Source organism: Nocardia sp. NPDC004573, assembly GCF_053602135.1.
In genome coordinates this window covers 57,672-115,342 of the sequence record NZ_JBSGDA010000022.1, presented here as the reverse complement: position 1 = coordinate 115,342, position 57,671 = coordinate 57,672, and the positions used below count along the sequence as shown (strand labels likewise).

Annotated in this window: 18 protein-coding genes, 1 tRNA gene and 2 pseudogenes (1 of these 21 only partly in view); 14 read left to right on the top strand and 7 right to left on the bottom strand. The window is 66.3% G+C overall.

The window, feature by feature from the left end; genetic code table 11:
* Positions 1-372 precede the first annotated feature (372 nt).
* Positions 373-1,788, bottom strand: coding sequence for a hypothetical protein (locus ACWEKR_RS27695; protein ID WP_452356931.1), 1,416 nt, complete (start codon positions 1,786-1,788; stop codon positions 373-375).
* A gap of 109 nt (positions 1,789-1,897) precedes the next feature.
* On the opposite strand from ACWEKR_RS27695, the gene ACWEKR_RS27690 reads away from it, so the two are divergent.
* A complete protein-coding gene (locus ACWEKR_RS27690) occupies positions 1,898-2,536 on the top strand; it encodes a class I SAM-dependent methyltransferase (RefSeq protein WP_452356930.1) in 639 nt (212 codons plus the stop codon).
* Here ACWEKR_RS27690 and ACWEKR_RS27685 read toward each other — a convergent pair whose 3' ends face one another.
* Genes ACWEKR_RS27685 through ACWEKR_RS27670 form a run of 4 tightly spaced genes read right to left on the bottom strand, consistent with a single transcriptional unit; the run spans position 2,537 to position 6,789 of the window.
* Positions 2,537-3,304 (bottom strand): SDR family NAD(P)-dependent oxidoreductase, encoded by a 768-nt coding sequence (locus ACWEKR_RS27685; protein WP_195085107.1) that lies wholly within the window; start codon positions 3,302-3,304, stop codon positions 2,537-2,539.
* 31 nt (positions 3,305-3,335) lie between these two features.
* The gene (locus ACWEKR_RS27680; RefSeq protein ID WP_452356947.1) at positions 3,336-4,295 is read right to left on the bottom strand and encodes a hypothetical protein; all 960 of its coding nucleotides are present in this window, start codon (positions 4,293-4,295) and stop codon (positions 3,336-3,338) included.
* 8 nt (positions 4,296-4,303) lie between these two features.
* Positions 4,304-5,743, bottom strand: a complete 1,440-nt coding sequence (locus ACWEKR_RS27675) for a pyridoxal phosphate-dependent aminotransferase (RefSeq protein ID WP_452356929.1) — start codon at positions 5,741-5,743, stop codon at positions 4,304-4,306.
* Positions 5,740-6,789, bottom strand: a complete 1,050-nt coding sequence (locus ACWEKR_RS27670) for a helix-turn-helix transcriptional regulator (protein ID WP_452356928.1) — start codon at positions 6,787-6,789, stop codon at positions 5,740-5,742. The genes ACWEKR_RS27675 and ACWEKR_RS27670 overlap by 4 nt, the downstream gene beginning before the upstream one ends.
* Positions 6,790-7,429: 640 nt before the next feature.
* Here ACWEKR_RS27670 and ACWEKR_RS27665 point away from each other — a divergent pair.
* The 4 genes and pseudogenes from ACWEKR_RS27665 to ACWEKR_RS27650 all read left to right on the top strand — a co-directional run.
* The gene (locus tag ACWEKR_RS27665; protein ID WP_452356927.1) at positions 7,430-7,759 is read left to right on the top strand and encodes a hypothetical protein; all 330 of its coding nucleotides are present in this window, start codon (positions 7,430-7,432) and stop codon (positions 7,757-7,759) included.
* Between the two features lie 386 nt (positions 7,760-8,145).
* Entirely contained in the window at positions 8,146-9,858 is a 1,713-nt protein-coding gene (locus tag ACWEKR_RS27660) for a hypothetical protein (RefSeq protein WP_452356926.1), read from the top strand.
* Positions 9,858-10,211 (top strand): annotated as a pseudogene (locus tag ACWEKR_RS27655) (WXG100 family type VII secretion target); the annotation flags it as partial. The gene ACWEKR_RS27660 and the pseudogene ACWEKR_RS27655, both read left to right, overlap by 1 nt.
* A 1,314-nt stretch (positions 10,212-11,525) precedes the next feature.
* A pseudogene (locus ACWEKR_RS27650) lies at positions 11,526-17,708 on the top strand (sigma-70 family RNA polymerase sigma factor); the annotation flags it as partial.
* A gap of 1,482 nt (positions 17,709-19,190) precedes the next feature.
* On the opposite strand, the gene ACWEKR_RS27645 reads toward ACWEKR_RS27650, so the two are convergent.
* Positions 19,191-19,907 carry a hypothetical protein gene (locus ACWEKR_RS27645; protein WP_452356949.1) on the bottom strand — a complete coding sequence of 239 codons (717 nt, stop codon included), beginning with the start codon at positions 19,905-19,907 and terminating at the stop codon, positions 19,191-19,193.
* Positions 19,908-19,997: 90 nt separating this feature from the next.
* On the opposite strand from ACWEKR_RS27645, the gene ACWEKR_RS27640 reads away from it, so the two are divergent.
* The 3 genes from ACWEKR_RS27640 to ACWEKR_RS27630 all read left to right on the top strand — a co-directional run bounded on the left by ACWEKR_RS27640 (position 19,998) and on the right by ACWEKR_RS27630 (position 50,532).
* Positions 19,998-48,401, top strand: coding sequence for an alpha/beta fold hydrolase (locus ACWEKR_RS27640; RefSeq protein ID WP_452356946.1), 28,404 nt, complete (start codon positions 19,998-20,000; stop codon positions 48,399-48,401).
* 159 nt (positions 48,402-48,560) lie between these two features.
* Positions 48,561-49,952, top strand: coding sequence for a hypothetical protein (locus tag ACWEKR_RS27635; RefSeq protein WP_452356925.1), 1,392 nt, complete (start codon positions 48,561-48,563; stop codon positions 49,950-49,952).
* 151 nt (positions 49,953-50,103) lie between these two features.
* Positions 50,104-50,532 (top strand): ester cyclase, encoded by a 429-nt coding sequence (locus ACWEKR_RS27630; RefSeq protein ID WP_452356924.1) that lies wholly within the window; start codon positions 50,104-50,106, stop codon positions 50,530-50,532.
* Positions 50,533-50,621: 89 nt separating this feature from the next.
* On the opposite strand, the gene ACWEKR_RS27625 is transcribed toward ACWEKR_RS27630, so the two are convergent.
* Positions 50,622-50,704: transfer RNA gene (locus ACWEKR_RS27625), tRNA-Leu, on the bottom strand.
* A 225-nt stretch (positions 50,705-50,929) separates the two neighbouring features.
* Here ACWEKR_RS27625 and ACWEKR_RS27620 point away from each other — a divergent pair.
* The 6 genes from ACWEKR_RS27620 to ACWEKR_RS27595 form a co-directional block, all read left to right on the top strand.
* Complete coding sequence (locus ACWEKR_RS27620; RefSeq protein ID WP_452356923.1) at positions 50,930-52,327, top strand: FhaA domain-containing protein; 1,398 nt, start codon at positions 50,930-50,932, stop codon at positions 52,325-52,327.
* A 205-nt stretch (positions 52,328-52,532) separates the two neighbouring features.
* On the top strand, positions 52,533-53,000 hold the full coding sequence (locus tag ACWEKR_RS27615; RefSeq protein WP_063017079.1) for an FHA domain-containing protein FhaB/FipA: 468 nt from the start codon (positions 52,533-52,535) through the stop codon (positions 52,998-53,000).
* Entirely contained in the window at positions 52,997-54,493 is a 1,497-nt protein-coding gene (locus ACWEKR_RS27610) for a PP2C family protein-serine/threonine phosphatase (protein ID WP_195085116.1), read from the top strand. The genes ACWEKR_RS27615 and ACWEKR_RS27610 overlap by 4 nt, the downstream gene beginning before the upstream one ends.
* Positions 54,493-55,977, top strand: a complete 1,485-nt coding sequence (locus tag ACWEKR_RS27605) for an FtsW/RodA/SpoVE family cell cycle protein (protein WP_452356922.1) — start codon at positions 54,493-54,495, stop codon at positions 55,975-55,977. The genes ACWEKR_RS27610 and ACWEKR_RS27605 overlap by 1 nt, the downstream gene beginning before the upstream one ends.
* Positions 55,974-57,440 (top strand): peptidoglycan D,D-transpeptidase FtsI family protein, encoded by a 1,467-nt coding sequence (locus ACWEKR_RS27600; protein ID WP_452356921.1) that lies wholly within the window; start codon positions 55,974-55,976, stop codon positions 57,438-57,440. The genes ACWEKR_RS27605 and ACWEKR_RS27600 overlap by 4 nt, the downstream gene beginning before the upstream one ends.
* A 37-nt stretch (positions 57,441-57,477) precedes the next feature.
* Positions 57,478-57,671 carry the 5' end (the start) of a protein kinase domain-containing protein gene (locus ACWEKR_RS27595; protein WP_452356920.1) on the top strand. It continues 1,327 nt past the right edge of the window, so the window shows 194 of its 1,521 coding nt (coding positions 1-194); it begins with the start codon at positions 57,478-57,480; its stop codon lies beyond the right edge, outside the window.

Below are 57,671 nucleotides of genomic sequence, written 5' to 3'. Positions count from 1 at the left end.
AGCCGAGCTATTGGATAGACCCCTCCATGGTTTGCTGAGACCGCTCCCCACCTGCACGTTTATTTGCACGAAAGATCAGTTGCTGACCATCCATCAATAGAAAGAGACCACAAGTTTGTTTACGCGGTAATAAACCGGGTAAAGACATAGCGGCACGCGAGGAAGACCGGGCAGTTCCCCGACAGGCTCCGCATTAACCGGGGAGCGAAAAGCCTCCGGTTCACCTGTCCGGACCCCTCGATTCAGCACCTGGGCCGCAACCACAACTAGCCATGTGATCTTCGCCTCACCTGCTGCTCCAGCGCCGCGCGACGCGCGAAAACGACGCCGCGACATGCCACTTGGAGAGACGCACGTCACAGACAAGAGAACTCAACCGACGCGCAATACCCCTGTGGTGGTGCCTTGCAGCAGACGACCGGAATGCGTGATCAGCGGAGCGGTTTGCAAAGGGTCGTCGATGATGGTGCCGGGGAGGGGTTGGGAGGCGGTGACCGTACCGGTTTCGGGATCGACGACGGTGAAGGCATACCCGTCCAGGGGGGTGGTCTGGTCGAGACCGACTCGCGCGACCGTGTAGAGCGCGCCGTCAGCGGTGGACAGACGTGGTACGGCCGCACTGCGAACCCGGTTCTCCCACACGACATGACATCCGTCGTCGGCCACGTCGACGCGCGTCATCCCGCCGGTGAACGGCGCGCTCGGGGGCACCGCCGGTCCCGCACCCTCGGGCAGCGCCGGATACGGATAGCCGTAGGTGCTCGCCACGAAGACCGAGCGGCCGATGCCGACCGGCGAATTCTCGCTTCCCGGTCCGCCTTCGCCGAGCACCGGAACCGCGCACATCAATTCGCCTGTGCCCGTGCGGTAGACCAGGGCATGCACCTGTTCGTCGGCATTGTCGACGATGGTCAGATAGTCCGCGCCGGTCGCGGGGCCGAAATAGGTGGGCGTCGAGCCCGTGCCCCAACTGAGCTGTCCGGGCTTACGGGCCGATCCCCGGTCGTAGGCCGCGCGCCACGCGATCTCCGGAGCACCGGCCGCGCCGACGCGCAGTTCGTACAGCGCATGCGTCGTCGCCACCGCGACCTGCCCGCCCGGGGCAGCCGAGATGCTGTTCGCCACCTGCTCCCCCGGCGGCAACGTCGTCTCGGCGATCCGCCCGGCAGCCGTGACGAACCCGACCACTCCCCGGCCGGTCGCGAACCACACATTGCCCGACCAGTCCGGCACGAGTCCCGTCACGTTGTCCCCCGGTGGGATCACCGACTCCAGATCGGCGGCCTCTTCGCTGATCAGCCGCCAGGTTCCCGCCGCGTCCCGCTCGTGTCGCACGCGGAGCAACCGGTCCGAACCGTCGACGACCACCAGACGGTCGTCCTGGTCGAGGTAGGCGTACACGCCACCGAGCAAACTGCCTTTGGTCAACGGCAGTGCGGCGAGCGATCGCGCCGCCGGACCCGGCGCCGCCGGATCGAGCAGATGCACCGTCGGCGTCTGCCCCGCGATCGCGGTGCACAACGCGACCACGAGACGGTCCGATCCTTCCAGCAGCGTCGGGCACGCCGAAGCCAGCGGATACGCGGCGACCGCTGGGGCACCGGTGCCAGGACCGGCGAGCGGGGTCACGTCCGACGACCCCGCGTCGCCGTGCATGGTGGCTGTGCCGGTGGGGCCGAGGAAGGGGTTCGGCGAGGCGATCGGCCCCCACGGCCCGGCTGCCGAGGCGGGCTGAGCGGGCAGCAATGCCAGCGCGCAGGCGGCGAGGAGGGTCATCGGTCGGCGCATCGCGGATGGTCCTTCGCTAGACGACGCGGTATCCGAACGGACACCGGGGAAACAGTATTCGGACCTTCGCCGCCCCGCCCGGAAGGCCCGGCTCGATACGATGACGCGCATGAACTCCGTCCGAGCCCGCCTGTTGTCCACGCTCGCCGGTCAGCTCGGGAATCCGCACGGCGTGCTCGGCAAAGGCGTCGCCTTCGTGCTCGATCGCAGCAACAGGGCCGCCATCACCGGGGCGGTGGCGGCGGCCGGCCTCGCGCCGGGCGGCGCTGCGGCCGACGTGGGCTTCGGTGGCGGAGCGGGGCTGCACCTGCTGCTCGACCGCGTGGGCGCGGGTGGGGTCGTGTACGGCGTGGAGATCTCGGCCGACATGCTGGCGCGCGCCCGCGCGAGTCACCGCGGCGACATCGATGCCGGAAGACTCCGGCTGCTCGAGGGCTCGCTCACCGCGCTGCCGTTGCCTGACGACAGTCTCGACGCCGCGATCACCGTGAACACCGTCTACTTCGTGCCGGACCTGGCGGCGGCTTGCGCAGAACTCGCGCGGGTGGTCCGGCCGGGCGGCCGCTCGGTGATCGGCATCGGTGATCCCGGCGCGATGGCGAAGCTTCCGTTCACCCCGTACGGCTTCACCCTGCGCCCGGTGCCGGACGTGATCGCGGCGCTGGAGCGGGCAGGCTGCACGGTCGAGCACCGGCGGTTGGCCGGCACGCCGATCCCGCACCATCTGCTGGTGGCCACGCCGCGCTGACTACATCAGCGCGCCGCCGTCGACCCTGATCTCGGTGCCGGTCATGTATTTGCCGTCATCGGAGGCGACCATGGCGACCACCCCGGCGATGTCCTCCGGAGAGCCGAGCGCGCCCTTGTTCAGCCAGCCGGTCATCCGGGAGAACAGCTGCGGGTCGAAGCCCTCGGGCTGGTCCAGGATGGATTTCGTGGTGATGCCGCTGGTGATGCCTGCCGGGACGATGTTCACCGCACGCAGACCCTGCTTGGCGTACTCCAGGGCGATGGCGTGCGTGAAGGCGTTCACGCCGCCTTTGGACGCCGCGTACGAGGCGAGGTAGGGCGCCGCGCTGAAGGCCGCGGTCGAGGAGAGGTTGACCACCACCCCGCGCCCGGTATCCAGCAAGGCGGGCAGCGCGGCCTGGGTCATCAGGAAGGTGCCGGTGAGATTCACCCGGATCACCCGGTCCCACACCTCGAGCGGCATTTCGTGGGTGCGCGCGGGCCGGAGGATGCCCGCGGCGTTGACCAGCACGTCCAGCCCGCCGAGGAATTCGAGCGCCGTCGCGAGCGCGGTGCGCACCGATTCCGGATCGGCGATGTCGACCTCGACCGTTCGCAGTCGTTCGGCGCCGTCGCCCGCCTTTTCCGCGGTGGCCGCCAGTCCCGCCACATCGATGTCGGCGGCGACCAGCTGCGCCCCTTCGTCCAGCAGCCGCAGGGCGATGCCCTGACCGATGCCGGATCCCGCTCCCGTCACCACCACGCGGCGGCCGTCAAATCTGCGCATGCCAGAAATTAGAACACGTTCTCATCAAGCGTCAAGGGACTTCGCCGCTTCCGGCGATCCGCAACACCATGGCCACCGTCGCCGCGCCGTACGCCCGACTGGCCGACGCCGGACGACCCGCCGGGTAGTTGGAGCGATGCGTGACCACGACGCCGTTGGGCAGCGTGACGGTCCGGTCCGGCACGGTCGCGACGCAATTGCCACCCGCCTTGGCCACCAAGTCCACGATCACGGTTCCCGGGCCGAGCAGATCCAGCTCCGTCTGTCCGAGCAGGCGGGGCGCGGGCGACCCGCGATGCACGGCGGTGCAGACGACGAGGTCGGGCGGCGCGGCTGCCAGCGTCTCCCGTAGCGCCGCGTTGTCGTGCCGGTTCGGCACGAATCGTCCGGCGCCCGCCGCGACCGCGGCTGCCCGCTGTTCGAGACGGTTGCCGATCGCCGTCGGCTGCTCGTCGCCGAACCTACGAGCGGCCGAGATCGCGGCGAGCCCGGCGGCCCCGCACCCCAGCACGAGAGTGCGGACCGGGCGAGTGAACCGTCCGGAGGCGAGTAGTCGCCTGCCTTCGGCGTAGCCCTCCGCGCCCGCGATCCGGCTCATGGTCGACAGCGCATCGATCTCGGTGGTCGTGTCGTCGCGCGGCACCTCGTCGAAGGCGACCGATTCGACGCCGCGGCGACGCAACCGGTCGATCTCGTCGCGACGGTAGTGCGGATCCTGGAAGCCGACCAGCGTCGTTCCCGCGCGCAGCGGCATCGAGTCCAGGTCGAATGCGGGCGGTTTCACCCAGACGACGATGTCCGCGCGCTCGAAGACCGTCGTGCCGTCTGCGACCACGACCGCGCCGGAAGCGCTGTAGGCAGCGTCGGCGTAACCCGCGCCGCGACCGGCGCCTTCCTCCACCAGAACTCGAAGGCCCCCCGTGGAAAGTGTGCGCACGCCGTCGGGAGTGAGTGCCACACGAGTCTCCCGCGGCGCGGTCTCGCGCAGCACGCCGACGATCACCGGGCGGCCTCGCGCTCGTGCACCAGGGCGGTCAGGCCGCGATCGGCGAGCGCGTCGCGATAGGTCAGCCCGTCGGCGATGTCGCGGATCAATTGCTCGAGCCGGTCGAAAAGCTCCTCGATCAAAGCGGGCGATTCGTGGCGGGGAGCTTTGCGCGGAGCGAGGACGTTCAAACGGACGCCGGGACGCAGCGAGCCGGTCCGGTCCAGCGCGACGCTGTCGACGCCGGCCACGGCGAGCAACAGGTCCTCCACCTGCGCGCTCGTGCGCACCCCCGCCCTGTCGAGCAGCGCGCGATCGAAGACCACGGAGACGAACATTCCCTCGGGGTGGCCCAACGGCCGCAGCACGTCGGCGCCGAGGCGGGTGTTGATCGCGGCGATATGGGCACAAGCCCGCTCGATCTGCGCACGCATCAGCGCGTGGTTGCGGTCGAAGTAGTCGTCGGGGGTGTGCTCGAGGATCGCGCAAGCCAGATGGGTGGTCTCACGCTGGAACGAGATGGTGAGCCGCTCCCGGATCCGCTCCAGCCACGCGCTGTCGCCGGTGCACGCCGCACCCATCTTGCAGGGGCCGAATGCGTTGTAGGCCTTGGAGTTACCCGTGACGGTCAGCATCACGTCGTACAGCCGCCGGAGGCCGCGCTCGGTCGCCACGTGCAGCGCGGCGATCGGGATGTGCGAGGCCACCAGCCGGTCGAAAGCCATGTCGCAGATGACCGGAACACCGCAGTCGAGCAGTACCCGCCCGATCTCCGCCAGCTCGGTCGCGGTGTAGTGCACTACCACCGGATTGCCCGGCAGCGTGAGCAGCACGCCGCACAGCTCACCGGTCGCGCGCAGCCCATCGAGGCAGCGGGCCAGCCGGGCGGGATCGATCTTGAACGCGTCGTCCGAGCCCACCGGGCACGGCACGATCCGCAGACCGAACTTCTCCACATGAATGCTGGAACTCTTGTAGAAGCCCTCCGGGCAGACGATCACCCCGCCCGGCCTGGCCAGCGTGGCCACCGCCTCCTCCAGCAGCATCGTGCTCGAGTACGGGCAGACGATCACCTCCTCCGCGCGCACCCGGACGCCGGGCACCCCTTCCACCGGATGCGACAGGCGCTCGAACAGCTTGCGTGCTGCCAGCTCGCGCAGGATCAACGGCTGCCGCTTGTCGTAGAGGCGGCCGTCGAGATACTCCGCGGAGGGCGCGATGTGCAGACTCTCCCGCCACGCCCGGTCCAGCGCCGCGACGGCGTGCGCGTCCGGGGCCCGGCCGGTTTCCCCGTGGTAGGCGTCGATGACGCCCGAGTAGCGGCGGCCGCCGGTCCCGGCGAACCACGCGTCCCGCGAAACCCGCCCGCGCACTTCCCGTTTCCTGGCCTCGGAGCGGTTGGTCAGCGTCGCCAGGTCGGCGAGCGGATGGGTGAGCACGTGGCTCTGGGTCACGGAACCTCGCCTTCTGAAGAGTCTCCCGGTGCGGGCATGGTGTTCCATTTCTCCTGGAGTGCGGCGCGGAACAGCTTGCGGCAGTCGCCCTCGGCGAGTCGTTCGAACTCCGCCAGGGGCGGTTGAGCGACGATCTGATCGACCACGATGGCCGAACCGGCGCGCCGCAGGTCGTACAGTTTCTCGAACCGCCGTACCGCGAACGCGACATCGTGCTTCAGCGCGGAGAAGCGCGTCGCGACCCTGGCCTGACGCGAGTAGTCGTACTCACCCACCGCGACGTAGCGGTCGTCGACCACGAGCATGCTCTGTGCGTTGCGGGCGTATTCGCGTTTGACCAGCACGCTCTCCACACCGGAGCGAGCCTGTTTCCATAGTTTGTCGTCATAGGGCCAGACATCCGAGATGTCGTCGAGCACATACATCCGGCGCACATCGATCTTCGGCGGATGAGCCTTGTCGGCCAGGCGCAGGATCGCCGCGTGATAGTCGTCGCCGACGTCGCCGCCGATCGTGCCCAGGTCGGCGGTATGGATCGCGCGGACCGACGTGGTGGCCTGTTCCAGGATGGTCAACCAGTCGGTGACCGTGTTCCATTCCCATACTGTGGCGCTGCGCGACGGAATCTGCGCGAGGATCTCCTCGGCGCGTTCCAATTGCCGATCGGCGATCAAGCGCAGCGGCTCGATTTCCGCTCGCGCGCCGGAGGCGTCGATCAGGCTCTGCGCGATACCCAATGCGCGCGCGACCAATTCGGGGTCCTTGCCCAGCAGAACGTTGAATCGCATCCGCAGGTCGTAGTAGGCGCTGCTGGTCGGATCAGTCGCGGGATCGGCGCTGCCGTCGGTGGGCAGTTCGGCGCCGAGGGCGAGGCTCAGGCGCTCCCGCAGCGCGAGCGGCGGAATCCGGCTGCCGTTCTCGATCTGCTGAATCAGACTGCGCGAGCAGCCCGCTCTGGTAGCGAGCGCGGCCTGAGTGTAACCACGTTCTAGTCGTAGCCTGCGGACCAGGTTGCCGACCTGCTCGTGCGAGCCCGAGTCAGCCATCCCGTGCCTCCCATCCTGCGCCGTGCGTACGCATGCTCACGGAGTGTCACGATGTGACATTCTAATCATCAAATGTCAAGAGGCAGGCGATCGATCGCGTTCGCGCAATTTCGTTGTGCACCGGAGATCCAACCGCCCGATCACTCTTGCGAGGGAAAGACTGCCACATGGGCTCAGAAAGGTGCTTCGCGAGTGCTAACCGGCATCGAGAATGGATGATCGTGCACAGTTGTCCTGCGTGTTGGATAGTTTGATGATTTTCGATCACCCAAGCTCATCTCATATCATCACGAAGCGCTAAAGCTTCGTTGACAGCACAGCGTGGCCGTACCTAGCCTGGTTCTCGAAGCCACCGCAATTCGGCGTCGGCGCATGGGTTTTCCTCCTTGCCGACCTAGGTGGCCCGATAACTCTAGGAGGTGCCGGATACGGATACCTCGTCATGGCGCGGTCCGGGCCGCATCCACTGCGGCAGGGTGTGCCCCTCCCACCCATCACCCATCGCGCCGACCCCCGACGATTCGGGCACCGAACCATCCAGGCACGGACGAATCCACCGCGTTCAGGCCGTGACCGAGCACGGTCAGCGCACCCGGCGGCGGGTCCGCGTCGTCCCGAACAGAGTGAATGAGAGCGGATCATGGCACTCGACATCACCGATTCGATCATCACCAGCGACATCACCCCGGAAATCGCACGGCTGCTTCCTTCTTCCTCCGGCGCGGCATGGGAGCTCAGCTGGCTGCCCACCGTCATCCTCACCCGCGAGCAGGCGGTCAGCGGGATGGTGCTCGACGAAATGCTCAGCGATCCAGGCACCATCAGCAGCGATCTCACCCTCGAACTGGCCGCCATCCATGCGGCGGAACTGGGCGTCACCCTGCGCGATGTGCTGATCCGGCTGTACGTCCGCATCACCGAACGCGACAACGAAGCCGCCTGCTGCGCGCATACTCCCCTGCCCGCCTGACCCGGCGCAGACGGCTCGCCGCGTGGCGCCCACCGTCGCGCTTTCTCGACCACGTCCCGGCGGCTACCGTCGGCGAACGATGGACTTGCGCCGACCGCGCTCGCGGGCCGTGCGGTGTCCCGAGTTCGGTGGACCACGCGGTGACGGCTCGGCGACAAGCGGAGCGATCGCTCTGTCGGAGGAGCCGATGTTCATCCAAGTAATACAGGGCAAGGCCGCCGACCCGGCCCGGTTGCGTCGATGCATGGATCGGTGAAACGTCCGCCCCGGAATTGGTGGCTTGCGGAACCCTTTCGAGTCATTCCCAGCCTCGAGAAGAGACCACATCCCAGAGGACAATGTCTTCTCTCGGTGTCGTAGACGCAGGGTGAAGGGTTTGCTGGGACATGGGTCGAGCGTTGCGGGTGGATACCGACCTGCTGCGAGCCCTCACTCCGGAACTCGCCGCCATCGCCGACACGGCGCAGGGGGAACTCACACGCCTGAAGCAAAGGCTCGCCGCGGAGGGCGAGTGCTGGGGTGACGACGAACCGGGCCGGGTCTTCGGCGACAGCTACGAGCCCGCGGCCGAGAAGGGGGTCACCGGCTTCGAGAACCTGGTCCACAATCTGCGCGGAATGAGCAGCAGCGTCGCGGACAGCGGCGAAGCCCTGCAGGACCAAGACCAGAACATCGGCTCCCAACTGCGTAGCCAGGACCCGTTCCGCTCCGATCCGGTCGGCAGCGGTCCGTTCGACCAGCCGCGATGGCAGAGCCCGGCACCATATCGACCCGTCTCCACACCGAATGCCGCCGATTCCGATCCCGCGCGAACCACAGCCTCGCCCACCTCGGCGCACGACCCGACCGCTGCGGCGAACAATCCCACCGCTGCGGCGGACGCCCCGGCGGCCGCGCAGGAAAGCGAGCAGCCCGGCTACCGGCCCGCGTCCAACCCGGCCGCGCCTGGTCGACCGAATCCGGGCGACTACAGTCCGACCGACGATCCAGGGGCCGCCGGGCACCCGAACTCCAACCCGACGCCGTCGGTTCCGGACCGATCGACGCCGATCGCGCGGGGTTCCGCGCCCGCCCCGCGAACCCCGGCGGCTCCCCCTCCTGCCACCCCTTCGACCGCCGAGTCACCCTCTTCGGCGGCACCCAAACCCGGCGCGCCCCAGCCCTCGGCAGGCCACCGCACACCGGAAACCCGGTGGACAAGACCACCTGGCGATTCACCCTGGATGCGAAACGCTCCCGGCACGCCGTGGTCGCGCGGTGCCGGTGGTCCGTCCCAGGGCCAGGCCTTTCCGCCGCGCCGCAAAGGTCCTCAGCCCGTCGGGGCGACACCGGGGAAACCGGGCAAGGACGCGAAACCGCGCAAGAAGCCGGTGCCGATGGAGGCGAAGCGCTCCCGGGTACGCACCGACCCCAGCGCGGTGGCCGCCGCACGGGAACTCGCCGTCCGTCACGGTCTCCGGATCACGGGATTCGACACCTCCGGCGTGCAGCGGCCGACCGTCGACCAGATCGCGGCGGCCATCGACGGCATCCTCGGCAAATACCCCTTCATCGAACTGGCCGGGATCGAGATCACCGATCTGCGCGACGGCGCGGTGTCTCGCGTGGAGTTGGATCGCGCGGGCGACCAGGGGAACGAGCAGATCACCGGCGGATGGATCCTGCTCGACAGGGTGACGCTGGCGAATCCGGCGCTGCTGGCCGAAAAGGTGGAGACCGCGGTTCGAGCGGGTGAGCGAGTAGCCGGATCGGCGGAGCGGCCGATGTATTCGACGATCGTGCGCGACCTCGGCCGGATACTCGAAGCGGGATCCGCTCCTCGTGTCCGGCGGTCGGCGCACCGATCGCTGCTGATGGAGTACCAGCGCATCAGCGGGCCGTGGGACCGCGGGGACACGCTGGCCGCGATCGTCCGCGGCTTCCGGAAGTGGCGCGCCCAGCTGATCCGCGCCTGCTTCCCAGGCGACCTTTTCGCCCCTCGAGCGGCAATGGCAGAAGCCTTCACCGAAGTCGAATTGCGCGGTGAAGGAGCCTGCGGGCCCGCGAAAGTGCTGCACCGCCTGGTCATCGAGGATGCGCGCGGGCGGTCGAGCGCCTGATGGTGGCCATTCCGGACTATTTCCCCGACTGGCTGACCACCATGGTGCTGGGGCACTTTCCGGAGGGAGATCCGGAGGCGATGCGGCGCACCGCCGACGCGTGGTCGGACGCCGCGAACGCGCTCCTGCCGGTACTGCATCGGCTCGAAGCGGCGTTGGAGCAGTTGGGCAAGGCGGTCGAGGGTGAGACCGGTACGGCGATGCGGGAGCAGTACCGCAAGGTCATCGACCAGATCCAGGCGCAGATCGATTTCAACAACGCCGTGGCCCGGCAGTTGTACGACAACGCGACGGCCATCGAGTACCAGCAGTACGTCATCATCGGCATCGCGGGAGCGCTGCTGGCCCAGGTGATCATCGACATGGCGATGCCACCGCCCGGCAGCATCGTGAAGGCCGTCGCCGACCGCGCCGAGGCCAGGGCGGGGATGGAACTGGCCAAGCGCGACTTGGTGCTGTCCATGCTGGCCAAGGCGGCGCGGTTCGTCGCGGAGCACCCCCGGCTGATGCTGGCCACGAAGGGCGTCTTCTTCGGGACCGCGGTCGGCGGCGGTGTCCCATATGTCGCGCAGCGTGTGCAGATCGCGCAAGGCCACCGGGAGAAGGTGGATTGGCAGCAGGTCGGCATCGGAGCGGCCGCCGGTGCCGTCGGTGGTCTCGTCGGTGTCGAGGTCGGGCGGCGCGTCGCACCCGCGGCGATCCGGGCGGGTGGGCGGGTGCTCGGCACCGTGGCCGCCGGCGGCGTGGGCGGTATGGCCGGTGGCCTGGCGGGCGGGCTGACCGCGTGGGGTCTCACAGGCGGTGAAATGCGGGGCAAAGACCTGGCCACCATGGTGTGGACCGGGTTCGGCTCCGGACTGGTCGGGTCGGTCGGGGCTTCGGTGCGGGCCGCGCGGGCCGGTGCATATACCGGGGCGCCCGAACCGGCGTCGTCCGCGGATCCGGGTTCACCACCCGAGGCCGCGCCACCGGCCAGGATTTCCGCACCCGGGGACGGCCGGCCGCCCCAGACGCAGACGGCGGCCGCCGAACCTGTTTCCACCACCAGTCAGGTCGACGCGCCAGGATCGAGACGATCCGCGGGCTTCGGCGACGGTTCGGCGGATTGGGACATGCCGGATGCGATCAGGGCGGAGGGCGATCAGATCCTCCGCGACCTTTTCAACGATCTTCCGGAGGGCCCGGAGCGCGACGCCCTCGTCGCGTTCCTGAGAGGCGACGGCCCGGGGCAGCTGCCGGACGGAAGCGGCGGAACCACAGCACCGGGAGGCGCGCCCGATCACCCATCGGGAGGACCAGTACACCCCTCGTCACCGTCCTCCCCTGGACGCGGCGGCTCATGGCCCGCCTGGGGCAACACTCCGGCCGCGCGTGCGGGCAGCTCGGTCGCGGTGGCCGCACCTCCCGAAGCCGGTCCGGGCACGGCGATTCCGGCCCGGCAGTTCCAGATCAGCGATCCTCAGGTGCGCCCGGACCAACGGGGCATCGATGTGCTCACCGAAGGGACCGTCACACAGCCGGACATTCCCTCCTTCGGCGCCGAAGTCCTCGATGGCAGTAGTACTTACACCGATCCGCTGATGATCGAGTACGGACCGGCCGGAGAGATGTACTTGGTGACGCCGGAGCAGACCACCGGTAACACGTCCCAGGACATCGCTGGACCGATGGGCGAAACGCTGGAAGAGGGAGCGGCCACCCAAGAGGGACTTCTTCCCCAACTCGATGTCGACGCATCGATCGCGAAGCTGGAAGCGGCACTGGCTCAGGAAAAGCCACCGGATACCACCGCACCATCGGTGGCGACGCCGAACCAAGCCGGAAACGCCGCAGCATCGCCTTCCGCTCATATCGGAACGGACCACGTCGTGGGGGACGCACAGTCGGCTCCGGATGCCCCGTCGGCAGTGTCTGCCGGGACCGCTACACCCGACCTCAGCGCGCAGGCCGGTGCAGCGATACCGATGGCCGACTCCGCGTCGGCGGGATACGCCGCCGCCCCGCCCGAGGCGCACCACCCCGTCGCGTCGAACGCAGTGAACTCGGCTGCCCCCGCCACGGCAACACCCGCAGCGGCGGCCACGGGAAGCCCGGCGGTCGCAGGAACACCGGCGGTGACAAGCGGCACCTCGTACACCGGCGGACCGAAACCACCCATCGGCCCCACCCCGCCCAGCGGTCCGCAGAACACCGGCCCGCTCGCGGGCCCCACTCCGAATGCCCATGGCCCTATCGCTCATACGAGTGCGCAGGCAACATCGACCTCACCCGCCTCCCAGGTCTTCGCCACACCATCGGCCCCCACCGCCGCGACCGGCCGACCGGGCGACGACGAACCCGACGCCGACCCAGAGGAATTCCCCACGCCCCCGGGAACCGTCGTGGACGACCCCCGCGAGCACAACGTCCAGAAAGACCCGCGCGAACACAGCGTTTGGCAAGACCCCCGGGACCACAACGTCCAGAAGAAGCCATCCGGAGACTACGTCGTCATCCCCGGCGTCTCCTACCCGCTGGAGGACGAACCACCCGCCGACGCCATACCGGTCATTCCGCGTCCACCCGCTCTGACTCCCCTACCCGACGATTCCGTCGGCTTGGGCCGCGCCTTCGAGAACCCGGACAATTCCGACTCGGCGTCACCGCGCCCGCCGGACATCGCCAATCCCCTGTCGGATCGCCACGTCGCCGCACCGGGAACCGGTCTGGACGCCGGGCTCGGCAAACCGCCCGCGTCCAGCGCCACGCCCTCGCGGTATGCCACCGAACCGAACCCGGAGACCCCCGGGGCTCCGCAGACGCCTGCGGGGCCACAACTGAACAAGCACTCCCTCGAATATCACCAGGACCCCAGCCGCCTGCCCGCCGTAGGCGGAGTTCCGCACCTCCAACCCGTCCCCCAACCGAGTGGGAAGACGGAGCATAAGCGCCTCATCGCCCAGATGGGTGGCGGCGACAAACCCCGACGACGCAAGAAGCAACCCCCGCCCGAGCCGGAGCCGACGCCCACTCCACCACAGCCGACGCCCGAACCCCCCGCACCGGTTCCGCGGCCGAAGCCGCGCAAGCGCGTGCGGCCGCCCGCACCACCGGTTCCCGAGCAGGTCGTGGAGCGCGAGGCAGGCGAGGCGGTCGGTGACGAAGGTCAGCACGCCTCGACTACCGCGCGCGAGGGCTCCGACCGCAAACGCCGGCAGTCCGGTGTACGTGCAGAACAGTCCGCCGGGCAACCGGATCAGCGCTCGCTACTGCAACGGGCACAACAGGGTGATCCCGAGGCGTTCAACGACCTGCGGGAGCAGTACGGACTCGACGTCCTCCAGCACGTGCGCCGGGCACTCGGGGTTTCCGAGTCGCAGTCGACCGGCCGAGAGGAGCAATTGGCGCTGGCGGCAGGGGCGATCAACGGCACCGTGTTCCGGTTCGCGGAACAACAGCGGTGGCCTGTCCCGGCCGGGGAGGATGTGGGTAGCTGGTTGCGCCGCGTCGCAGATGACGCGGTCGTCCAATCCGGCGTCCTCGAGGGAATGCCGGACACAGCCGCGGGAGAATCGGCCGCGCTCGCCGACCTGGGCGAGGTCGCCACCGAAAGCCCCTTGGCCATCGAGTCCGGTCGCCCAGTGGACGCCACCACGGACATGGGGCGTTTCGTCGCCCCGGTCGCCCATGCCCCTGGCGCCGCGAGTGAAGTGGCGATCGGCCCGCCGGTCTTCGACAACGCCACCTTCGCAACTCCCGACGATCAAGTCGGCGACGCCCAGCAGGATCTGCCTCCGGCCGACAACCCTCCGGAGCTCGAGCAGGGCACCGACCAGGTTGTCGATGCGATGCGGCAGGCCGCGGAAGCGGTGTTGGCGGACTACCACGCCCGATCGGGACCCGACATTCCAGAGGCCGAGCGACTGACCAACGTCTCGCCGGCCACCCTCGCGGAGATGCTCCGCGGCGACGACGACGCCGATGCCACGGCAGCGGTGATCGAGGTGATTCGCCGCGGCGAAGGCAAGATCTTGCGTTGGACCCAGGTGGCCGCCGTGACGGCGATGCGTCGAGTCCCGGTGAACATGGACGCCGGAGAGGGCAAATCCCTGGTCTTCCTCGCCCATGCCATCCGCGAGGCCATCGAACACGGTGCCGTGCAGGTCATCACCACCCGTGACAACCTCGCCAACCGCGAAGTAGCCAGATACGTCACGGTTCTGGCCGAGTACGGCATCGACGTCGTCCGCATGAACCCCGACCACGCCCCCCGGCCCCCCGAGCCAGGCCGGCCCACGATCTACATCGGTACCCAACAAGACGTCGGCTTCGCCGCCCTACGGGACAATCGGGTTCCGGGCCGCAGCGCGGCGATAGACGAGATCGACGAAGCCCTCATCCACGCCGACACCCAGTACATCCTCTCCGACGGCGCCGATCAGCTCGCCGACCCGGCTACGGCCGCTCAGGTCACCAATGCCCGCGATCGCCTCACCGCGGCACTGCACGACAATCGGCTCACCGAAGCCGATTTCGGACGCACCCCCGGCCAACGCGGCGGGCCGGCGCGACTGACCGAAGAAGGCAGGCAAAACCTGGAGCAGCTGCTCGGCCGTGCGCCCACCGAGACCGAGTTGACCCGTATCGCCATGGCCGCCGCGGCGCGGTGGGAATACGTGGAGAACGTGCACTACATCGTGCACAACGACAAGGTGTTCATCATCGACCAGACCACCCACAAAGTCCTCGTCGATCCCGAGACCTCCTCCGAGAGCCGCTGGAACGGCGGCCTCGCGCAAGCCCTCGAAGCCGAACACGGCTTGCCGATCCGCAGCGATCCCGACAGTTCGAAATCCATCACCGCGCAACAGCTGTTCAGCCCGGAGAACTACGACCACGTCACCGGCGCCTCCGGCACCGCCGAAGGTTCCGCCACCCAGCTTCAGCAGCGCTACGGTCTGGGCGAGGTCGCCAAGATCGACCGTTTCCACGAATCCCAGCTCATCGTCCACCCCGACAACATCTCCCCGGACGAGGGTTCGAAGCTGCAGGCCGCCGCCGCCGACATCAAAGCAATGCAGGAAACCGGCCGCCCGCAACTGATCCTGGCCGACCGCAACGATCTCGTCGATCCGCTGTCCGCTCTCCTCGACGACCTCGCCGTCGCGCACACCGCCGTCGACGCGAAATGGTTCCTCGACCACGGCACCGACGCGGAGGCCGAACTGCAAGAAATCTTCGACCACGCCGGCGAACAGGGCAAAGTCCTCGTCATCAACATGCAGGGTGCTCGCGGCGTCGATATCCCGATCTCCGACGCCATCCGCGATCTCGGCGGCCTGCACGTCGTCGTGACGGGCCGCTCCGCCCGCTCCCGTGACATCGACATCCAGGCCGAGAACCGCTCGGCCCGCAACGGCGACCCCGGTAGCGCCCGCTACTACACCTCACCCGAGGACGCTCTCTACGCCCTGTCCCCCCACCCGCTCGTACAAACTGTCGTCGTCCGATACACCCAAGTCGCCGCCGAGCATCAGACCCAACCGACTTCCGAAACCGAGTCTGCGCTCAACCAGGCAGAAGACAGCCTCCGCGCCCTCGTCGACCCGCTTCAAGAATTCGCCGCCCTGCTACACCAGCACACCCATTCCTCCACCGGCCCCACCGCCGACCCGACCACGCGCGGACCACCCGCCACACCCACCGACCAAAGCGCCCGGCAACCACAACACCCACCGCCTATCGGTTTCCAGCCACCCAGCTCGCCGCGGCAGGATGCCGCGGAGCCGTCGCCACGTGCGGACGACTCCCCCGCGCCCACCTCCGTCTCGGATGCCGGTACGACGCTCCCGCAGCATGAATCCGCTGATATCGAGCGGCCGCGGCACGCTCCCGAAGAACAACGCTTCCTCGAGTGGTATCGAGGGCGGTCGGCCGATCGATCAGGGCTGCCCCGCCAAAGCCTGGCGGAGTATGTCGAGATGCACCACCTCGAGCTCGATCAGGTGCGGCGATGGCTGACCCGGGCGGGGATCGAGGCGAGTAGTCACGCGGCGGAGCAGATCGGGCAGCTTCCGTGGCCGGGTGACGGCGACAAGACGACGTGGCTATCCGAAATGCGCCGATATCTCGGGGTCGCACCGGCAGAGATGGACGCGCTGGTGGACGCGGTAGAGGGCACCTGGGAGGCAATCGAGCGGGGGACTCGGGACCTGGCGACCGAGCAGATCAGGGCCTTGCTGCGTCGGGTGCCGTACGCCCGGAGAATGTATACGGAGGCGTCATCCTATTATCCGGAGCTACTCACCGACAGCGGCGCTGCCGCATACCCCGAAGGTTATCCGGATATCGGGAGATACATTCGTTCCCTGCGCACCGAATCCGGCCTTTCGGAAGAGGACTTGGCTGCCGCGGTAGGCAAGTCGAGCGGCACGATAAAGAAGTGGGAAATAGGCGATATCTGGCCATCGGCAGCAGCGGTTCAAATCATCGCCGAAGCCTCACCGTTCTCGCACGATGCCACCTATGACGAACTCGTGGAATGTTTTACATATCTCCCGAGAGCCACCCCGATATTCCCCGACCCACGTGCCGTCGCATCCTTCGGCGAGTACATCCGGTACTTCATCCGCGTGAACCAGATAAAGGACGCGGATGCTGCGCGCGTTCTCGGACTCACACGAGTGCATATCGGGCGTCTCAAAAAAGGTGCGGAGATCGACGAATTGGCGATGCTGCGAATCTACCGTGATGTGCTGCGGGAGCGCGGGGTCGACCGATGGAATGATCTGGGCGAGGCGTGGGGACTTACTTACCGGATGGACCCGGCGGGCGAGACCGTTCCCGATCCGGCCTTCTTCCCGACAATCCACGATTGGCTGACCGCAGTACGTCTCTACTACGGAATGAGCTGGTCGGATTTCGCCTCGCGAACCGGAATAGCGAAGAACACGATCGCCCGAAGAGAGACACAAACCACACCGAGTGTTGTGGCCCTCCGGCAACTTCGGGACATTCTCGAAAGTCTGGACGAGCAACTGCCGGGAGAGCCCTTCACCAATGACACTCTGGTGAAGGCCTTGCAGCAGTTCTATGCCCGCCAGGACGTGGGAATCGGAGACGAAGAGGACACTCGTCTGGTCTGGGACCTGATAGCGACTCGGCCAGGGTCTCCCGAGGAGCGGGAAATTCGAAGTCGGCTTCTGGAAAAGTATCTCTGGATCGCGGAGGCAGCGCCTCAGTATTGGACAGTGCCAGGAGAAGAATACCAAGATCTCGTCCATCGAGCCCTCGAGGCCATCGCGACGGCCACCAGCACCTTTGTTCCGCCTGGCGAATTTCCCCGGGCCGCAATGGCGAATGCCCGCTGGGCCATGAAGTACAACTACTACAAGCAGATGTATCCGAACTTCGGTTCGAAGGATTTCGAGCTGATCTACACCGTGGATACGTACATCAGGAATCGAACCGATGTTCCTGGATCGGCCGAACCGGATGACGCCGAGATCAGTGCGGCTCTCGGATTGGATCTCGCCGCCGTCAAGAAGGCGAAGCAGTGGATCCACCTGCGCAAACCGGTGTTCCTGGATCAATCGAATCAAAGCACCGACGAAACCGACCGAGACGAGAGTGACGACACCTCCCGGGTGGACGTCGTGGCACCCGACGGCACTCGCTCCTCCTCGGAAGAAGAACTGTTAGACGAGGACTTTGCGGCGAAGCTGAGACAAGCTCTGCCCGATCTGTCCGAGGCAGCACGGCGCGCCGTGCTGCTCTACCTCATACAGGACATCTCGCTGGCCGAGATGTGCACGAGACTGGGTATCGGGCAGGAATCGGCTCAGGACCTGATAGTGAGGGCCACCGAGAGCATCCGGCAGGCTTACGTCGCCGAGCATGATGGTGACTCAACCGATACCCCGCGCCCGGGCCCCGGGCAGCCAGGGCCACCCGCAGAACCCACCGGCGACCCCGCGCCAGGACGGGACGACAGGTCTCACAATGATCCGGTAGCGGACCGGTTCGCCCAGATCCGTGCAGCTCTCTCCGATTTCCCGCCCGGGCACAGCGATGCCGCCGAAGTGATGCTGGCCGCGCTGCTGTCGACAACGCATGGGCGTACGCAGGTGCGGCACGGCCTTTTCGGAGATTCGGGCAACCGGTGGGTCGTGGTGGAGGTGATCGAGGAATTCGACGCGACATTCGACGTGGCGTCCGAACCAGCGCTACCCGTGCGCGACCTACCCGGCACATCGACGGCAGCGGGCCGACTCACCGAGTTGCTCGACGGCAGCGCCGGAGCATGGGGCTACGAGTTGAGTCACCTCGGGCAACACGCCCGCAGCGGACACGGAGGACGACGGAAGAGGTGGTTCAAGCTTTTCGAATCTCCCGCACAGCATGACCCGTCGACTGTGCTGCCCGACCCGATCGTGAAATTGAGCTTCGCGCGGGAGTCGGTGCCACGCGGAGTCGGGACCTCGCGCCATGCCGCCCGGGAGGTGCTGATCGGCGCGGGCTGGCAGGACACCGACCAGATCGAAGACGTGGAGCTGTCGGTGACCGAATTGGTCACCAATGTGCACGTGCACGATGCCGGAGACGCCGAGGTCCGCTACTGGCTGTTCGATGACGTGCTGCGGGTAGAGGTCACCGACGAGAGCCGAGGTTTGCCGAAGTGGCAGCCCGAGAGCAACTTCGCCGAACTCGAGCAGACCTCACAAAGCAGCCCTGACCAGGCGGCGGGCGAATTCGACGTGGACGAATTCCTGGACGCCATCGATCTGGACGCACTGGTGGCGGGCCGGCGAGAACCGGGCATGCGCGGCCGCGGCTACGGACTGCTGGACGACATGGCCGCCGCGTGGGGCGTGGACTTGGCCCGCACCGGGGGCAAGACGATCTGGTTCGAAGTGCGGCGGAACGGCCCACCGGGCACAACCCAGACCGATCCCGGAACACCGGGCGCCTCCCCGGCTCCCCAGCTCGCTTCGGAGACACGGCTCGGTCGACACGACGCCGGGACCGCGGTCGAGGGCACCGAGACGCCTGCCACATCAGCACCGAGTTCCGCCGCTGCCGAGGCTCAGCGACGTCTGGAGGGATGCATCGACCATCTGTCCCGGGCGCTGTGGGCACTCGGCTACAACAATGCCCAACCATCCACGACAGGCAACAACGACTGGCGAGCACTCGAAGCGGCAATCCAAGCGGGACTGAAACTACAACCCGCCTCCGATCCCATGGGATCGGTCATCGCCGATATTCGCGACTCGCACACCCGAACCGACACCGCGGTCATCCTCGTCGCGGACGAACCGTCCGACGGACAGACGGGCAAGCGGAGCCCTGCATCACCGCCGGCGGTCACCGATGCGGAATCGGCGCCGCTGGAGTATCGCGGTACTCCGGACGATGCTCTGGACACTCCACCCGGGCGCGCGGCCCGCAGCGACGGCGCCCCGGTACCGGCGACGCCATTCACCAAAGGTCCACCGATAGAGGGGCAGCTGACCTTCCACACGCCGCCAGGTGACGTACCAGGCGTTGGTCGAGGCACGTCGGATGGCGGCCTCGATGCCCTTGCCCAACTGCGCGCCGCCGTCGATACCGGCCAACTGGGGTTGGTGATCGAGGGGGTCCAGGCGGAACGCGAAGCTGCGGCAATGGGCGTGCCCACGGAGGTGGAACCGATCGAGCGGATCGACCAGATGCTTGCCGGGCTCTACGAGCTGCGCGCCGCGATGAGTCAACCGAACGTGCAGGTCCCGCCGACGCGGTTCCAGACACTGGTACAGCTCTACCACGCGGTGATGGAGCGGCTGGCGGCATTGACGGACGCGGACAATCTCACCACCGCGAACCGCCCGATAAGCGGAGTTCAACAGGTTTTCGACCTTCGCGACCGCAACCAGCGGGTCGCCGAAGCCAGGCAGCGGTTCGCCGAAGCCGACAGCCGGGTCGATCAGCTCGCGGCGAAGTTGGACGCGGCCCCGACCAACGCACCGGCGAGCGCCGGAGACCGGGGTCTGCTGGAGACTGTCGATATCGGTCTGCTGCGGACGTTGCATGCGCACCTCCAGACGGCAAGCGATGCCGCGAGGGTGGATCCGCGTACGGCGACACCGGCGCAGATAGCGAGATATCAGAAACTCCGCGGCATGTTCCACCGGGTCGATGAACTGCGGAGGACAGCGGACGACCCGGAGGCGGAGATCGCCGATGACCGCGTGCGGAACCTGGTCTTCCACTTCCACGCCGCGACGGAGTGGGTGGCTTTCGAGAACGCGAACGATGCCGACGCGACGAACGTCAGGAACGTCTACGTGCGGGGCCGAGAGGACCTGGTCAGGGCAGCGGTCGACCGTTTCCGCAATGCCGACGAGCGTGTTCGCTCGCTGACGCATGCCCTGTACCCGAGCACGCCTGACGGTGCCCCCGCCGGTCCGGCTACCGCACAGCCGGGGAGGTCATCCGAACTACCGGCACCAGAACCCGTCGTGGCGCCGCGGGCAGGAAACGAAGCAGCTCTCGACACACCGCAGCTACTCGACGCACTCCGGCAGATGTTTCCGAACGCCTCGTTCGACGACATCGTCGCGTTGCGCGAACTCTCCTTCCAGCGGAGTGGGACGAGCGCACCCGACCGTTCCCGCGAGAGTTTGGAAATCCTGCTGCGCAAAGCATGGGAGAGGCGAGCGGAGATCGGTACGCCGTTCCAGATCTACTCCATACAGATCGGCTACGGGGAAGGTGTTTCCACCTCTGATCCCGTCTCCTATCTCCGCGAGCTGGTGGAAATCCTCGAACATCGCTCTCCGGAGGAGAGGGTCGCCTACTCGCAAACTTCTGCCGGCGAGCTCGAGGTGCGCCTCGGCGACCTGGCTGCCGTGACCGGGGATCCTGCCGCACTTCCCTTTCTGAGATTTTCCCGCCCCAGCGAACCGCGGATGCGCGGCTTCCGCGTCTATATTCATCCGGCTCCGGACACCGCGCCCGGTCTGATGCGCGACTTCGTGCGGGAGGTCATAGACCAACCGGATCGGTTCCCCGGTGTCCGCAGCGCGAAGATCGCCGGACCGGTTGTACCCAGGAATGACGGCATCGTCACCAACGTGAACACCCTGGCGGACGCCGTACGGGTCCTCAACTGGCTGCGTGATTATCAGCAAGCCCATCCTGACTCGTTCCTGTGGTCCGTACCGGCGATGACTTTTCAGGTGCTGCCCGGCGTGAGCCTCGGTGCGGAACCGGTTTATCCGCTGAGCTTCGGCGAGGTGCGCTCGCAAGCCATCTTCGTCGCGCTTCGATCGACTCGGGAAGCCGACGGAGATTTCGCCGCATTCCGGCAGCAGGCACTCACCACACTGGCCGCGGCCGACGTGGATCCCGACCATCCCTGGCTGCCTGCGGGCTCGCCCGCGTGGCGGGACCATCACGAAGTCGATCTGATCTCGGCAGCCGGTGTGACCGACCGGGGCGGGCGGGTCGGTGAGCGGCACGACGGGAACGAGGATTCCTTCGGGCTCACGACAGCCCGAGTCGGCGACGAGCAGTGGACCGCGGCGGCGGTTGCCGACGGTGTGTCCACTCAAGGGCACAGCGAAGAGGCCTCGGAGGCGGCCACCCAAGCGGCCACGGCAGTCCTGCATACGGAGGCAGCCCGTGTCGCACGCGGTGAAAGGCCGGACCCCGAGGCAACCGCGAAGAGAGCGTTCGAGGCCGCCGAGCGTGCCGTTCACGAGTTGATATCGACGAAATACGCTGATTCCGAAGTACCGCCGGCCACCACGCTGGTGCTCACCATCGCCACTTCGGCAAAGCTCATCACACTATCCCGCGGTGATTCACCCGCATTCTGGATTCCTCACGACGGCGGCCCCGCGATCCCGTTGACCGAGGTCGACCCGGCAATGGTCGAATTGGCCGAGAGCCTCGGTATGAGTGTCGACGAGCTCAGACACTCCTGGCTGGCCTCGAGCCTGCGGGACTACCTCGGTAAGGACACCGAATCGGGCGAGCTGAATCCCCTCGTCCATGACGTCACCGAGCACGGATTCGTAGCACTGTTCTCGGACGGCGCGGTGAACATCTACTACGAAGACGAGTCGAGCGCGGACAGTCCCGAGCAGAGGATCGCCGACACGCTCCGCCAGAAGCTGGCGGAATCGTCGGGCAATCTGCTCGGTGCGGCGAGAGCGTTCGTGCAGCACGCCATCGATGCGGAAGAGCACGACAACGTCACAGCCGTGCTGATCGACAGTCCTTTCCAGAACTCCGGTACCGCGAATTCCCTACCCACCGCGACCGAAAGTGGCGAGCCACTCGCCGCACATGATTCTGGAACGTCCGATGCCTTGCAGCGCATGGCGAAAGGCGGAAGGGATGTCGGCGAGCGTTACGAGATCGCGGATCGTCCCGCGACCGCGGCTGCTCAGGACAGCGAATTGTCAGCCGACCTCGTTGCTCAGGAAGGCCCACCGCAAACCGACGTACCGCGAGAACGTCTGGCCGCGTATGTCCAGCTAGGGGAACTCCAGCCCGGGACACCCGAGCATGAGCGCTTGGCCGCCGATATAGCTCGACGCGACGCACTGGCCCACCGTTGGCTGACGCTGGCACTGGGCATGTTCACCTTGGAACACCAGTTGGCCGCACCGGATCTGTCGCCGGCCACCGCGACCGAACTGGCTCGCCGGCGCGACGAGCTGCGTACCGAAGTCGAACGCGCCGGCCGGGCGCTGGCCCCCGGACACACCGATCCGGCCGCGCTGCTGGGGACGCCGCCTGATGCGCGTCTCCAGTCGATCATGCAGCCGGAGGAGGCACGACTGGCGTTTCAGGTGGTCAACGACCGGTACGGACGCCAGGTGGTCCCTATCCCCAACGGCGTGCGAACGGCTCTCATCCATTCCCGGGGAGATCTCACGCGGGCGGTGGGTGACGACAACCTGCATGAGTTCACCTCCCTGACCGAAGCTTTCGACCTCATCGACCAGATGCCCGCCAAAGCGACAGCGATCGTGCGAACGCTGTCGAACTTCAATACCGACAACGTGGTGGTGTTCACCAAGGACAGCGGCGGCCCGGTCATCGAAATCAGCCCGCCGATAGCCCGCATGAAGCCGATCGACCGCTCCACGGGTGCCGCGAAATACGATTCGGTCGTCCGCGCAGTCTGGGTCGCACTCTACGACGAGAACGGCGTGCTGATTCCCCCTCCGGGGCCGAACACCGACGCCCCCTCGAGCCACCCCGCACAACAAAAGCGCCCTGGAGGCGGCAGTCCGTCCCCCGGCCCGGTGGTGTCCTTCCAGGACGTCGATCCCTTCGCCCCCGAGCGCACCGCCCGCAAGCGTCACCGCACGTTGACCGGAATCCTCGGACCCGACGGACTCGATTGGGGCGTAGTCAACTACAAGAATCCCGTCACCGGCCAGCTCTCGGGTATGGGCGAACCCGAGGAACCCGCCGACAACTCGGACTCGGAAAGCGCCGCGACCACATCCGGGCTCACCGGAGCGAACCAGCAACCAGTCCCCCGCGAAGACACCACTACCGGCCCGCCCGCCCACAACACACAGTTCACGGTGCGCGCGCAAGGTCCTGACCCCCGGAGCGAGCTGGCACGCATGCGTGCGGGCTCGCATGCCTGGGATCAGCTGAGTGAGCTGCTGTTCGACTGGCCCGCCGACACGATCGACGACTTGGGGTTGGAACTCGCTGAGCGCGTGGTGACCGCCCTCGAGGACAGCGATGACGGCAGCGTTCGGGTAGCACTGGAGGAAATCGGCAACCCGGGCGAGCGCCTTCTCCGCGTGACAGTGGCTGACTCGACCTTCGAATTGCGGGAAGCTGACGAGCTGCCGCAGTGGCTGGCCGAGATCATCGCACCGGTACGTCACGTGCGCCTGAATGTGCCTGGGGAGCTGGCTATCGCAGTGCGGTTCCGCGACATCCCCAAGATCGCCAAAGCACTCGCGCCGCACAACCATCTCGGTGCCTCGGCTGATGTCGCACAGGACGATATCGACCGCGGGTTGCGTCATCGGGCGCGAATCAACCGCGGGCGACTGCACGCGTCGCTCCGCAATGTCCTGGCCGAACCGACCTTGTACCGCTCCGGTGACTCCGTGGTGGAACTCAATATCTACCCGTTCTGGGACCAGGACTTCCGGAGCGGGCTGAGTCAGCTGAACCTGACCGGACGCGACGATCGAACGCTGCCGCTCGATGAATTCGTCGACGCCATAATCACCGACCTCGAGCAACGCAGGCAAGCAGCCGGGGCGGATGACCAGCCACAGCAAGTCCCCCACCCCACCACGCCCTCCGCATCCGCGCAGGACAGCGCAGCTGAGCCTCGCCTCGTGCCGCCACAGGTGAACGCACCCGATGTCTTCCACGACGACCGCGCCGCGACACCGCCGCGTCTCGACGCTGCGCCCACTCCAGAGCGCGGGTCGGCACACTCCGCCTCCCAAGACTTCCATCACCACGAAGACGATCCGCTGGGTCGGCCCGATGGCCCGGGCGCACGGCATCAAGACGATGGCGAATCGGGTCGCCGAGAGAACTCGAACCTACGGCAAGTGCTCGACCAGATCTCCGAACGGTTGGTCTTCGACGGCCGCGGTGCTGCCGTGTTCGACGCCGACGGCCTGACACAGCGCGAGATCGAGGTCTATCAGCAGCAGTTCGCTTTGCTGAGCGGAGGTGCGGGCACTTTCCATGACCAGGTCATCGAGCAGATGCGCGAGGCTGCCCGGCATGCCCCCCTGGACAGGTACGTCAACAGATACGGCTTGAACACGCCCATCGATGAATTCCACCCTCCCGAGGGAATCGCGGGAGAGGTCGATCGCGACGGAGTACTGGAAGCCAACGTCTACGCAACCGAACGCACGCCGAGCGGGTCGGTGATGTTCGACCAGATGATGGACGAGATCGGCCATCACGTGCGAGGAATCCGGGGAGCCTGGGAAGTCGGTCTCGGGGAACGCGACAATCTCGACACGTTCAACGCGCTGATCCAGGATCTGTGGTCGTCCCCGGAGGACGCGGCCCGGGGTACCTTCACCGGAAAAATCGCCGCACGTTACGGGTTCACGCATGTCTCGTTCGAAGGACTGATCGGCTCTATCGGCGATTATTCCCACGTCAGAGTGCTGTTCACCAAACCAGTTACGGAAGCGACCGAACCCGACCAGACCGACGGCAGCGACATTCCCACGCCTGGTCGGCAAGTCGGAGGAGGTGCGACGCCATCTCCGCGCGAGCAACCGCATTTCTACGACGACGTCGACCCGCACGCGGCCCTCGATACCCCCGCCCGAAACCAGCGCATCGGACGCCGAGCCGGACCCGACCCCCGCGTCTTCCATCACGACGAGAACGATCGGCTGGGCCGACCCTACGGGCAAGCCGTACCACCTACCCCGCCCGATGCGGGCGAACCGTCACCCACCGCTTCCGGCCATGGGACCGAAGGCTCCGCACACGCGGGAAGCGACGATCCGCCTGTGCGACGACCATTGTGGCCGGACAAGGCCGGCGAGAAAGCTGAGCCGACGCCGGGTGCTGCGCCTCGCACGGCTACACCGGGCAGCGAGCAGGCCGCGCCGGAGAACTCGGACCACGCTGCCCCGTCGGCCACGCAGTCAGCGGAAGCGACGCTGACGTCATCGCCCCATCAGCGGCACACGCCCGACCACGCAGTCACACCTGCGGCACAGGGCCGGACGTCGCCTGCCGCTGCCGGCCAGGTTCCGGATTTCCGCAGGCCGAGCGATGAGGCGGTGGAGCTGTTCCATCGGATACTCGACGCTGAGCAGGCCGATGACCCGCATGCGCCCGAACTCCGGGCAGAGGCTGAACGGCGCATCCCGGATGACGGGGAGCGTGCTTACCTCGAACGTTACGTCGGCAATGAACGCAGGGCCGCGGCGTTGGCGGCGGAGCTGGGAATGACACCGGAGCAGCTGCGTGTGTCGATGACCGAGGAGCTGAGGCAGGCATTCAGCGGGGAGATCGTTATCCGCACCAGGGCCATCACTCTGGTGCGCATTCTCGAGAGCGGCAGATTCAAAACCATTTTCGAGACCGCGGCTAAAAGCCTTCTGGGGCGAGCGCAGTTGGCGCGTAGGGCGGAGATCGAACAGAAGCTGTTCGGATACGCACACGACCTGGCGGCGACACTACGGCCGGTATATGCCCGTGTTCGTACGACCCAGGGATCGTGGGCTCACGAAGGCGATATCGCCAAAGACCACGGCGACGTGGACGTCATACTCAAATCAACTGTGTTACAGCGTACAACGGCGAGCGTCGGTGACCCATGGGGCGTGAAGGCGATCCCGAGCAGCATCACCGACCCGCAGCCGGAGTCTTTCGCGGCCACCCCGAGCAACCATCGCGAACTCGCCTACTTCGGGCTCGAAGGCATCGGCCGCGATTATGGCGGGGAGAGGTTTCTCCGTAACAGCTATATCGAGGCCCAAATTCACGGCGGTGTCCCGGTCGCCGATATCGCACACGTCGTCTTCCATCGAGATCCGCCGGACAGGGCATTACAGGCAGCGCTTGCTGCCCACGGCATCCCATGGTCGATGGCCTCCGATTACTCGAGCAACCCGCGACAGCCGAATAACGGTCGACCGTCGGACAGCCCTGATCGCCCTCCGGATGCCGCCGAAGCTGGTTCAACTACTACATCGACGCCCGTCCACGGGGCCGTACCGGATTACGATTCGACCGACGGCAACGCCACCACATCCCAACCGACATCCCGCTCGAGCACACCATGGGGCAGTCATCCCACCGCGGCGACGACGCGCGGCTCGGACCAGGTACAAACCCAGCAGACGAGCACCAACGACGGCGGCGCAGCGACCACCGCACTCGATCCCAGCGCCCAGGCCGCTGCAGCTCCCGCAACGAACCCTTGGAATCGAGCCGCGCAAACGAACACCGCAGACGGGGCGCCGAGTCCGCGAGACCGCGAACCGGAGCCGGCAAGCAACGCATCGGGGACCGCCGGCACTCCCGATCGACAGGACAATGGCACTCGGTCGCAGAGCACCGGCGCCACACACACGCCGACATCCACCACGAACCCGTGGGCTGCCGGTACCGCCGCTGCTAGCGATCACCGACCTGCGCCTAGCGACTCACCCGACACCGATGCGGTGCCGGAGATCGCGCGGACCGAGCCCGCCGAGCCGACGCCGCAGCACAGCCCGACCGCGCGCACCACCCCATGGAACCGCCGCACACGCACCGCGCGCGAGACCGCTGCGATCTCGGCGCAGACATCGACCGGCACGCCTACAGGGAAAGCCGAGTCCGAAGGTGAAGGCGCCGTCGTCGATCCGGACGGCACACAGGACAGCAGTGGAGCGCGTGGTTCCGAGAGCGGCGACAGGGCCGATGGCGGCGGTGATCCGCAACGAACTCGCCGACCGGACGATGCGACCTCGGAACCGGAGGCCGGCACGGCCGATGCCGCCGAAAACACAACCGGCCGAGAAACTGGGGTCCGCACGAAATACGATGCCGTGTCACTGCCGTCGGACAAGTACATGTACACGCCGGAAGTCGCCGCATCGCTGGACTACACAAATGTGTACACCGCTGTCGGGGGCGGGATTCACGACGAAGACGCGCCCTACACCACCGGCCCGGAAGGTGATGTATTCTTCCTGACAGCCAATGGCGACCGCTCGATGCCGGCCCCGCCTGGAACGCATGCCCTGCTATACAGTTCATTTCCCGAACCCGACATACATGTATATTCATTCGGGCACTGGTTCATCGACGGCGGTCGGCAGGTATACATTATCTTCGGCAGTAATATGCTCCCGAAGGCATCGGCCGACTTGAAGTACGTCGCCCAAGGCCTGTTCGAAATGGCCGAGCGCGGTGTACCGGTGGAATTCGACGACACCATCCTCGGGGATCTGTGGCGGAAGCAGATTCCGGTCGGCGTGCCGACCGCCGGTCAACTGATCGACCAGCGCGGCGAAAGCCCCCACCCGGCAGTCCCCGATGCTCGCGCTATGTTCCCGGGGGCCACCGCTCAGTTTTGGATGTACGTCACGGCCGTTGTCCCGGCGGACGATTCGCTGTCGATCGTATTTTCGATCAACCCGGTTCTCGGTAAGCAGGGCCGGATCACCCTCGTACTCACGCGCGAAGATGACGTAATCACAGCCAAATACACGGATGTCATTCTCGGCGAGGACGCCGATCGGGTATCCGCCGCGATCGACGAATTCCACACCAGGGCTGTCGATCCGTGGCTGGCCAGGTCGGGAGCCATTTTCACCGGCAGCGACGCGCCCGTGGACAGCGCGACCGATGATCCGGGAGCTCAGCTGCAAGAACTGCGCATTCGCCTGGAATCGACACGGGCCGAACTCGCCGAGGTACTGGGCGTGCTCACGGATCTGGTGCGAGCCGGGTGGGTGCGACAGGCGGTGACCATCGCTCAGGGGTGGATTCGGGGGCTGAGCGAGACAGGCTGGGCGGCGGTAGCTACAGCCCAGGAGATGGATCTTGTCATCGACTGGGTCGCACTGCGGCTTCCCGTGCTTCGGGACATCGAAGCCGCGAATGCGGCGCAGGCCGATCCGGTGATACAGCAGCAGCTCGCAGATTCAGGCGAGGAGTTGGATCGCCGATTGGCGAACCTACTAGGACTATCGGAACCTGGCCCGACAGCCCACGCATCCGCCGACAATTCACTGATAGAGCTACGCGCGCTCGCCGATGCGACGAGCAACCCGGACCTCCAGCGACTCGTCGATGTGATCGAGAACTTCCTGCTCGCCGACCACGCCGTCACTCGGCTCGAGAATGAGATGCGTGCCGGCAGCGAGCGCCGCCGCGGGCGAGCGGAAGCTACCGAAGCACCGGACGATGCCGCGCCCGAGCCAGACGAACCAACGCTGTCCGACACCGGTGTGGCCGACGCCGGCTCGTCACCGCAGGCGCCTTTTTACGGTTGGGACGATAATGGCGGCTACATCGAATTCGAGTTCGACGATATTTGGATCATTCCAGTGTCTTCGTCCGACGGCAGGATCTCCGGCGCAGGCTTCCCAGGGGACGAGCAAAATGCTGATGAGATTCGAGCGTGGGGCCTGACGGACAACAGGCCCGGAAACCGGGAATTTATACCCGTCTGGCCGGTGTCGGATGTGGCAACAAGAATGCCGGATATAGCTCCGACATCGCAGTGGGCTGAAGACCCGCAGCCCGAGAAAGCGCCGTACTTCGATGCGGATACGAATTCTGAGCCGATCGTCTTGTTCGCGCACGCAGAAGAAAACGGCTATCTGATCAATATCGAAGATCGGCAGACCGGGCAGCGTCGGGGAGTCCTCGTCGACGGAATCGTATTCGGCCGGATTGTGTGGTCGAGTGGTTACTTCCAAACCGCTTCCGCCCAACACCCGGGAAGTCAGTTGCTGCTGGTCGGGTGCAGCGCGGCGGCCGGAGACGCACACCGGTTGCTGTCGAACTATCTGCACGAACAAGGTTTCACAGGGGATGTCTGGGGCGGCCGAGACATCATGCTCACGAGCGATGAGGGGCATGTATGTATTCGGATCGAAGTGGCACCGGACGGCACCATGGTTCCGCCATTCGACGTTACGCGCGCTCCGGGATCTCCTCGGGAGGAAGCCCCCGCAGAGTTGTCGCCGCAGCAGGCGGCACAGCCGGAGGTGCGTCCGCCCGACCAGGCGGCTGAACCGTCAACCAACCCGGGCGGACTCCCACCCAATCCGCTACCCCCGGGGGTAGAACTCTTCCACCATGTCGACCCCAACCCTATCGACGCCCACTTCCCACACCGCCCACACGGCATCGGAGCGAACAAACAACGAAACCTCAACCAACACCTTCTCGAATTCCACCACCATGGCAACGGCGATGACCGATTCTGGGAAGAACCACATCCGAAGGACGCTCGGGACACCAGCACCAACCCCGGCGCCGGCGAGGCATTGCTGGCGGTCGAAGCAGCGGCCAAGGCGGCTCTGGACGCAGCCGCCAATGGGGACGAGCGTCAGCTCAAACGGCTGCGACGGACCATCCGACAACTCGGCAATCCCGACTACGAGCAGTACCTCGAACTCCGTTTCCTGCAGGATCTGACGGTTGCCGACGCCACGGCCGCGATCAGCGCCAACCGTACGGCTGATGCTGCCAAGTCGCTACGGCGCCGCGCCGTTCACGCTCTCGCCGCGGTGCTCCCGGTGAGCCCGGCAGAGTTGCTGGACAGTCTCGACGCAGCAGCGCCGAACGCGACCCTGATGGAGCTTGCCGACCGGATCAGTTGGCAGACCGCGCTGACCCAAACGCTACGGGCGGCGATCCTGTCGGGGCGGTTGGCCGCAGGCCGTTTGCTACCTGTCGATGACGCATTGGCCAAGCACTTGGGCCTCTCGTCCAGAGACGTTGTCGATAGCGCGTATCGGCAGCTCTCCCGCGAGGGTTATGTGGTGGTCCACCGTGGGGGGGTCGGAACGAAGGTAGCGAGCCGCGATCAATGGCCTGGTGCTCCGCCATCGGAGGTCGCTTCGCCGATTACTCCTGAAGAGATGCTGGGGATCTTCACGGAGGAGGCGCCGATAAGCGAGTTGTTGCAGGCAGCCGGGGGGAACTTGAAAGTGATGGTCCTGTCTGCGTTGCGCCGAGCGGTGCTGTCGGATCGTTTGGCCGGTCGGATGCTGCCTCGGGCAGAGCAACTCGGCGCCGCTATGTATATGTCGAGAGGCCCCGTGGAGAAGGCTTATCGTCAGTTGAGCGTGGAGGGATATGTAGCCATCACTCCCGGGTTGGGAACGACGGTTAAAAGTCGGAACCGATGGCCGACCCAGCCTCCGGCGACGCCTCCCCGAGGGAATGGCCTGTCCGATCTCGACGTCGAAGTGCTCGAGCTGACCGCGGCAGGCCTGTCCGTCGGAGAGATCGCCGAGGCCGCCGGTGTCCCCCGGAGCAAGGTGAATTACAGCTACGAACGTATTCGCGTCAAGCTCGGCCTCAGCGGTGATCGAGCGGAGATCGTGGCGGTAGCAAAGCAAAGACGGATCATCGGCGACCACGACCATCTCGAGGCACGCAACGCTTCCGGTGAAAGCCACAAGAGCCGTAGACCGCCGACCGATGTCGAACCGGAGGGCTCCACCAACAAGCGCGACGGCTCCGAACCACGGCATGTCACTAGGCACGTGGGCATGATCGGGCACGCAAGCGTCCCCCCCTGGAACGACATCGACGGCGCCGGTGCCGTCTCCGAGGATGGCCTCTCGAATCTCGGAAAACCGCGCCAAGTGCGCAGACGGCTGCACAAGCTCAGCGAGACCCACATAGATGGGGGTGGTTGGGTCTCCGGAGGAGGGCGACGGCACGAGCAGGGTGACGGTGCCGTGTCTCCGGATTCGAACGATGGGTTCCGCTATTCCGGCCGCGATTATCTCGATCCCTACGAGGCCGCCGTTGCCGCGGTACGAGATCTGCCGACGGATCGGGGAGATCTGAACCCGGATCTCACCCTGGAATTCTTCCCGCTCTACGCACCCGATGGTCTGCGGACCGAGGAGGACTTGGAGGCGGTCGCGACGGCCGTGGGCGACCTGATGCACGAGCGTGGCTGGCGAGATCGGAGTCAGATCGAAGCCGCCTCCGAGCTGGTGCGCGTTGCGGGGCGCAACGCGATGACGTACATGGAGCGGTATACCCGCTCGCTGCAACGGTCCGGCGTCGAGTGGTATGAGGAACAGACGGCCGTGCAGGACATGAAGGCTCGGCTCACACTGCGGATGGCCACGCAGGCCGATGCTCGGTCGCTGTACGTGTCATTCGACGTGGACCAATACCGTCCCGAGCGATCTCCCGACATCGAGCTGCTCACGTGGCATGCGCCGCTGTTCAGCCATGCCGAGGTCGGAACCGAGGTGCGGGAACTGCTCGACTCGGCCACCGTGTCGGGTGTCGAGCAGTGGGGTGAGGTCTGGGCTCGGTTCGACGAGCCGCGGTCGGAACCGCGCGGCGACAGCGTCGCGCCGCCGCCTCGGAGCGACCTCGAAGCGAAGGCCCGCATCGTTCGGAAACTGTACGACGACCACCATATCCGTTTCTCCGAGTGGGAAGATCCGGTCGTCACGGTGCAAGCCGTCGAATCCGTCGACCGTGCGCTGCGACACCTGATCGCGGAATACGGCGGCCGATTCGCACTGCGCGATTTCAGGTTCGACGAAGAAACCGAGGGCTTCGGCGTGACCCGAAGTTTCGGCACCACCACTCCTGACACCAGGGACTACTACGCGTCGATCAGGCTCAACAGAAGAATCTTCACCGATCCGGAATTCGCCCAGTCGTGGGCGGATCAAGTTGCCGACCACCGTTGGGCGGAGTCGGCCGAGGACATGATCTACCAGTTGACGCACCACGAGTTCATTCATGTCGTGGCGGACGAGGGTAACTGGACGCTCCATGACCTCGCACCGGCGATGCTGTGGGCGGCCTACGAGCTTTACCGTGGATTCGATCTGCTACCGGCCGAGGTCCAATTCACCGACTGGCTTGCCCTGTTACCTCATTACGCACTGCTGTTGTTTGCACACCCGCTCCTGGATACGTTCGATCCGGTCGAGGGTGTGGCCGAAGGAGCCAGGACCGGTGCGGTCGTATCGTCCTTGCCGTTGACCGATCCGGCACGAGTGCTGCATTGGCTGACGGTGACACGTGATGGATCGTCGCCGGCGGAGTTCTTGGCGCGATGGGCACAGCGGCGAGCATCGGGCGACCCGGACGTATCACTACTTTTGCAGGACTTCCGCGACCTCACCGGCCGGGACGATGTCGCGATACCAACCCGTCTCCGTCCTGAGCACACGACAGCCGACGTTCTGGCGGACGCAACCGGCGGGCAGCTGCGCCGTTTCACGGATGTCGGGGAAATCGACGCCGAGTTGCGCGCCTCGAGGCAGTCGCCAGATGGTCGAGACGACGATCGCGGCGATGGTGTATCGGCGATTGTCATCGAGCCGGACGGCCGCGCCTACTTGCTGGTGCGCCGCGTCGCCGAGGACGGCCCAGTCCGGATCGAGCTGCGCAATCCGGCCGAGGGCATCCTGTATGCCAATCACGTGCCACCGGCAGCATCGCCGCGATCGCCAGGTTTACAGGCCATCTTCTTCGACAAGTCCGGCGAGGGCTTGTCGGCCGTAGTGCCGCTGGAGGAAGCCGAAACCTCCCCGTTCGACGACCCCGATGAACCCTGGCGGCGAACCCCATTCCTTCTCGACTTCGATGGCACCCTGGTGTTCTCCATGGGGAGTCCCACCCATCACGGCCACGAGGTGCTCGAAATCACCGCGAACACACTCGACTGGCAGATCCAAGAGTTGCTGGGCGCGCACAACTGTCACTGGCTGGCCGCCGCCCTGCACTGTATGACCGGCTGGGACATTGTGGCGATCGACAGTCTGGTCAGAGGTGTTTGGCAGCCCGTCCACACAGCTGTCCGGACCCCCGACGGTGACCTGCTCGACATCTTTGGACTCGCCGCCCCGGACACCGTCGCCGCGCGATGCGCCGGCTCGAACCCGTTCAGCTACCGAACCGTGCCCGTGGAGCATATGCCGGGTGATGTCCTCGTCGAGATCGGTCATCTGCGGGGAAACGAGTTGTGGTGGGCCGCCGAATTCTCGGCGCATTTCGTCGCGACCACCGTTCATTTCGCACGATATCTCCTGCGCAACTTCGGATTCGCCGAGATCGCCGACACCCACGACCTGCAACAGCCACACCATAAGCAACGGAACACCAGCCCAACCCCGGCACCCGCCACTCAACCGACCGAAATCCCGGACCATCGAGCAACCGACAACTCGGTCGATGACGCGGAGCAGTTGGGAGCAGCCGAGAAGCTCGGTCCCGGAACGAACGAAACGACCCCGGTCCACGGGCGAGACGCGGCGAGGATCACTCCCGACCGGGATCTGGTTCAGCAGATACGGGGACGTCGCGACTCCGTTGCCGAGGAATTGTCGATCAATCCAGCAGAGCTTCAACCGGGCTCCCTGCGCATCGTCGAGCTGCGGGAAGAACTCAACGAGTTGCGGACCAAGCTGGCACCACTGGCCGGTGTGCCGCGGTCGGAGCTGACCGACGAGCAGCGCGCCGACCGTCGGCGCGCGGCCCAACTCCACGACCTGATCGAGGCGACCACCACATATCACGAACTCGACACGCGAACAGCCGGAACGAATGCCGTCGAACCCGGCCAAGTGCGCGCACCAGTGGGACGGACGATCGTCGAGGATCTCGGGCTTCCCGCCGAGGTTGCCACAGCCGAAATCATCGGCGAGGACCCCACCGCCGCACTGCTGCCGCAGGAACAGGTGCTGATCGAGGCGATCCAGTCGGATCCGGAGGGGGTGCGCGAACGCGAGATCGTATACGGACGCACGTGCGCCCACCGGGCATTGGCGCGCCTGGGCGTGCCGGTCGAACCGGTGCTGCGCGCGGGCGAGAACGTGCCCGGCGGAATGCCTCTGTGGCAGCCCGGCATCGTGGGAAGTATCAGCCACACACTGGGCTTCACCCTCACCCAGAAAACCGGGTACTACGTGGCCGCGGTATCTCGGCACCATCGATCGATCGGCATCGATGCCGCGCACAACGAGCCGATCTCCGATGTGCTGCGAAATCGTATCGCGCTGCCCGAGGAGCAAGCTTGGCTGAGCCGCATCGGTGCGCACCGCGGCGTTCACTGGGACCGAGTCCTGTTCTCCGCCAAAGAAAGCGTCTACAAGGCGTGGTACCCGCTGACCCACCGCGCGCTCGACTTCGAAGACGCACTGATCACGTTCGATCTCGATGCAGGCACCTTCACCGCACGGCTGCTCGTCGAGGACCGATCCACTCTCGACGGCCGGCCACTGACCGAATTCCACGGTCGATTCCTGGTCGACGGCGGCGTAATCCTCACCGGAATCGCTGTTCGGCGACCACTGCCGGATGCCGCGCCGCCTGCGCGGAAGCGCACCGAGCCACACGCGGACAGCGAGCCCACAGCCGGTGAAACGACACGGTCGGCGCAGGAAAGCAGCGCGGCCGCATCCGAGGTGGCTCTTTCAACCGATACGACCACCGAGACACCCGCGCAGCGTGGGACCATACATCCGGCAGGCGAAACCGCGGTCGCCGAGCCGCACGCCGACATGGCGTTCCATCACCCCGGACACAACCCCCTCGCCCCCGAACGCCACCGCGCCGCCGGCCTGAACCCGGCCGAACACATGCTGAACCAGCACCTGGGACATATCGACAACGACGAGATCCCCGGTGACCGCGTGCCGTGGGACGACCCGAAACGACGGCATCGAGCGGAGCGGGCGACCGACGACGTAGACCCGGACAAGACACCTCGGCGCGCCCTGCGACCAGCCGACGCCGGCGCATCACCTCCGAACAACCAGGCACAAGATCCCCGCGCCCCGTCCGGTGAACAGTCCTCGGGTGGCCCCCCAGCCCTCCAGGCCGAGCCGGGGATGCCCGCTGGCGGCATCGCCGGCGTGCTGCGGCAATTGAAGCAGGCCGTCACCGCGGCATACACGGATCTCGAAGGTGTTGAGGAGTCCGACCCTGTCGTCGAAGCGCTTTTCCAAGCGTCCAATGAGGACTTCGCAGCTCATTTCCATAGACTTCGGCCGGTCCAGCAAGCAGCCGTGGTCCTTCGATATCAGCTTGGCCGCTCGGAAACCGAGACAGCACACGTGCTGAACGCGGTTGCGGAGCCGACGAAGCCCATCGGGGATGTCGCGACACGAACTTTGCTGTCCGGTGCGATACGGCGACTGGCCAGATCGGTCGCCGCCGAGCGTGGCGTTCCGGACACAGACGACAAGCTGACCCCGAACGAGACCCAACTCTTCGAGCTGTTGGCTCAGGGGTTGACGGCCACAGAAATTGCGGAAACGGTCGGATGTTCTCCGAGAACCGCAATGGAGGTGATCGATGGGATTGTCACGAAATTCAGGGCAGAAAATAAAGCAGCGGCTGTAGCGGAGGCCACACGCAGAGGGTCTCTGAACATTCTCGATCTTCCCTTTGCACAAAAAGATCCCATCACACTATCGACCGACGACAGGACCGTCCTCATCCTGACGGCGAAAGGATTCACCGGCGCGGCGATCGCGAAGACGATGACGGAGTCGACGAGCCGAACTATCTCCCCCGGGAACGTGAAGGGAATCATGGACCGAGTCGGCCGGGCTTTCGGGATTCGCGATCGAGCCGGAATTGTTTCGGTCGCGCTCCGGGAAGGAATCCTCGACGTCGATGGCTCCGAGTGGTCGCGGTGGGGTAATCCGAGCGGCGTCGAAACAACTTTATCCGAGCGCGAAACAGCGGTCCTCGAATTACTGGCCAGAGGTATGACGAATGCGTCTATCGCCGAGCATCTAGAGTTATCGCCCGGAGCCGTCGGAGCCTACCGACAGAAGGTACACAGGAAGCTCGGAGCCTCGACTCGGGAAGCATTGATGGAAGCCGCCCGGCGCCGCGGCATGGACATCGCCGACCCGGAAGAGCCGAGCCCGCCCGAATTGTCCGAGCGTGAAGTCGATGTGCTCAGGCGGATTGCGATGGGCGCGGGATACGGCGAGATCGCAACGGAGCTCGGAATAGCCAAGGGCACTGTACTGACCTATGTGCGGAGAATCCGCGGAAAGCTCGGCGTAGGTTCGGAGTCCGACCTGGTAGAGGCCGCCCGGAACAACAGCATCAACTTGGATGCCGACCTTGCAGCCTCTAATGCGGAGGCCGATCCCGCTCCCACCCGAGAAGAACCGGTACGCAATACCTCACAACGACCGCATCCATCGCACGATGACGCCGGTCGAGTTGTGCCCCACGAACATGATTCGGGCCAGGTCGCTGAATCACGACTCGACTCGCCGAAGGCCAGCCCTCCCACATCCGCCGAGGAGCAGCGATTCATCCGATGGTTCCGGCGGCGACTGGCGGACAAGTCCGGACAACCACGGCAGAGCTTTGCCGAATACATGAAGATGCACCACCTGCTGCCATCCCAGGTGGACAGGTGGCTGGCCAACGCGAAACTCGACTCGACAGAATTCGCATCAGCACCGGGCGCACAGTTCCCCCGCCCCGACGGCAATGACCCGACGATATGGATGCGCAAAGTGCGCGAGTATCTCGGCGTGCCGCACCACCAGATGGACGAACTGATCGACGCCGCGTGGACCTGGAAAGCAGCAGAAGAGGGAAGCCGACAGCTCAAGATCACTCATGTCCGAGCCCTCCTGCGCCGAGTACCCGGCGCGCGCGAGACCTACATGCAAGTGGCACGAATGTATCCCGCTTTGCTGACAGCAGATGGTGAACCGGCTTACCCGGAAGGCTATGCGCATATCGGAGAATACTTGGCGTTCTGCCGTAGATACCATAGTGAACGTATCAAGGATTTCTTTCAGCCCGCCCGCGATTTCCTTGAATTCGAGACGTACACCACGGCAGAAGTCGCACAATCGGCTGGAATTTCATCTTCTTACTACGATGATATCGAGAAGGGCCGAGACCGCCCGTCCGGGAATGTCGCAAAAAATCTGCTCGCCACAATACCTCCGCCTTACGGAGTCATCGAAGACGAAATTGCCGAATGCTATGTCCATCTGGCGAGGACGACTCTTAGATACCCGAACCCCTCCGTCGCCGGATCATTCGGAGAGTACAGCCTCCACTTCCGCGCGGTCAATCACTTGTCCCAGACGGAGACTGCGTCGATATTTGCCATCCGAGCCTACGCGCTGAGCGACTATGAGAACCAAATAGGAAGGAGTCGAGAGCTTCAGATACTGAAGGTCTACGATCACGTTTTGCACCGCGCAGGACCTTGGAACGAGCTTGCCGAAGCGTGGGGATACGAATACCGGATGGATCCGGCAGGCGAAACAGACCCGGATCCGGCGGCCTACGATTCTGTGAACGATTGGCTCAAAGCAGAGCGGCTTTACCGTCGAATGACTACAGCCGAATTCGATGCACAAGCTGGAGTAGCTGAGCTCGCATATTACCTGCGTGCAGATGGACACAGACCGCGCCTTACCTACTTGCGTAGAATCCGCGACAATCTGGGTATACCTCGAGACAGCATGAGAGCAGCCGTGCTGCGTTATTATCAGCGTCGCGATATTGTCGGCCACACCACCGACGACGACCTGATATGGAAGCACATCGAAGCCCCGGTCGGATCACAGGAGGAAGCGGCAGCTCGCGATCAGCTATTCGAAAAATATGCTTGGATCGCTGAAATCGCCGCCCGACGATGGCGGAATGCAGGGGAGCACGAAGATCTCGTGCAACGCGGCAACGAGATGATTCTCTCTGCTATCCGCAACGCCACTCCCGGTACGAACTTGCGCGCTCTGTCATTGGCGAATGCGCTTTTCTCCATGCGCAGAGCCTACGCCGAGTCCCGAGATCCCGATCATGACAAAAAAACTGCCGAGATGCTCCGCGCGGTGTCCGCGTATATAAACCGGCATGTCGATGAGACCGGCCGGGAACCCGACAATTACGAGATCGAGCAGGCCACGAACCTGACCGCAGCCCAGGTTACCGAGGCGAGGACCTTGCTCGCGCGGCGGGTGCGGTCGTTGGACGAACCGATTGGTGATGAATCCGGAACAAGCCGACACGATGTCAGGGCGCATTCGGTTTTCACGAACGAGGACGGGCCCTCTTCTGCATCCTATGACGTGGAATTCGAGGACACACTGGACAGTGCGTTGTCGGATCTCACCCAGCCCAACCTCACGAAGCAGATAGTGCTCCATCTGATGGAGGACCAGTCGCTCGATGACGTGGCCACTTCACTGGGGATCACAACCGACTACGCTGGACAGTTGCTCGACGAAGCCCGCGACAGGCTGCGCACGGCATTCGGCCGACCCGATGAGAAGAACGTCGTCAAGGGACGCTCGCCACAACCACCGGCCAACCCACACGCCGCCGAGGTTCCTCACTCCTCGGAGGGCGCTGTGCACCCCGTCTGCGCGGTAGGTGCCTTCGCCGACGCCCGCGACATGGGATTCGACGTCCAACAACCAGTCGACGTGACAGGACCCGTGCCCCCAACAGCAGTAGCCTGGCTGGCCGGAGCCCACCACCAACGGTTCGACGGCGGATTCACCGAAATAGCCCAACTGCTCACCGCGCTGGGAGCCGGCGCCGGAATGCTCGTCAACGCCCGCCCAGTCGGCGAACCGATCGGACACCTCACGCTGTGGCACAACGACGGCGAACACATCTGGATCCACGACCGCCACGCGCGACAACCCGAAACCGTCTACGACCCCGACAACCCACCCTTCACACCGGAGACCACACACGCGCTGCAACTGACCCGCCTCACTGGCACCAGCACCCTGGAATCACGACAACACCAACTGCAAGTTGCCAACCCCCACACCGACCCCGACCCCGCACGCGGACGCGCCCTACGCCCAGCCGACGCCGGCGCGCTACCACCGGACAACGGCGGTGCACCGGCCGAGAGCGAGGCCGCTATGACGGCCACGGTGTTGCAGCGACGCAACGGAAAACCGGTCGAGGTTGTGCTGGTGCTCAACGTGGCGGGCGGCTCGGCCCACAGCGCCGCGGCGGCGCGAGATGAGGCGATGACTCACCTGGAGCGCGCAATTCGGCGGCGTCGCTTCGATCCGGCGAAGGCGGTGGCCGGCGCGATCGACGCGGCGCAGCGGTCGGCGGTCGTTGCGGAATCCGGGCTGGAATGCTCGCTTGCCCTCGCTCTAGTCGAAGAAGACCGGATCACCACCGGCGCGATCGGCGACAGCCAGGTGCTGTTCGTTCCCGCCGAACCCGACTCCTCTTCACGCCCACTGACCCCGGTGCGTTCGGCGGTCGCCGAACCGGCCGTCCGCAGGGCCGGGCGACGGCACGGCGACGGCGCTGTCACTGTTCGTAGCTACCGGATCCCCGAGCACGGCACGGTGGTTGCCGGTACGGAAGGGCTGGCCGGCACACTGCCGGACGCGATCGGCGCGATCGTCCGGCAGCGTGCTGGTGATCGGGCGGGCGCGGCGCGGGCATCGGTCGACCACGCCCGGGCCAACACAGAATTCGGCAACATCACCATCGCGCTGGCGCAGTACCCGGCTCGCCGCCCGGAATCGGCGTCCCAGAACGTGGCCCCGGAGACGCGATCGACCAATGGCGGCGACTCTGCCTTCGGACCGAAACACGGGCTGCGCGACCAGAATGGCCGACCGGTCGAGGAACTCGACGAACCCGAGCGTGCCGAGCGATTGGCCGGGCAAACCCGGTCCGCTGCGGGGGTCAGCAAGAGGGGCGCTTCCCACGACCGCAACGAGGACGCGATGGTGGTCACCGAGTTCACCCGCCGCGGGAAGCCGGTCGTGGTTGCCGCGGTGTTCGACGGGGTGAGCGGAGCGCCGGATGGCCACCGCGCGGCGCAGGAGGCGGGGACCGAGCTCGGGGCGTATCTGGAAGAGCATTGGTCACGGGCGCGGTTCCGGCACAGGCTCACCCGGGAGGCGCTGTTGCAGGAAGCGCTGCACCATGTCCAGTCGAAGATGCAGGCTTTGGGCCGACGGCCGGAGTACGCCGACCACCCGGACAAGCCCCAGTGCACGGTCGCGGCCGTGATCGTGGAATCGGATCGGTTCACCATTGGGTGGGTCGGGGACAGTCGAGTGGGCTGGGCGTCCACGGACGGTCGGCATGCGATGTGGTTGACCGAGGACCACTCGTCCATCCGGATGTTCGCGAAGGAGAGGGGAATAACCGAGCGCGTGGCGCTCGAGCGGAACCCGTGGCTGGAGGGTTACCGGCACGCCATCGAATACGCGCTCGGACGGGAGGGCCGAATCCCGGCGGGGCCCAACGAACACACCGTGCCGGGGGAATACATCACGACCGTTCTGGTGTCGGAGGACATCGACGCGCCCGTGGTCGCCGAGGACGGCACAATAACCGTGCCGCGCGGCGGTGTCGCGGTGACAGTCACTGACGGCGCGGTGAAGACGATGCCGGGTCTCCAGACGCTCGGCGACGCCGTCGGCCGTCACGCTGGTAATCCGGGCGCGATCGCGTCCGAGGTGGTCGACCGGGCAGACGCCGAAGGAGAAGTCGACGACATCACCGTCGTCGTCGTGCCTGACCCACGGACCGAGGCTGACGAGGAACTGGTCCGGACCGTAATAGACCGCGTGGCGGTGCAGTGGCCTACCGCCGCACGGGCGGCCGCTCTCGATGTGCCCGACCGAAAGAAATGGGATAACGAGAGCGCCGTCCCGCCGCCGCGCGGGCAGCGGTTCGACTTCGGCATGCTGCACGCGGTAGATCCGAGCGTGGGGCTGGATGGGCATGCGTTCGAGAGGCCCGGTCGCGAACACACCGATTCGGCAGTTCACGAGACAGAATCCGGCACCGTCGGCAGCACCGGACAGTCAGGTGCATACGCGACTACAAGCAACGGCATTCGTATTACTCCCGCCGACCTGATAGTGCCCGCCGACCCCACCCGCAACTTGATCGTGCCCGACGTGCACGTGTTGCCCGCCGATCCATCGCTGGAAGAACTCATGGAGCGGTTGCGTCCGTGGAAGGAGATCTTCTGGTACTTCTGGGAATTCCCGATGCCGAGGGAAGGAGAGCTATCCGGCCGGGAGTGGATCGAAAGCAGTGAGCGAAAAGCTTGGATGAGGAGGCGGGCGATACTACGGACCCCGCTCTATGCCGGGGTCGACGCAGCCGTACGGCTGACGCTCGGAACCGAAAGGCTCCTGGGGGCGCCCCATGCGACTCCTGGGCCCGCGACACTCCGGCAACGACGTGTCATTCCGGGCCGTGGGGAAACCGATGCCGAGAAGAAGCGGACCTTGCGGGCTGACGCGGAGGTTCGCGAGTCGAATCGTGCCGATCTGGTCGATATGACGGCGTTCGAGAGGTTCTGGCGGGCAGTGTCGGGGGACGAGATCCCTCAGACCAAGCAGATTCGCCAGGGAGAATTGTCCTACGTCGGGGGGCGCCTGCTACGCGCCGAGGGTCACAACCTCATGGTGGCGGGGCGCTACTACCAAGACTTCGCGCTGATGGTCACGGGACGTGACCCCGTTCTGACTCCGGAAGAGTACGCACTGTGGCTGATGTTCAGTCACGACGCGCTATGGACCGTGCACTATCCCGGCTGCCGAGAACTGGAACCGCAGTCCCCCGAGTTCCTGCTCACGCGTTACCTGACGGTCGCCATCTTCGACAAAATCGCCTCCAAGCCGCTCGAGGTGCAGTATCTGAACGAGGTCGTCCGTCCGTATTTGCGTCGCCAGGGTGTGGCAGCCGGCCGGGTATTGCTCCACGAGCTGTCCCATCACCTGCTGGATTCATCCCGATCCACCCTGGAGCGGCTCGGCATGCGGACACGAAAGGGCCTCGGCCGAGAGGTAGGAGCCGAGGTCGCAACGGATGCGGACAACTGCGCGGTCTGCCGTGACTCCGCTGCCGCACTCCCGGGAGCAAGCAGCTCGGGTGGCCGCGAAGCAGCTACGGCGCGCTCCGGCCCAGCGACGTCCACCGAAACCGACCGCGGGGAACCACTCTCCGTGGTCGCCGAACCCGACGAGCCGAGTCCGACCATCACGCCGGAAGACCATGCCCCGACCTCGCACCACGAGCGACAACCGCGCGACACTCCGGAACCGCAGCAGCCACAATCCGACCGCGCATCCTCCGCGGACGAGCAGCTGCAAACGGAGGAACCGAGTCCGGACGTAGCCCAGCGGATCAGCGACCTCGTGGCCCGACATACGGAATTGACCCGGATGACCGCGCAACGCTCTCGCGAGGGCAAACCGGTCAGCGCGGACCGGCTGAATCGTGCCTACGACCAGATCGAGGGTGAGATGGCGCGTCTGAGGAGTTCCGGAACGGTGAGCGCCGACGTGCCGGTGGTCGTCGGCACGGATCACCGGCTGGCGCTGGACTCGGTATTCGAGCCGGAACGCGCCTACCAGCAGACTTACCGTCATGCCATGGACATGCTGCTCGGCTTCCCCTTCGCCCGCGCGGACCTGACGCCGGACGAAACGGGCGATCAGCTGGCCGAGATACGGCGGGCGATCGACCGCGTGGCCGAACTCGCCGCTGATGCAGGCCGCGGTGCGGAAGTAGAGGAAATAGAGGTTCTGGTCACCATTTTCGAATGGACGGAGCAAGCCGCCGCAGGCGGGCGACCCATTCCCCTCGATGAGGGACAGGCCGATCCGCGGGATCGCGCTTTCCCCTCCGTGATGATCGCCCCGAGACAATCACTCGACCTCGCCGACAACGCGGGCGCGGCTCCGGTGAACGCCTCAGCGGCATCCGGATCTTCGGATCGGCAGGATGACTCGATCGAGATGCGTCGCGACCGGGGCAGTCGGTTCGGGCACCAGGCGGCACTGCCGGACGGCGCCGTCCACGCGGTCCCCGAGCCCGAGGAAACCGCCGACCTGGGCCTCGTTTCGAAACTCTATGCCGCACGCATGCCGGACGGCAGAACCGTACACTTCCGCCTCCTGGGCAACCCTTACGGCTACCCGGTCCTGCTTTCGCCCGGCACACCGGTCGGAGTCGACGGCCCGCTGCCGGATCACTGGGCGCTCTACAACCGCGGATTCGCGGTCGTTGTTGTGGAAAGACCCGGTTATGGCGACTCGGATCCGCTGCCGGGACGCACCGTAGCCGATTGCGCCCGCGACATCATTCACATCGCGACCGAGCTTTTCGCGTTCGACCGCTACTCCGTACTCGGGCGATCCGGCGGTGGATCGGTGGCGATCGCGGTCGGCGCGCTGGATCCCGACCATGTCGACCGGGTCGTCTCCCTCGTGGGTACCGCCCCGCGACTCGACGACATGGGTGAGTGGATGGCAGGCATGGCCGAGGCGAACCAGCGGATCTATGCCAGTCCCGACATCGAAGCCATGGCTGCCACACTCACCGAGATGGCGGAGAACATCGCCCGGGACGGGGAGTGGTTGCTGCGCTACAACCAGGATGCCTTCACCGGGGTCGACCACATGTGGGTGGGCACACACCGCAAAGAGCTGGCCAGGGGCTATCAACGCGCTCTGCGCAACTATCCGCGAGCGTGGGCCGACGACGCCGTTCAGCTGACCGGGAACTGGGGAATCCGGTTCGACCAGTACCGCGTCCCGGTCGACCTGGTGCACGGCGCTGCCGACCAATTCTCGCCTGTCGACCACAGCCGCGACAACGCCAGAATCATCCCGACATCGAAGCTGTACGTCTTCCGCGGCGTCTCCCACATGATGGGCATGGACGCGCTGCCCGTCATCGCGAGCCACTTCCGCGCCGAGCGGGATGCGTTCTACCGGGCCCGGCGCGACGACCGGCACATCCGGGAGATTCAGCGCGCCGAATCCGACCCACTGCCACTCCCGCGGTGGATGCACTGGACGCGCGGCCGATGGGACTCGGTACCGGACTACGCGGACGCCAGTCCGGTGCTGGACCTTCCGCCGCATCGAGCTCGCGGTATGGATGGGCTGGGCTTCGATCCGCCGGCCGTGGTCGCCGATCCACTCCGCGGCGTGCCGCGGGGTGTGCCGCACGGTGTGGTGGCGCACGCCGCCGACCCGAACCGCCGAGACGGCGGCGCCGTCGCGGGCGCCGCTCATACCCCGGCGCCGGTCGATAAAGACAACAGTCGGGGCGATGCTGCCGCGCAACATCCGCAGAGCCTGAGTGCGAGCACTGCTGGGTCCGGCAGCCTTCCCGCGCGCCCGCTCGATGCGCGAGAGGTGCAGTACGCCCCGCCGACTGCCTGGCGGGCGCAAGCGATTCGCCCTGGCGCCGATGCGCTGCCCGATCCGGCTGTGGTGCTTGATCTTCCGCCCCGACGCGCTCGTGGTCTGGATGGGGTCGGTTTCGGTCCGCCACCGACCGTGGCGGATCCGTTCGGCGGCGTACCCCACGGTCTGCCCCACGGCGTGCTGACGCATGCCGCGTATCCGGCTGACCCCGAGGGCGGCGCGTTCGGCGGTGGACGGAGCGAAGCCGAGCGCATCGCCAACGCCGCGCTGTCGACCTTTCGGGTCGAGGCCACATTCGACAACCTATGGAATTGGGCCGCACGCCTCTCCGATGACTCCCTCCACCACCTGTTGACCGGTTTCACCCACCAGGTCGCCGGACAGCTGTCGGCCATTCATCGTGGCAAACCACCCTCGGTGACCGACCATGTGATTAATCCGGCACGCTTACTGGGCGCGATCGTGGCGGAAGCGGCCAGCCGCTTCGGCGACAGGGTTCCTACCGACTCGCCGACCACCTACCGGGATCTGTCAGCTCTCGGATCCTGGCTGCGGGCGAACCGAAGCACCGTCGCCGACCTGCACGCCGGCATGACCGCCGTGCTCGACGCCGCGTTCGCCGTGCGCCGCACGGCCGCAGGGCACCGCTGGTCGGTGGGTGCCATGCACCACACGGTCCCGGCGCACGTCCAGGAGGTAGCACGCCATATCGAAGAAGCCGCGCGGCATCGCATCTGGCTCGAAGAGGAGGCATTCCCGCCGGATGACGCCCTCGATGCGGAACATGTGCGGCTTGTGCGCTCCGTCGTGCTGGACGAGGTGCGCACCGCGACGCTGGCTCAGATGGTCGCGCGGTGGGCCGATGTCATGGACACGCTGCTACGGTTGCGATCCGGCGAGGCCTTCTCGCCGAGATACGCCGCGATCTTCGAGTCCCTGCCCATCCACGCCCTTGCGCTCGATCGGGCGCGAACCGGCTCCGACCGGCTGTTCGCCGCGACGGCCGCGACTGCCCTGCCGCATCTGCTCGATGCGGTGTTCTACCTGCTCCCCACCAGCAACTCCGCCTTGGGACTGGACTACCTGCGTCAGATCGACGCCCTGCTGAGCGAGGCCACCACTCGCTTCACGAACAACTTTGCCATCTACTCGCTCCAGGAAGCCGCCGACGACATACACAGGCTCTACGAGGACATCGTCGCCGCGTACTCCCGCCGATCGCCCGAGGTCCGGGCGCGGCGCATTCACGACACGCTATCGGACTTTTTCGGCATCGGATCGGAGCCGCATCTACACCGGACATTCCATTGGGCGGTGCGGGCGCTGTGGGGACTGGGTAGCCAGCGTCCGGGGATCGAATACGCGACTCGGGAGCATCGGCTGGACCCCGTCCTGCCGTGGGACTGGGATCTCACCGACGACGAGCGTGCCCTCGCCGCGACCGCAGCGGACTTGCTACACAACCTTTGGGGACCGGAGGCGGGCATCTCGTCATTGCTACGCCACAGCGATTCCCGGGATCTCTTCGAGGACACCTTCGACCGGGTCTCGCGGAACATGCGATGGTGGATAAAACTCGGAAGATGGACCGCCGGACACACCACGATCGGTTCCCTGCTGGCGGGAGCCACGGACTTCTCGGTCTCGCAGATGCAGTTGGCGGTGCTGAGACAGTATCCGCACATCATCGGGGCTGCCGCGGGCATCGAGTACCGGGCGCGGGATCTGGCGAATCGGCTATCGCTCGCCCGCGATCTCGAATCCCCCGGGCTCGCCCCCGAAATCCGGCATGAGCTCGCCGCGCTGCGCGAGCAACTGGCAGAGGTCAGACACCGCGCCTTCGGGCTCCGCAGCCCCGGCTCCGGTCCGGCGCCGGTGCTGCTGATCTCCTACGATCCCATCGCCGAAGGCGGCACCGGCAGAGCTGTCATCTCGATCGGCGAAGCCGACAGCGCATCCTTCATGGCGTTCAACGTCACCGGAACCGACACGCTCGGCGCCGATCTGTCGAACTGGTCGGTTCGCGCCTGCCTGCAATACGAGGAAGCGCAGCGGCATGCGCCCCCCGACGCCCGCGTAGCGATCATGTTCACTGTCGGCCTACCGGGTGGGAGCGGTGCACCTACGCACACCGCAGGGCCGCACACCATGCCGATGGACAACGTCATCGAAGCCCGAGACGCAGCCGGGGAGATCGTGGCGAGAGAACTCATGACCTACGACGCAACCCGCGAATTGGCCCTCGACAGTAGCGACGAGAGTTGGTCGCGAATGGTACGACTATCCACCGCGATCGGGCACGGCGACGGTATCGGTGTGCTGCGCGCGGCCGCTAATACCCTGTGGCTCGATCGAGCTGTGGACCAGATCGTTCTCGCTCCCGGTTCGGCCGCCGACCGGCTCCCCACCGCCAGTCAGCTCGATATCGGCACCGAGCATGTGTACACGCTCAATCCCCACCGCGACCGGAACGGCGATCCGAACACCATCGGGCTGATCATGGTCGGACGCGGCGGCGATATCGAATCCACACCCGAAGCCGCCGGTCGATCAGCCGCTCCCCTGATCGAGACGCCCACCACCGTCCGCGATCTCTCTCAGCTGCTCTCCGCGCACGAATACCGTCCCCTCGACGGCAGCCGGGGGTACGCCATGACTGACGACGAGGGCCTGACGGTGTACCGAGCAGCACAACCACTGCTCCATGACGCCCTGCGGGGAACCTACAACACGACCGTCCTCCTCGACGACCTCGGCTTGGTTCTGCGCATCGGTCGACCCGATACCGGCAGCTTCGACCCACGTTTCGGACCCGAGCACAGAACCCTCCCGGTCATCTCCCGATACGTTCGGAACGCACCGCAACTACTGAAAGTCATCACCGGTCGCATGCCGGACGGGCGCGTCATCGACGAATCGGCGCCGATCCTGATCGAAAGGCTCGCGCGGGGACAGAATCTCGCCGAGACATTCCGGCGAGCCGACCGGAGAACGATCCGGTCCCACCAGGGCCTGATACTGCGCGCCTTCGCAAGCATCCACGAGCAGCTGCGTGCGATGCCGGAGGACCATCCGCTGCTGGATCAACTGACACCACCAGGCGTCGCGAAGGGCGACACCGGAGGGTGGTACCTGAACCATATCGATTGGTACACCGCGAATTTCTATCGGCGGCACCTCGAGCGCTTCGGTCACCTGTTCGACGAGTTCGGACTGCTCCGCGGCAATCCTTTCGAACCGTTGATCGATGAGGCTCGATCGATGCGGGAGTCCCGCCACCACATCCTGCATGCCGACCCGAACGAGGGAAACTTCCTCATCAGTAACGAGCTACGCGTGACCCTGCTCGACTGGGAGCTCGCCGTCAACGGTCCGAGCGCCTACGACTGGGCCCGGCTGGGCCATCTCATTCCCGGGATCGAGGTGCCCCGTGAACTCGGCGGCCCGGACATGGTGAAATTCGCTCGGCTCGAGAAGTTCAAACGGGTCATGAACGACACGGTCAAACTGGCGCCGCTGGCTGCCGCCGGACAACTCACCCCGCAACTGATCGAATTCATCGACACCGAATTCAGCGAGGCCGTGATCCAGGTGCGTCAGCTATCCGGTCACACCGACCTACTGCCGCCACGGGCGGAACTCGAGATTCTCCGGTCGTGGCGACCGTGAAAAGCAGCGGGTGAACGATCCCGGCTTCGATTGCTCTCCGCTGAGTGCGACATATCGCGCCCCGGCTATCTTCGACATTCGCGTCGCCACCGCAGCCGGCACTGCTCACTCCGCGGTGTGCGGCGAGAGCGGTGACTGTATATCGATACGGAGGACGACGTGGCAGACGCACCCGGTGGGTTGACCATGGAACACCCACTCTCTCGTGCGCTGGCGGCGCACGCGCCGACCGGGTGGGAGCGGGTGGACGCGGTGTTCGCGGTCACGGTGGTGGGTGAGATCGCCCAACTCGTGTACTCCGTCGGGCGGGAGGCGGTGTCGGTGAACCCGCCCGAACCGGTGCTTGCCCTCGTCCGGGAGCACCGGGCGATCGCGGCCGGCTCCGGCGCGCCCCCGTGGTGGCGAATGATGATCGCGATGACGAATTCCGGCCGGATCGAGGTCGCCTACGACTACGGCGACGAACCCTTCCCGGACAATCAACTGTTCGTGCCGGAGGCGTATCGCGCCGATCTGGAGGCGTATCCGCGCGAAAAGGTGCCGGTGTGGTTGGCCGCCTACATCGGGCACGGCGACCGGCAGCGGCGTACTCCACAGCAGGCCGCCGCCCAAGCCCGCGCCGACCGGGCCGAACAGGTGTGGGCGGTCCTCGCGGAGAACGAGTTCCCCCCGTTCCCGCAGATGTGGGCCCGCTGGACGACGATCTCGGCGGCCTTCGTGGCGGCGAAGTCGGAATGGGGCCCTCGGATGCTGCCGTGGGTCGGAGTCTTCGAAGGCACCGCGCGCGGTGGTTCCACGTTGCACGCGCTTCCGGCCGGACGCGCCGTGTTGTCCGGTGGCGTATGGAACGCACCGACCCTGGACGCCGTGTACAACGCCGGCGCACCGATGCCCGAGCTGTACGGCGGCGCGCCGGACTGGGTGGCCGACCCCGTCTTGAATCCGCGGGCCGCTTCCGGTCTGCTGTCGTTCTGCTACTGGTGGGAAGCCGGGCGGTGGTATCGCGGGCAGTCGCCGTCGGCCCAGGAGTGCGCGCCCGCGGTGCCGGGCGTCTGGACACGCGAGACGGCGACCAAGATCGTGGCAGGGATGCTCGGGGACCGTCCGGGCGAGGCCGAGATAGAGGCGATAGGAGCGTTGCTGTCCGCCGCCGAGGCGGGGAGAGTGACAAGAGCCACGCTGGTCGCCGTCTTCGGCGACGACGGCCGCTTCGACATCGACGGCGCGCTCTATCAGTTCTCGGTGGCCGGGCTGCTGTCCACGGTGCCCGAGCCGATGCCCGCCGAACAGGCGATCAGCCAGGTCCGGGACTACGTCACCGGACGGCGGCTGGACACCACCGGGTATCCGCTGTCACGGCTGACCGCCGAGCGCTTCCGCTTCGGCTGGATGGTGCACGTGCCCGCTCCCGAGAACCCGCGGTCGGAACGGGCGATCTTCTATATCGCCGACGACGGCGAGTTCGTGCACTCGTCCTCGGCCATCGATCCGGCGCGATTCATCGCCGCGTTCGAGCAGCGCTTCCTCGACCGCCACGGCCCGGTGGACTGAGCGCGCGGCGCGAAGGCCCTTTCCTGATCGTTCGCTACCAAGCTGTATCCGTGTTCTGAGCAGTGTTGTCAGAGGTTGCTGTCCGCGCGGTGCGACACTCGGGTAAACGACGGCCGTTCGCGGCCCCGGCACCGGAGGAGAAAGGTCGGACATGTCGCTGGAAGCCAACAAAGCACTGGTCCGCCGGTTCTACGCGGAGATCGACGCGGGGAACATCGACGCCATGAACGACCTCGTCGCCGAGGATTACCTGGATCACTCGCCGCCTCCGTTTCCCGGCCTGGCCCCGGGTCGCGAGGGCCTCAAACAGGCGTTCCGCATGGTCTGGGACGCCACTCCGGGGCGGCACGTGATCGAGGACCAGTTGGCCGAGGGCGACCGGGTCGTCACACGACTCACCGCGTACGGCCGCCATACCGGGGACCTGCCGGGGATACCGGCGACCGGGAACGAATTGACGATGACGGGCACAGCGATCCACCGGATCGCGGACGGCAAGATCGCGGAGAAGTGGTCGGACACGGACGCGCTCGGACTCCTGCAGCAACTGGGGGTACTGCCCGCTGTGACAGAGCGCTGACGCGCGCGACATCGGTCACCGGCGATTCGAACCACAAAAACAGGGAAAGCCGTGTATCAGAATGAACCTGAAACACGGCTTCCCGTTTGTGGGCGAAGGGGGACTTGAACCCCCACGTCCCGAAGGACACTGGCACCTGAAGCCAGCGCGTCTGCCATTCCGCCACTCGCCCGAGCGACTGGGAGACAGTATCACGGCCGTGCTCCGGATACGAAATCGCCATTTCAGAGGCCTGACCGGGGGGCCGGGCAGGCCTGGGAACCTGGGGCCGCCGCCAAGAGTTACAGGTGTGGACGATCGTGGATATCATGCAATGAACGTGGTCGATTAACGACACGCCATACACGCGTGTCGTTGTTACGAATCAGGAAGAGACGCGCACCGAAGGGAGGCCGAGATGGGCATCGTTTCGCGATTCGAGCGTCGCCTGCAAGGCGCCGTCGGTGACGTGTTCGCCCGAGTGTTCGGCGGCAGTGTCGTACCCCAGGAGGTGGAGGCGGCGCTGCAACGCGAGGCCGCCGACCACGTCCAGGACCTGGGCGGCGGACATCTGCTTGCGCCCAACAGCTATGTGATAACGATCAACACCTCCGATCACCAGCAGTTGGATGCCGACCACGACCTCACCACCCGCGCGTTCGCCAAACACCTTCAGGACTACATCCGCGACCAAGGCTGGCAGACCTACGGCGAAGTACACGTGGCGTTCGAGGCATCACCTACGCTGCACACCGGACAGTTCAGGGCGAGTGGCCGCGTCGATCCCGACGTCGGACACAGAGCCAGCGCGGCTCGCGGCCCCGAATCACCGCCACAACGACCTGCAAACCCGCAACCAGGAGCTGGCCCCATGACGCAGAACTCAGGCTACGACCCGAGCCGTGAGCCCGCGGAGTCCGATCCACGCAACCGCGGGTACGCTCCACCGCCTGCCGGTCGCGGCGGTGCGCAGAACGGCGCGTACCGCGACGACTACGGCCGCGGCGGCGCGTACGGGGCGGATTACCAGGCTCCGGACGCGCAGCAGGGTTACGGCGACTACCAGAACGGCTACGACTACCCGCAGGGTGGCCAGGGCTACGGCCAGCAGGGCGGGTACGGCGAGTCCGGCTATGGCCAGCAGGGCGGCTACGGGGAATCCGGCTACGGCCAGCAGGGCGGCTACGCCGAGCGCGGCTACGGCCAGCCGGGCTACGGCGAGCAAGGTTATGGCCAGCAGGGCTACGCCGACCAGGGTTACGGCCAGCCGGGCTACGGCGAGCAGGGTTACGGCCAGCAGGGCTACGCCGACCAGGGTTACGGCCAGCCGGGCTACAGTCAGCCCGGCTACGGCCAGTCGGGATACACCGACCCGGGCTACGGCGATCAGAACTACGCCGACCAGGCTGGCTACGGCCAGGAGGAGCAAGGTGGCTACGGCCAGGCATACTCTCAGCAACCGGGGTACGGCGCGCCGCAAGGCTATGCGGGCGGAGCAGGCTACGGCGCTGCGCCGCAGGCGGGCTCGGGCTATTCGGCGACCCTCCAGCTGGATGACGGCAGTGGCCGGACTTACCAGCTGCGGGAAGGCAGCAACATCATCGGCCGCGGCCAGGACGCGCACTTCCGCCTGCCCGACACGGGCGTCTCGCGCAGGCACATCGAGGTGCGCTGGGACGGCCAGACCGCGATGTTGTCCGATCTCGGCTCCACCAACGGCACCCTGGTGAACGGTTCCCCCGTCCAGGATTGGCAGCTCGCCGACGGCGACGTCATCCGTGCCGGGCACTCCGAGATCCTGATCCGCATCGTCTGATCCCGTAAGCTCGCGGTGCAGGTCACGAGATGGCTCTCGAGGGATTCGTCGGTCGTATCGTGATCGAAATCGACCTACGGCCCTATGATGCTGCCAACACACGCGCGGCGCCGACATCGGGGCCGGCAAGACCAGCAGGCTGGTGGGGGTGGTCGAACCGCACCTACGGCACCGACGTACACGGTCGAACAGGAGGTGGAGCGCCGTGCAGGGACTGATCCTGCAACTGACCCGTGCGGGGTTCCTGCTGCTGTTGTGGTTGTTCGTGTGGGCTGTGCTGCGCACGTTGCGCAGCGACATCTACGCGGCATCCGGCATTCGGATCCAGCCCAAGGCCCCACGCGGTGCCGCGGTGCTGCCGTCTTTCAGCCGGGGCCAGAAGGGCGCCAAATTTCTTGTGGTGACTCAGGGTTCACTCGCCGGCACCCGCATCTCGCTCGGCACCCAACCGGTGCTGATCGGGCGTGCGGACGATTCCACGCTGGTGCTCACCGATGATTACGCCTCGACCAGGCATGCGCGACTGTCTCCGCGTGGTGACGACTGGTACGTGGAAGACCTCGGCTCGACGAACGGCACCTACCTCGATCGCGCGAAAGTCACCACCGCCGTCCGTGTTCCACTCGGCACGCCCGTCCGTGTCGGCAAGACAGTGATCGAGCTGCGATCGTGACACTTGTTCTCCGCTACGCAGCGCGCAGCGACCGTGGTCTCGTCCGAGGCAACAACGAAGACTCCGTGTACGCGGGCGCCCGGCTGCTCGCACTCGCCGACGGTATGGGTGGCCATGCCGCGGGAGAAGTCGCGTCCCAGTTGATGATCGCCGCGCTCGCCCATCTCGACGACGACGAACCCGGCGACGATCTGCTCGGCAAGCTCGACGCGGCGACCCGGGAAGGCAACGCGGCTATCGCCGATCAGGTCGAGGAGGAGCCCGAGCTCGACGGCATGGGCACCACGCTCACCGCAATCCTGTTCGCGGGCAGGAAACTCGGCCTCGTGCACATCGGCGACTCGCGCGCCTACCTGTTGCGCGGCGGCGAGCTCACCCAGATCACCCGCGACGACACGTTCGTCCAGTCGCTGGTCGACGAGGGCAGGATCACACCGGAGCAGGCGCACACGCATCCGCAGCGTTCGCTGATCATGCGCGCGCTCACCGGCAACGAGATCGAGCCGACGCTGATCATGCGCGAATCGCGCGCCGGTGACCGCTACCTGCTGTGCTCCGACGGCCTCTCCGACGTGGTCAGCGACGAGACCATCGCGAACACGATGCGCGAAGGCAGCACCGACGAGTGCGCCGACCGGCTCATCGAGCTGGCGTTGCGCAGCGGAGGCCCGGACAACGTCACCGTCGTCGTGGCCGACGTCATCGATCTCGACTACGGCCAGAGCCACCCGATCGTGGCGGGCGCCGCATCCGGCGTCGACGAGGACACCCCTCCGCCGAACACCGCCGCGGGCCGCGCCTCCGCCTTGCGCCCGCCGCGCGCCGCTCCGCGCCGGGCCGCCGCCGCGCCCGAGCCGCCTGCGAAGAAGTCGCACCGCTTGCGCTGGATCGTGCTCGCGCTGGCGCTCGTCGTCGCCGTCTGCGTGGGCCTCGTGGTCGGCTACAAGATGATCCGCAGCAACTACTACGTCGGCGCCGACGACGGCTCGGTGGTGATCCTGCGCGGGCTGCCGGGGTCGATCCTCGGCTACTCGATCCATGACGTGAACCTGGTCGGGTGCGTCACCCGCAACGGCGAACTCACTCTGACCGAGCCCGGCGCGGACGTCCCTTCCGCGTGCAAGCCGCTGAAGGTCGACGATCTGAAGCAGACCGGCCGCGACCAGGTGGACAAGGGCTTGCCGCCGGGTTCGCTGGACAAGGCCAGGGACTCGATGACCTACCTCGCCCAGCGAGAACTGCTGCCGCCGTGCCCGGTCAAGGAAGCGGCGCCGCAGCCAGGGGTCGTTCCGCCGGTCGAGACCGCACCGCCCGCGCCCAACGGCGCTCCGCCCGCACCTGCCACCGCCGCGCCGGCTCCGGCGCCGGAACAGGGTGACGCCAGGGGCACCGAGATCAAGACACCGACAAAGTCGGAGGCTCCGGCCGTGCCGTCGAGCACCACGTCACCCAACCCCCAGACCGCGGGGGAGAACTGCCGGGTGACGGACTGATGTCCGCGCCGGCACCGCCGTCGGCTGGAGCATTTCCCAGTCCCCCGGGCGGCTTCGCTCCCGCGCCACCGCCGAGCACCAGACGAAACGTCGAACTGTTGCTGCTCGCGGCGGCGGCGGTGATCACCACCGTGTCCCTCTTCCTGGTCGAGGCCAGTCAGGAACAGTCGCTCACCTGGGATATCGCCAAGTACGGCCTGGCCTACCTGGCGCTGTTCGCGGTCGCGCACCTGGCGGTGCGGCGGTTCGCTCCCTTCGCCGATCCGCTGCTGCTGCCGATCGTCGCGTTGCTCAACGGACTCGGCCTCGTTCTGATCCACCGGCTGGATCTGGCCGACCAGCAGACCGCCATCTACAACTCGTGGGCGACCCCGTCACCCGACGCCACCCAGCAGATCCTGTGGACCGCGCTGGGCACGCTCGTGTTCATCGCGCTCCTGATCACGCTGCGCGATTACCGCACCCTGGCCCGCTACAGCTACACCCTGGGTCTGGTCGGTCTGGTCGCCCTCGCCATCCCGGCGCTGCTGCCCAGCAAGTTCTCCGAGACCAACGGCGCGAAGATCTGGATTCGGCTGCCCGGGTTCAGCGTGCAACCGGGTGAGTTCGCGAAAATCCTGTTGATCATCTTCTTCGCCTCGGTGCTGGTCGCCAAGCGCGAGCTCTTCACCGCCGCCGGTCGCCACGTGCTGGGCATGGAGTTCCCGCGCGGTCGCGACCTCGGTCCGATCCTGGCCGTCTGGATCGTCTGCATCGGCGTGCTGGTGTTCGAGAAGGACCTCGGCACCTCGTTGCTGATCTTCAGCACGGTGCTCGTCATGCTCTACATCGCCACCGAACGGGTCGGCTGGCTGGTCATCGGCGGCGGGCTGCTCGCCCTCGGTTTCATTTTCGCCTACCAGCTGTTCGGCCACGTGCGGGTCCGGGTGGCCACCTGGCTGCACCCGTTCGACGACTACAACAACACCGGCTACCAGATCTCTCAGTCGCTATTCGGTCTGGCCACCGGCGGACTCGCCGGGACCGGCTTGGGCAGCGGCAGGCCCAGCCAGGTGCCCTTCGCCAAGACCGACTTCATCGTCACCACCATCGGCGAGGAACTCGGGCTGATCGGGCTCGCCGCGGTCTTGGTGCTGTTCCTCGTCTTCGTGGTACGCGGCCTGCGCACCGCCCTCGCGGTGCGCGACAGCTTCGGCAAGCTGCTCGCCGCCGGCCTCGCGTTCACCATCGCGGTTCAGCTGTTCGTCGTGGTCGGGGGTGTGACCAAGCTGATTCCGCTGACCGGTCTCACCACCCCCTTCATGTCCTACGGCGGCTCTTCGCTGCTGGCCAATTACGCATTGCTGGCGTTGCTGATCAAGGTCTCCGACGCCGCCCGCGCACCCGCCCCGGTGCGCAAGAAAGAACCGGCGCCGATCGCCGACGCGCAGACGGAGCTGCTGCGGCGCGACGGCGGACGACCGGAGGCGGGGCAGCTGACATGAACACTCCACTACGCCGAGTCGCGATCGCGGTGATGGTGATGGTCGTCGCGCTGCTGGCCAACGCCACCTACGTCCAGGTGATCAAGGCCGACGACCTGCGCTCCGATCCGCGCAACTCCCGGGTTCTGCTGGACGAGTACGCCCGCCAGCGCGGGCAGATCTCGGCGGGCGGCACCGTGCTGGCCAGTTCCATCGCCACCGACGACCGCTACAAGTACCTGCGCGCCTACCCGACCGAGCCGGAGGCGTATGCCCCCGCCACCGGTTTCTACTCGATGCAGTACGGCAGCACCGGATTGGAACGATCCGAGGACTCGGTACTCAACGGCTCCGACAGTCAGCTGTTCGGCAGCCGCCTCGTCGACCTCATCTCCGGCCGGGACCCGCGCGGCGGCAACGTGCTCACCACGCTCAATCCGCTGATGCAGCAGGTCGCCTACGAGCAGATGACCCGCAAGGGCTACACCGGCTCGGTGGTGGCGATCGAGCCGAGCACCGGCAAGATCCTGACCATGGTGTCCACGCCGAGCTACGACCCGAACCTGCTGTCCGGGCACGACGGCGCGCGCGGCACCCAGGCCTGGGAAACGCTGAGCGCGGATCCGAACCATCCCATGCTCAATCGGGCCATCTCGCAGACCTATCCGCCCGGGTCCACGTTCAAGGTCGTGGTCACCGCCGCCGCGCTGGCCAACGGCGTCGCGACTCCCGACGACCAGTTCACCGCCGCGCCGACCTTCACCCCACCGGGCACCAGCACCCCGATGGAGAACTACAACGGCACCACGTGCGGTCCGAACCCGACCGCTTCGCTGCTCGAGGCGTTCCGGCGCTCGTGCAACACCGCTTTCGCCGAACTCGGCATCAAGGTGGGCGCTTCGACCCTCAAGGACGAAGCGGCCGCGTTCGGTGTCGGCCCGCACCGGGGTATCCCGATGCCGGTGGCGGAGAGCACCGTCGGCCCGATCTCCGACGACGCCGCCCTGGCTCAGAGCAGCATCGGGCAGCGCGACGTGGCGTTGACCCCGCTGCAGAACGCGGTCGTCGCGGCGACCATCGCCAACGGCGGTGTCCGGATGGAGCCCTACCTGGTCGATCAGTTGCAGGGCCCGGATCTGAGCGAGCTGTCGAAGACCAAGCCGGTCTCGGTCGGCCAAGCCGTCAGCGCCGATGTAGCGTCGACCGTGACCAACCTGATGATCGCGTCGGAGGGCAACACGGCTGGAGGTAACCAGACCCCTTATCAGATCGCGTCCAAGACCGGCACCGCGGAGCACGGGACGAACCCGCGCAACACGCCGCCGCATGCTTGGTATATCGCGTTCGCCCCCGCGCAGAACCCGAAGATCGCCATCGCGGTGATTGTGGAGAACGGTGGGGACCGGGCGCTTGCCGCGACCGGTGGCTCGGTCGCCGCGCCGGTGGCTCGCGCGGTTCTCGACGCCGGTCTTCGAGGGGGCTGAACGATATGGATGTGCGAGTGAAGGTACGGGGACCTCGATGCTGAACAACGGTGCGATGATCGCCGACCGGTACCGGCTGCAGCGACTGATCGCGACCGGCGGCATGGGCCAGGTCTGGGAAGCGCTGGACACCAGGTTGGACCGCAGGGTCGCGGTCAAGGTGCTGAAATCGGAGTTCTCGGCCGATCCGACGTTCCGGCATCGATTCCGCACCGAGGCGAAGACCACCGC

Coding starts and splice junctions, on each gene's coding strand:
- ACWEKR_RS27695 (WP_452356931.1), bottom strand. CDS start 1,788: ATGCGCCGACCGATGACCCTCCTCGCCGCCTGCGCGCTGGCATTGCTG.
- ACWEKR_RS27690 (WP_452356930.1), top strand. CDS start 1,898: ATGAACTCCGTCCGAGCCCGCCTGTTGTCCACGCTCGCCGGTCAGCTC.
- ACWEKR_RS27685 (WP_195085107.1), bottom strand. CDS start 3,304: ATGCGCAGATTTGACGGCCGCCGCGTGGTGGTGACGGGAGCGGGATCC.
- ACWEKR_RS27670 (WP_452356928.1), bottom strand. CDS start 6,789: ATGGCTGACTCGGGCTCGCACGAGCAGGTCGGCAACCTGGTCCGCAGG.
- ACWEKR_RS27665 (WP_452356927.1), top strand. CDS start 7,430: ATGGCACTCGACATCACCGATTCGATCATCACCAGCGACATCACCCCG.
- ACWEKR_RS27660 (WP_452356926.1), top strand. CDS start 8,146: ATGGGTCGAGCGTTGCGGGTGGATACCGACCTGCTGCGAGCCCTCACT.
- ACWEKR_RS27645 (WP_452356949.1), bottom strand. CDS start 19,907: ATGCAACGTCCGCAGCAGACCGATATCGACAGTCTCCAGCAGACCCCG.
- ACWEKR_RS27640 (WP_452356946.1), top strand. CDS start 19,998: ATGTTCCACCGGGTCGATGAACTGCGGAGGACAGCGGACGACCCGGAG.
- ACWEKR_RS27630 (WP_452356924.1), top strand. CDS start 50,104: ATGTCGCTGGAAGCCAACAAAGCACTGGTCCGCCGGTTCTACGCGGAG.
- ACWEKR_RS27620 (WP_452356923.1), top strand. CDS start 50,930: ATGGGCATCGTTTCGCGATTCGAGCGTCGCCTGCAAGGCGCCGTCGGT.
- ACWEKR_RS27605 (WP_452356922.1), top strand. CDS start 54,493: ATGTCCGCGCCGGCACCGCCGTCGGCTGGAGCATTTCCCAGTCCCCCG.
- ACWEKR_RS27600 (WP_452356921.1), top strand. CDS start 55,974: ATGAACACTCCACTACGCCGAGTCGCGATCGCGGTGATGGTGATGGTC.